The sequence below is a fragment of the Phenylobacterium sp. genome, assembly GCF_035539035.1.
In the GTDB taxonomy this organism is placed as follows: domain Bacteria; phylum Pseudomonadota; class Alphaproteobacteria; order Caulobacterales; family Caulobacteraceae; genus Phenylobacterium.
Genome location: NZ_DATLJI010000016.1, coordinates 112,914 through 170,069, shown reverse-complemented (window position 1 = coordinate 170,069; position 57,156 = coordinate 112,914). Strand labels below are relative to the sequence as shown.

49 protein-coding genes (2 of these 49 running past the window's edge) are annotated in these 57,156 nt (G+C 71.5%); 25 read left to right on the top strand and 24 right to left on the bottom strand.

Features of this window, described 5'->3' with window-relative positions; genetic code table 11:
* Positions 1–167 carry the 3' end of an NAD(P)-dependent alcohol dehydrogenase gene (locus VM685_RS14775; RefSeq protein WP_325460935.1) on the top strand. The gene continues 853 nt to the left of window position 1, outside the view, so 167 of the gene's 1,020 nt are visible here — the last part of the coding sequence; its start codon lies off the left edge, out of view; it ends in the stop codon at positions 165–167.
* On the opposite strand, the gene VM685_RS14770 is transcribed toward VM685_RS14775, so the two are convergent.
* From VM685_RS14770 to VM685_RS14755, 4 genes are all read right to left on the bottom strand, one after another.
* Positions 164–907 (bottom strand): hypothetical protein, encoded by a 744-nt coding sequence (locus VM685_RS14770; protein WP_325460934.1) that lies wholly within the window; start codon positions 905–907, stop codon positions 164–166. The two genes, VM685_RS14775 and VM685_RS14770, sit on opposite strands and share 4 nt — an antisense overlap.
* Positions 908–1,105: 198 nt before the next feature.
* Positions 1,106–3,013 carry a sulfate adenylyltransferase subunit CysN gene (cysN, locus tag VM685_RS14765; RefSeq protein WP_325460933.1) on the bottom strand — a complete coding sequence of 636 codons (1,908 nt, stop codon included), beginning with the start codon at positions 3,011–3,013 and terminating at the stop codon, positions 1,106–1,108.
* Positions 3,013–3,978, bottom strand: a complete 966-nt coding sequence (gene cysD, locus VM685_RS14760; RefSeq protein ID WP_325460932.1) for a sulfate adenylyltransferase subunit CysD — start codon at positions 3,976–3,978, stop codon at positions 3,013–3,015. Before cysD ends, cysN begins: the two co-directional genes overlap by 1 nt.
* Before the next feature lie 258 nt (positions 3,979–4,236).
* On the bottom strand, positions 4,237–6,282 hold the full coding sequence (locus VM685_RS14755) for a family 1 glycosylhydrolase (RefSeq protein WP_325460931.1): 2,046 nt from the start codon (positions 6,280–6,282) through the stop codon (positions 4,237–4,239).
* A 364-nt stretch (positions 6,283–6,646) separates the two neighbouring features.
* Here VM685_RS14755 and VM685_RS14750 point away from each other — a divergent pair, with 364 nt between their 5' ends.
* From VM685_RS14750 to VM685_RS14735, 4 genes are read left to right on the top strand one after another with little or no spacing between them, the layout of a single operon-like run.
* Entirely contained in the window at positions 6,647–7,240 is a 594-nt protein-coding gene (locus VM685_RS14750) for a biliverdin-producing heme oxygenase (RefSeq protein ID WP_325460930.1), read from the top strand.
* A complete protein-coding gene (locus VM685_RS14745; RefSeq protein ID WP_325460929.1) occupies positions 7,237–9,480 on the top strand; it encodes an ATP-binding protein in 2,244 nt (747 codons plus the stop codon). Before VM685_RS14750 ends, VM685_RS14745 begins: the two co-directional genes overlap by 4 nt.
* Positions 9,473–9,925 (top strand): response regulator, encoded by a 453-nt coding sequence (locus VM685_RS14740; RefSeq protein ID WP_325460928.1) that lies wholly within the window; start codon positions 9,473–9,475, stop codon positions 9,923–9,925. The genes VM685_RS14745 and VM685_RS14740 overlap by 8 nt, the downstream gene beginning before the upstream one ends.
* Entirely contained in the window at positions 9,918–12,362 is a 2,445-nt protein-coding gene (locus VM685_RS14735) for a response regulator (RefSeq protein WP_325460927.1), read from the top strand. Before VM685_RS14740 ends, VM685_RS14735 begins: the two co-directional genes overlap by 8 nt.
* Positions 12,363–12,365: 3 nt before the next feature.
* On the opposite strand, the gene VM685_RS14730 is transcribed toward VM685_RS14735, so the two are convergent.
* Together VM685_RS14730 and VM685_RS14725 are read right to left on the bottom strand one after the other, a co-directional pair.
* Positions 12,366–12,638 (bottom strand): hypothetical protein, encoded by a 273-nt coding sequence (locus VM685_RS14730; protein WP_325460926.1) that lies wholly within the window; start codon positions 12,636–12,638, stop codon positions 12,366–12,368.
* Position 12,639: 1 nt separating this feature from the next.
* The gene (locus tag VM685_RS14725; RefSeq protein ID WP_325460925.1) at positions 12,640–12,846 is read right to left on the bottom strand and encodes a hypothetical protein; all 207 of its coding nucleotides are present in this window, start codon (positions 12,844–12,846) and stop codon (positions 12,640–12,642) included.
* Positions 12,847–13,142: 296 nt separating this feature from the next.
* On the opposite strand from VM685_RS14725, the gene VM685_RS14720 reads away from it, so the two are divergent.
* The gene (locus VM685_RS14720; protein ID WP_325460924.1) at positions 13,143–13,352 is read left to right on the top strand and encodes a cold-shock protein; all 210 of its coding nucleotides are present in this window, start codon (positions 13,143–13,145) and stop codon (positions 13,350–13,352) included.
* 74 nt (positions 13,353–13,426) lie between these two features.
* Here the strand turns inward: VM685_RS14720 and VM685_RS14715 are convergent, their stop codons facing one another.
* From VM685_RS14715 to VM685_RS14705, 3 genes are read right to left on the bottom strand one after another with little or no spacing between them, the layout of a single operon-like run.
* On the bottom strand, positions 13,427–15,184 hold the full coding sequence (locus tag VM685_RS14715) for a response regulator (protein ID WP_325460923.1): 1,758 nt from the start codon (positions 15,182–15,184) through the stop codon (positions 13,427–13,429).
* Positions 15,181–15,696, bottom strand: a complete 516-nt coding sequence (locus VM685_RS14710) for a YfiR family protein (RefSeq protein WP_325460922.1) — start codon at positions 15,694–15,696, stop codon at positions 15,181–15,183. The genes VM685_RS14715 and VM685_RS14710 overlap by 4 nt, the downstream gene beginning before the upstream one ends.
* 4 nt (positions 15,697–15,700) lie before the next feature.
* A complete protein-coding gene (locus VM685_RS14705; RefSeq protein ID WP_325460921.1) occupies positions 15,701–17,608 on the bottom strand; it encodes a TonB-dependent receptor plug domain-containing protein in 1,908 nt (635 codons plus the stop codon).
* A 242-nt stretch (positions 17,609–17,850) separates the two neighbouring features.
* Between VM685_RS14705 and VM685_RS14700 the strand changes: the two genes are divergently transcribed.
* The 4 genes from VM685_RS14700 to kduD all read left to right on the top strand — a co-directional run bounded on the left by VM685_RS14700 (position 17,851) and on the right by kduD (position 22,746).
* A complete protein-coding gene (locus VM685_RS14700) occupies positions 17,851–19,350 on the top strand; it encodes a carboxylesterase/lipase family protein (protein WP_325460920.1) in 1,500 nt (499 codons plus the stop codon).
* A 126-nt stretch (positions 19,351–19,476) separates the two neighbouring features.
* Positions 19,477–20,775 carry an MFS transporter gene (locus VM685_RS14695; RefSeq protein ID WP_325460919.1) on the top strand — a complete coding sequence of 433 codons (1,299 nt, stop codon included), beginning with the start codon at positions 19,477–19,479 and terminating at the stop codon, positions 20,773–20,775.
* 364 nt (positions 20,776–21,139) lie between these two features.
* Entirely contained in the window at positions 21,140–21,985 is an 846-nt protein-coding gene (gene kduI, locus VM685_RS14690) for a 5-dehydro-4-deoxy-D-glucuronate isomerase (protein WP_325460918.1), read from the top strand.
* A gap of 2 nt (positions 21,986–21,987) precedes the next feature.
* Complete coding sequence (gene kduD, locus VM685_RS14685) at positions 21,988–22,746, top strand: 2-dehydro-3-deoxy-D-gluconate 5-dehydrogenase KduD (RefSeq protein WP_325460917.1); 759 nt, start codon at positions 21,988–21,990, stop codon at positions 22,744–22,746.
* Between the two features lie 4 nt (positions 22,747–22,750).
* On the opposite strand, the gene VM685_RS14680 is transcribed toward kduD, so the two are convergent.
* The 5 genes from VM685_RS14680 to VM685_RS14660 all read right to left on the bottom strand — a co-directional run bounded on the left by VM685_RS14680 (position 22,751) and on the right by VM685_RS14660 (position 28,700).
* Positions 22,751–23,371 carry a DUF6134 family protein gene (locus VM685_RS14680; protein ID WP_325460916.1) on the bottom strand — a complete coding sequence of 207 codons (621 nt, stop codon included), beginning with the start codon at positions 23,369–23,371 and terminating at the stop codon, positions 22,751–22,753.
* A gap of 93 nt (positions 23,372–23,464) precedes the next feature.
* Positions 23,465–24,748, bottom strand: coding sequence for an MFS transporter (locus VM685_RS14675; RefSeq protein WP_325460915.1), 1,284 nt, complete (start codon positions 24,746–24,748; stop codon positions 23,465–23,467).
* 23 nt (positions 24,749–24,771) lie between these two features.
* Complete coding sequence (locus VM685_RS14670) at positions 24,772–25,599, bottom strand: 2-keto-4-pentenoate hydratase (RefSeq protein WP_325460914.1); 828 nt, start codon at positions 25,597–25,599, stop codon at positions 24,772–24,774.
* A gap of 100 nt (positions 25,600–25,699) precedes the next feature.
* On the bottom strand, positions 25,700–27,160 hold the full coding sequence (locus tag VM685_RS14665) for a mannitol dehydrogenase family protein (RefSeq protein ID WP_325460913.1): 1,461 nt from the start codon (positions 27,158–27,160) through the stop codon (positions 25,700–25,702).
* A gap of 31 nt (positions 27,161–27,191) precedes the next feature.
* Positions 27,192–28,700: a UxaA family hydrolase gene (locus VM685_RS14660; protein WP_414693378.1), complete on the bottom strand. Its 1,509-nt coding sequence runs from the start codon at positions 28,698–28,700 to the stop codon at positions 27,192–27,194.
* Positions 28,701–28,753: 53 nt separating this feature from the next.
* On the opposite strand from VM685_RS14660, the gene uxaC reads away from it, so the two are divergent.
* The 7 genes from uxaC to VM685_RS14625 all read left to right on the top strand — a co-directional run bounded on the left by uxaC (position 28,754) and on the right by VM685_RS14625 (position 38,926).
* Complete coding sequence (gene uxaC / locus VM685_RS14655; RefSeq protein ID WP_325460911.1) at positions 28,754–30,202, top strand: glucuronate isomerase; 1,449 nt, start codon at positions 28,754–28,756, stop codon at positions 30,200–30,202.
* Positions 30,203–30,271: 69 nt separating this feature from the next.
* Complete coding sequence (locus tag VM685_RS14650; protein WP_325460910.1) at positions 30,272–31,327, top strand: LacI family DNA-binding transcriptional regulator; 1,056 nt, start codon at positions 30,272–30,274, stop codon at positions 31,325–31,327.
* A gap of 84 nt (positions 31,328–31,411) precedes the next feature.
* Positions 31,412–31,957, top strand: a complete 546-nt coding sequence (locus VM685_RS14645) for an RNA polymerase sigma factor (protein WP_325460909.1) — start codon at positions 31,412–31,414, stop codon at positions 31,955–31,957.
* 97 nt (positions 31,958–32,054) lie between these two features.
* Positions 32,055–33,020, top strand: coding sequence for a FecR family protein (locus VM685_RS14640; protein ID WP_325460908.1), 966 nt, complete (start codon positions 32,055–32,057; stop codon positions 33,018–33,020).
* 83 nt (positions 33,021–33,103) lie between these two features.
* A complete protein-coding gene (locus VM685_RS14635; RefSeq protein ID WP_325460907.1) occupies positions 33,104–35,422 on the top strand; it encodes a TonB-dependent receptor in 2,319 nt (772 codons plus the stop codon).
* Between the two features lie 471 nt (positions 35,423–35,893).
* Complete coding sequence (locus VM685_RS14630; protein ID WP_325460906.1) at positions 35,894–37,288, top strand: hypothetical protein; 1,395 nt, start codon at positions 35,894–35,896, stop codon at positions 37,286–37,288.
* Positions 37,289–37,327: 39 nt separating this feature from the next.
* A complete protein-coding gene (locus tag VM685_RS14625; protein ID WP_325460905.1) occupies positions 37,328–38,926 on the top strand; it encodes a pectate lyase in 1,599 nt (532 codons plus the stop codon).
* Here the strand turns inward: VM685_RS14625 and VM685_RS14620 are convergent.
* The 5 genes from VM685_RS14620 to VM685_RS14600 all read right to left on the bottom strand — a co-directional run bounded on the left by VM685_RS14620 (position 38,898) and on the right by VM685_RS14600 (position 46,345).
* Positions 38,898–40,271 (bottom strand): glycoside hydrolase family 28 protein, encoded by a 1,374-nt coding sequence (locus VM685_RS14620; protein WP_325460904.1) that lies wholly within the window; start codon positions 40,269–40,271, stop codon positions 38,898–38,900. The two genes, VM685_RS14625 and VM685_RS14620, sit on opposite strands and share 29 nt — an antisense overlap.
* Positions 40,272–40,276: 5 nt before the next feature.
* Positions 40,277–41,680, bottom strand: coding sequence for a glycoside hydrolase family 28 protein (locus VM685_RS14615; protein WP_325460903.1), 1,404 nt, complete (start codon positions 41,678–41,680; stop codon positions 40,277–40,279).
* Positions 41,681–41,747: 67 nt separating this feature from the next.
* Complete coding sequence (locus tag VM685_RS14610) at positions 41,748–44,729, bottom strand: TonB-dependent receptor (RefSeq protein WP_325460902.1); 2,982 nt, start codon at positions 44,727–44,729, stop codon at positions 41,748–41,750.
* Between the two features lie 214 nt (positions 44,730–44,943).
* The gene (locus VM685_RS14605) at positions 44,944–45,366 is read right to left on the bottom strand and encodes a YbaN family protein (RefSeq protein ID WP_325460901.1); all 423 of its coding nucleotides are present in this window, start codon (positions 45,364–45,366) and stop codon (positions 44,944–44,946) included.
* A gap of 49 nt (positions 45,367–45,415) precedes the next feature.
* Positions 45,416–46,345, bottom strand: coding sequence for an aldo/keto reductase (locus VM685_RS14600; RefSeq protein ID WP_325460900.1), 930 nt, complete (start codon positions 46,343–46,345; stop codon positions 45,416–45,418).
* An 81-nt stretch (positions 46,346–46,426) separates the two neighbouring features.
* On the opposite strand from VM685_RS14600, the gene VM685_RS14595 reads away from it, so the two are divergent.
* Both VM685_RS14595 and VM685_RS14590 read left to right on the top strand, forming a co-directional pair.
* Positions 46,427–46,903, top strand: coding sequence for a hypothetical protein (locus VM685_RS14595; protein ID WP_325460899.1), 477 nt, complete (start codon positions 46,427–46,429; stop codon positions 46,901–46,903).
* A gap of 29 nt (positions 46,904–46,932) precedes the next feature.
* The gene (locus VM685_RS14590; protein WP_325460898.1) at positions 46,933–47,739 is read left to right on the top strand and encodes an enoyl-CoA hydratase/isomerase family protein; all 807 of its coding nucleotides are present in this window, start codon (positions 46,933–46,935) and stop codon (positions 47,737–47,739) included.
* Between the two features lie 216 nt (positions 47,740–47,955).
* Here the strand turns inward: VM685_RS14590 and VM685_RS14585 are convergent, their stop codons facing one another.
* Positions 47,956–48,723: an SDR family NAD(P)-dependent oxidoreductase gene (locus VM685_RS14585; protein ID WP_325460897.1), complete on the bottom strand. Its 768-nt coding sequence runs from the start codon at positions 48,721–48,723 to the stop codon at positions 47,956–47,958.
* 2 nt (positions 48,724–48,725) lie between these two features.
* Positions 48,726–49,538, bottom strand: coding sequence for an enoyl-CoA hydratase/isomerase family protein (locus tag VM685_RS14580; protein ID WP_325460896.1), 813 nt, complete (start codon positions 49,536–49,538; stop codon positions 48,726–48,728).
* A 116-nt stretch (positions 49,539–49,654) separates the two neighbouring features.
* Here VM685_RS14580 and VM685_RS14575 point away from each other — a divergent pair, with 116 nt between their 5' ends.
* Genes VM685_RS14575 through VM685_RS14565 form a run of 3 tightly spaced genes read left to right on the top strand, consistent with a single transcriptional unit; the run spans position 49,655 to position 52,068 of the window.
* Positions 49,655–50,620, top strand: a complete 966-nt coding sequence (locus VM685_RS14575; protein ID WP_325460895.1) for an alpha/beta hydrolase — start codon at positions 49,655–49,657, stop codon at positions 50,618–50,620.
* Positions 50,621–50,632: 12 nt separating this feature from the next.
* Positions 50,633–51,430, top strand: a complete 798-nt coding sequence (locus VM685_RS14570) for an enoyl-CoA hydratase/isomerase family protein (protein WP_325460894.1) — start codon at positions 50,633–50,635, stop codon at positions 51,428–51,430.
* Between the two features lie 2 nt (positions 51,431–51,432).
* The gene (locus tag VM685_RS14565) at positions 51,433–52,068 is read left to right on the top strand and encodes a glutathione S-transferase family protein (RefSeq protein WP_325460893.1); all 636 of its coding nucleotides are present in this window, start codon (positions 51,433–51,435) and stop codon (positions 52,066–52,068) included.
* A 2-nt stretch (positions 52,069–52,070) separates the two neighbouring features.
* On the opposite strand, the gene VM685_RS14560 is transcribed toward VM685_RS14565, so the two are convergent.
* Positions 52,071–52,466, bottom strand: coding sequence for a cupin domain-containing protein (locus tag VM685_RS14560; protein ID WP_325460892.1), 396 nt, complete (start codon positions 52,464–52,466; stop codon positions 52,071–52,073).
* A gap of 166 nt (positions 52,467–52,632) precedes the next feature.
* Between VM685_RS14560 and VM685_RS14555 the strand changes: the two genes are divergently transcribed.
* The 3 genes from VM685_RS14555 to VM685_RS14545 are packed head-to-tail and all read left to right on the top strand — an operon-like array spanning position 52,633 to position 56,204.
* Complete coding sequence (locus VM685_RS14555; protein ID WP_325460891.1) at positions 52,633–54,483, top strand: AMP-binding protein; 1,851 nt, start codon at positions 52,633–52,635, stop codon at positions 54,481–54,483.
* Positions 54,484–55,377 (top strand): glutathione S-transferase family protein, encoded by an 894-nt coding sequence (locus VM685_RS14550; protein ID WP_325460890.1) that lies wholly within the window; start codon positions 54,484–54,486, stop codon positions 55,375–55,377.
* Between the two features lie 11 nt (positions 55,378–55,388).
* Positions 55,389–56,204, top strand: a complete 816-nt coding sequence (locus VM685_RS14545) for a crotonase/enoyl-CoA hydratase family protein (protein ID WP_325460889.1) — start codon at positions 55,389–55,391, stop codon at positions 56,202–56,204.
* Between the two features lie 6 nt (positions 56,205–56,210).
* Here VM685_RS14545 and VM685_RS14540 read toward each other — a convergent pair whose 3' ends face one another.
* Positions 56,211–56,480: a hypothetical protein gene (locus VM685_RS14540; RefSeq protein WP_325460888.1), complete on the bottom strand. Its 270-nt coding sequence runs from the start codon at positions 56,478–56,480 to the stop codon at positions 56,211–56,213.
* A gap of 203 nt (positions 56,481–56,683) precedes the next feature.
* Positions 56,684–57,156 carry the 3' portion of an SDR family oxidoreductase gene (locus VM685_RS14535; RefSeq protein ID WP_325460887.1) on the bottom strand. The gene runs 289 nt beyond the window's last position, so the window shows 473 of its 762 coding nt (coding positions 290–762); the start codon falls outside the window, past its right edge; it ends in the stop codon at positions 56,684–56,686.

The window sequence follows — 57,156 nt, the reverse complement described above, 5'->3', positions numbered from 1 at the left end:
GCGTGTTCGTGGGCTCGCGCGACATGTTCGAGGCCATGTGCAAGGCGATCGAGCTGCACCGCATCCGGCCGGTGGTGGACAAGGTCTACCCCTGGACCGAGGCGCGCGCGGCGTTCGCGGCCATGGCCGGCGGCGAGCACTTCGGCAAGATCGTCCTGGAGTTCTAGGCGCCGGAGGCTGCGGCCAGTTCCAGCAGCGCATGCGGCTGGACGCCGGCCGGCGTGGCCCGGAACGGCTGGTCGAAGGCCGCCACCATGGCGAGCGCCGTGACCGCGGCGACCGTGAAGACCGCCACCGTCAGGACCTGCGCCCGGCGGTCGTGGGCGTGGACCATGGCGATCGTCAGCTGCAGGCACATGGCGAGTATGGTGGCCGCCAGCCACCGGCCGGGCCCGAGCGCGCCGGTCTCGCTGAGCAGGATGCGGTGGCGGCGGGCGTCGAGCGCCGCATCAAGGGAGGCCAGGATGCGGTCGGTGGCCGCGGCGGCGTTCGGGGCCCGATAGGTCGCGACGCGGTGGAGCGCCTGCATCAGTCCGGCGGACGGCGCGCGCAGGGTCTCGGTCCGGCCTTCCATGGCGCGCCACTCGGCGGGGAGGGAGGCGGCGTAGGTCGCGAGGTCGGCGCGCAGCGCGCGGCCCAGGGCGGGATCCAGGGCGTCGGCCAGGACCACGCTCTCCTGCAGGGCGCTGGCCTCCTGGCCCACGAAGCCCACCGCGCGGTCCCACGATCCCCAGACCTGGGCCGCCAGGAAGGCGACCGTGAAGCCGAAGACCACGGACAGGGGCGTGAGGGTGACGGCGGAGACCTGGGCGAAGGTCGGCGGGCCCCAGCCCCGGACGGAGAGCCGCGTGGCCAGGACGGCGGCGACCGCGCCCGCCAGCAGCAGCCCGATGAACAGATAGCCCATGGATCGTTCCCCCAATCCCCGGGGGGCAGGATGACCGAACAAGCTGGGCCGTGGCCAGATACGAAAAGGCCCGGCGACCGGAATGCGGGGTCGCCGGGCCTCAACTCGAGGGCTTCATGGCCCGGCTTGGCCGGGACTGCGGGGGTAACCGCCGCCAAGCGCGACAGTTCCGACCGCTCGTTCAAGAAAGCGCGAGCGTCAGATCACCGGATCGAAGCCGCCGCCTTCCAGCCAGTCGAAGATCTTCTCGGCCGCCTCTTCCGGCGAGAGCTTCGTCGTGTCGATGCGGATCTCCGGGCGCTCCGGCGGCTCGTAGGGGCTGTCGACGCCGGTGAAGTTCTTGAGCTGGCCCGCGCGAGCCTTGGCGTAGAGGCCCTTCACGTCGCGCTTCTCGGCCTCTTCGAGGGGGGTGTCGACGAACACCTCGACGAACTCGCGGTCCTCCAGCAGGTCGCGGGCCATCCGCCGCTCGGCGCGGAACGGCGAGATGAAGGAGACCAGCACGATCAGTCCGGCGTCGACCATCAGCTTGGCGACCTCGGCGACGCGGCGGATGTTCTCGACCCGGTCCTCCTCGGTGAAGCCGAGGTCCTTGTTGAGCCCGTGGCGGACGTTGTCGCCGTCCAGCAGATAGGTGTGGCGGCCCTCGGCGTGGAGGCGCTTCTCCACCAGGTTGGCGATGGTCGACTTGCCGGCCCCGGAGAGGCCGGTGAGCCAGACGACACGCGCCTTCTGGCCCTTGGCGGCCGAGCGGGCGGCCTTGTCCACATCCAGCGCCTGCCAGTGGATGTTCTGGCTGCGGCGGAGCGCGAAGTGCAGCATGCCGGCGCCCACCGTCCGGTTGGAGATCCGGTCGATGAGGATGAAGCCGCCGAGGTCCTTGTTCTCCGCGTAGGGATCGAAGGCGATGGGGGCGTCGAGCGCCAGGTTGCAGACGCCGATCTCGTTGAGCTCCAGGCGGGTGGCCGCCAGGCGCTCCAGGGTGTTCACATTGACCTTGTGCTTGGGCTCGGTGACCTGGGCCGAGACCGTGCGGGCGCCGAGCTTCATCAGGTAGGGCCGGCCGGGCAGCATGGGCTCGTCGTCGAACCAGACGAGGGTGCACTCGAACTGGTCGGCGACGGCCGGGGGATCGGCGGCGGCGGCCAGGACGTCGCCGCGGCTGACGTCGATCTCGTCGGCGAGGGTGATGGTCACCGACTGGCCGGCGACGGCTTCGGGCAGGTCGCCGCGCATCGTGACGATCCGGGCGACCGTGCTCTCGCGGCCGGAGGGCAGGGCCTTCACCTTGTCGCCCGGCCGGACGACGCCGGAGGCCACCAGGCCGGAGAAGCCGCGGAAGTCGAGGTTGGGGCGGTTGACCCACTGCACCGGCATCCGGAAGGGCTTCTCGCGGAGGTCGTCCTCGATCGGCGCCTCCTCCAGCCAGCGCATCAGCGGCGGGCCGGAATACCAGGGCGCGTGCGGCGAGGGCTCGGTGATGTTGTCGCCCTTCAGCGCCGACATCGGAATGGCGGTGAAGTCGGTGAGGCCGATCTGGGCGGCGAACTCGCGGTAGTCGGCGACGATGGCGTCGAACCGCTCCTGGTCCCAGCCGACCAGGTCCATCTTGTTGATCGCCAGCACCACGTGGCGGATGCCGAGCAGGCTGACGAGATAGCTGTGCCGGCGGGTCTGGGTGAGCACGCCCTTGCGCGCGTCGATCAGGATGACGGCGGCGTCGGCGGTGGACGCGCCGGTCACCATGTTGCGCGTGTACTGCTCGTGGCCGGGAGTGTCGGCGACGATGAACTTGCGCTTGTCGGTGGAGAAGAAGCGGTAGGCGACGTCGATGGTGATGCCCTGCTCGCGCTCGGCGGCGAGGCCGTCGACGAGGAGGGCGAAGTCGATCTCCCCGCCCTGGGTGCCGACCTTCCGGGAGTCGGCTTCGAGGGCCGCCAGCTGGTCCTCGAAGATCATCTTGGAATCGTAGAGCAGCCGGCCGATCAGGGTCGACTTGCCGTCGTCCACCGAGCCGCAGGTGAGGAAGCGGAGCAGGGACTTCTTCTCGTGGGACTCGAGATAGGCCTCGATGTCCTCGGCGATGAGCGCGGACTGGTGGGCCATCAGAAATAGCCCTCCTGCTTCTTCTTCTCCATGGAGGCGGCCTGGTCGTGGTCGATGACCCGGCCCTGGCGCTCGCTGGTGGTGGTGAGCAGCATTTCCTGGATGATTTCGGGCAGGGTGGCGGCAGTGCTCTCCACCGCGCCGGTCAGCGGGTAGCAGCCGAGGGTTCGGAAGCGCACCGAGCGCATCTGCGGGGTCTCACCCTCGAGGAGCGGGAAGCGGTCGTCGTCGACCATGATCAGCGTCCCGTCGCGCTCCACCACCGGCCGCTCCTGCGAGAAGTAGAGCGGCACGATCGGGATGTTCTCCAGGTGGATGTATTGCCAGATGTCGAGCTCGGTCCAGTTGGAGATCGGGAAGACGCGGATGCTCTCGCCGGGGTTCTTGCGGGTGTTGTAGAGCCGCCAGAGCTCGGGGCGCTGGTTCTTCGGGTCCCAGCGGTGCTGCGCCGAGCGGAACGAGAAGATGCGCTCCTTGGCGCGGGACTTCTCCTCGTCGCGCCGGGCGCCGCCGAAGGCCGCGTCGAAGCCGTGCTTGTCGAGGGCCTGCTTCAAGCCCTCGGTCTTCCACATGTCGGTGTGCAGCGGGCCGTGGTCGAACGGATTGATGCCGCGCGCCTCGGCCTCGGGGTTCTTGTGGACGATCAGCTCGAAGCCGAGCTCCTTGGCCATCCGCTCGCGCATCTCGTACATCGCCCGGAACTTCCAGGTGGTGTCCACGTGCAGCAGCGGGAAGGGCGGCTTCGACGGATAGAAGGCCTTGGCCGCCAGGTGCAGCATGACCGCCGAGTCCTTGCCGATCGAATAGAGCATCACCGGGCGTGTCGCCTCGGCGACCACCTCGCGCATGATGTGGATGCTCTCGGCTTCGAGGCGCTGCAGGTGGGTGAGCGTGGCGGCGGAGGGCGTGGGCAAGCGGCTGTCGCGGGTCTCGGTGAAGGGGGCGGGCGCGAGGCGGGCGTCCATGCTGGGACCTTACATCAAAAGAAAATCTCCGCTCGCCGTGATGGCGGGCGGGTCGGCCCTGGGCGTCAATTAGAGGAGGGGTCGGAGGCCCGCAAGGCGAGCCGCCCGCAGGAAATCTGCAGGCCGTGACAGGGGAGTTGGCGGCGCGGCTCCATCCCCGACCCCGAGCCTGGCCCGTCGCGCAGCGGGCGGCTGTTGCGGGAGGACGCGGCGCTCCGGCTCCCGCCGCGTCCTATCCGGAGCCCTGACGCCCGGCGCTCACTCCGCCGCGTGCCGCATCGCCGGCGCGTCCTCGGCGGCCTCGGCCGGGCAGCTGTTGCGGCCGGCGGTGACCAGCTTCCAGGTGGCCACCACCCGCGAGGCGGCGCTCGACAGCCCCGGCAGCACGAGCTCCACCCCCTCGGCCGCCGCGGCGGGACGGCTGGCGGCGCGGCCGATGCGCGGCGTCTGCACCGGCTCCACCAGATAGGCGTCCAGCTCGGCCTCGCGGGCGATGTAGCAGGCGAGCTCCGCCCAGGAGAGGCTCGGCGGCGAGGTCAGGCGCACGGCGCCGCGGCAGCCGTCGATCAAGAGGTCGAGCACGGCGTTGGCGGCGTCGGGCAGGTAGACGCCCGGGGCGGTGCGGTCGGACGCCGCCCGGAAGCGCTCCCCGGCGCGCAGGCTCTCCAGCACGTGGCCGGCGAACGCCTGCAGGTCGTGGCGGGTGATCAGGTCGTCCGATCCGATGGCCAGGGCCGGGCCGCGGGCGGGCGGCGCGGGTGGGCCCATGCGCCAGGAGGCGAAGGGCAGGCTGCGCGCAGCGGCGACGGCGGCGAGGTCGCCCTCCGCGTGCGCGGCCAGGCTGACGACGGCCCAGGGATCGGCTTCGGCGACCCGTTCGGCGAGGCGGGCGGGCAGCGCCTCGTGCTCGCTGGCGGAGGCCTCGAGGATCTGGTGGGCCAGGTGGCGATGCTCGCAGGCGTGGACCAGGGCGTCGCGCCGGGCGCAGCGGGCGCCGACGATCAGCAGCGGCCGCGCGGCCTCGACGTCGGCGGCCGGCGGCTCCGGCCGGGCGCCGGGCTCGGGCAGCTCGACCACCTGGTCGAAGAACCGGTCGGCGCGGCGCCACCATCCGAGGCCCTTCAGGGCCGGGGCGTCCGGGCGGCGGCCGGCCGCCAGGGCCTTCAGCAGCGGGACCATGGCTGTCGGTCGGGGCCTGCCATGGCCGAGGTCGAAGACCCCGGCCTCGTAGAACCCGGCCTCCTCGGCGAGCAGGCGGTTCCAGTCGTAGGAGCCCAGCAGGCCCCAGGTCGTCACCGCCGTGAGGTCGACGCCGCGGGCGCGGGCGGCCTCGGCGGCGCGCCAGACCTCGTCGAACCAGCGCATCTGCTCCTCGCGGGTGCAGCCGTTGTGGCACTCGGTGATGGCGATCGTCCGGCCGTAGCGCGCCCAGGCCTGGTCGAGCAGGGCGCCGACGCCCAGGGGACCGCCGGCGACGGTGCGCACGGCCTCGATGTTGACGTACGGCCCGGGCCCGTCGCCGCCCCGCAGCGCCTCCGGGTAGAGCTCCACGCGATGGTCCAGCAGGCGCTCGCTGGACAGGTAGTGGTTGAGGCCCAGCACGTCGGGCGGGCAGGGGTCGTCGGCGATCGCCCGGAGCCGGTCCGCCAGCCCCCAGGCGGCGATCCGCGCCCACAGCGGATGGGCGGGCGTCACGGTCCCGCAGAGCAGGTCCCAGGTGATCCAGCGGCGCTCGTTCTCGAAGGCCGCCTGGTCGGCCATGGGCGCGGTGGCGTGGCTGAAGCCCAGGTCCTCGGTCTGCACCAGGCGGGCGTGCGGGTTGACCCGGCGGATCTCGCGCATCGACAGGCGCGTGGCGTCGATCTCGTTCAACAGCGCCCGCCAGAAGGCGCCCTCGTTGCGGGTGTGCGGGTACCAGATGCCGTAGAGGGCGGAGAACCTGGCCGTGGTCAGCGGCTCGTTGACGGGCGTCCAGTCGCGCACCCACGGGTAGCGCTCGGCGGTGGCCCGGGCGTGGACGGCGAGGCCGGCGGCGAACCCCTGGTCGTCGACCAGGCTGGTGTAGCGCGGCCCGCTGCCGTGGTGGCAGAGACCGACGATCGGGCGCATGCCCAGGCGCGCGATCTCGTTCAGCCGCTGGTCGGACCAGGTGAAGTCCCGCCGGTCCGGGCGCTCGGGCGAGACCTTCTCCCACAGGACCGGATAGCGCAGGGCCTTCAGGCCAAGCTCGGCGAACAGCCGCAGGTCGGACGGCCGGTCCTGGTGTCCGGACAGCACCGTCTGATCGAGGTAGCGGTTGCGCACGCGATTGACGGTGCACTCATGACCGCCCCAAAGCTCCAAAGACTCCACCAGCCCACCTTAAGCTCACGCGCCGCCGCAAGGGCGCGATGTTGAAACGACACAAGTTCAGGCGGGGGCATAAAGCCGGTGCGCGAAAGGCGCGTTCCGCGGATTGTCAGATGATGTTCCGCGCCTCGCGGCGCTCATCACCTGGCGGCGCAGAATTTTTCACGGCGTAGCTTGAACTCGTTTTGGGCCGGGGGGTTAGGACAGCATAGCCGCCGGCTGCGAGGCTTCGGGGGCGCATGAACGCTTGCGCCCCGTACACGTATGTTGTTTTTTCGCGGGCGTCGGGTGGGGCTGAACAGGAAGTGTTCCGCCCGCGATGCCTCGTACCCGGCGCACCAGCGCCCCTGAAAATCCGCCCGACCTGGCTTCGCACCTGCGCCGCGAGACCGCCGCCGCCCACAGCCGGCTCGAGCAGTCTCTTAGCCTCCTAAGTCAGCCACTCGACAGACAGCGCTTCGTGCGCGTGCTGGAGCGTTTCCACGGTTTCCATGCGGTCTGGGAGTGCGCCATCCGCCAGCGTTCGAAGTTCGCGGCCTTCCACGCCCCCCGGGCCCGGCTGCCGCACCTGCGGCGTGACCTGGCGGCCCTGGGCCGCACGACGGCGGAGATCCGCGCGCTGCCGGTCTGCCGGGCGGCGGAGGGCCTGGCGGACGACGAGGCCGCGACCCTCGGCTCGCTGTATGTGATGGAGGGCTCGACCCTGGGCGGACAGCTGATCGCCCGGGCCCTGGCCGGGGCCGGGTGGGCGCCGTCCGGCGGCATCACCTACTTCGATCCCTACGGCCGGCGCACCGGGGAGATGTGGCGCGGCTTCCAGGGCTTCCTGGCCGCCCAGGACCCCGACCGCGAGCGGGCGGCGGCGGGCGCCTGCGAGACCTTCGCCCTGCTCGAAGACTGGCTGGCGGCATGAGCGAGACCTTGCCGCCGCCCGCCGCCCTCGACCTCGACGCCTGCGCCGCGGAGCCGATCCGGATCCCCGGCGGGATCCAGCCGCACGGGGCGCTGCTGGTCGTCGATCCGCAGAGCTTCACGCGGCTGCAGGCGAGCGCCAATCTCGCGGCGATCTCCGGCCTGCCGCTCGGGCCGGGCGAGTCGCTGGCGGACCTCCCCGAGGCCCTGCAGCTCACCAGCGAACTTCGCCGGTGGCTGGCGAACGACGATCCGCAGTTCCTGCGCACGGTGACGCTGGGCGCCTTCGTGCTGCAGGTGGCCGGCCACGTGACGCCGCAGGGCCTCGTCCTGGAGTTCGAGGACCCGCCGCGCACCGAGGCCGAGACGCTGGAGGGCCTCTATCCGCGCCTGCGCCGGTTCCTGGACGCGATCGGCCAGGCCGGCGACGTGCCCGCCATCGCGGCCGCAGCGGTGACCGAGGTCCGGGCGATCACCGGGTTCAACCGGGTGATGCTCTATTCCTTCGACGAGAAGGGCGATGGCACGGTGCTCGCCGAGGACCGCGACGGCGTGCTGCCGTCCTATCTCGGCCAGCGCTTCCCGGCCTCGGACATCCCGGCCCAGGCGCGCGAGCTCTACCGGCAGAACCGCATCCGGCTGATCGCCAGCGCCGACTATGTCCCGTCGCCCCTGGAGCCGGCGCTGAGCCCGGTAGACGGAAAGCCTCTGGACCTGTCGCAGGCGGCGCTGCGCAGCGTCTCGCCGGTCCACCTGGAATACATGCGCAACATGGGCACCGGCTCGTCCATGTCGATCTCCCTGCTGGTGGAGGGACGGCTCTGGGGCCTGATCTCCGGCCATAGCCGGGCGCCGCGGCAGGTGAACGCCCAGGTGCGGACCGCCTGCGACATCCTGGGGCAGGTGCTGTCGCTGCAGATCGAGGCCCGGGAGCAGGCGCAGCGCACCGCCGAGCGGCTGGCGCTCAAGCAGGTGGAGACCGAACTGCTAGCGAAGCTCGCGCTCGCGCCGGGGTTCGAGTCGGGTCTGGTGAACAACGCGGAGCTCTGGTCGGCCCTCACCCGGGCGGCCGGCGCGGCGGTGGTGCGCGGCGACAAGGTCCTGGCCGTCGGGCTCACCCCGCCGCCGGACGAGATCCGCCGCATCGCCGGCGCCCTGGGCGAGGCCGGCGAGGAGGTGGCGGCGCTGGAGTCCATGGCCGAGGCCTGGCCCGAGGCGGTGGCCTACGCCGACCGCGCCAGCGGCCTGCTGGCGGTCTCGATCTCGCAGCTCCACTCGGACTACATCCTGTGGTTCCGCCCCGAGGTGGTGCGGACCATCGACTGGAGCGGCGACCCGTCGAAGCCGGTGGAGCCCGGGACCGACCGGCTGCATCCGCGCAAGTCCTTCGAGCTTTGGCGCGAGCAGGTGCGGCTGCGCAGCCTGCCGTGGTCGGCGGCGGAGATCGAGAGCGCCGAGGGGTTCCGCAGCGCGATCCAGAGCCTGGTCCTGCGCCGCGCCGAGGAGCGGGCGGAGCTGACCACCCAGCTGGAGGCGATCAACAAGGAGCTGGAGAGCTTCTCCTATTCCATCTCCCACGACCTGCGCGCGCCGTTCCGGCACATCGTGGGCTACGCCGAGCTGCTGGCCGACCGCGAGCCCGACCTGGATCCCAAGTCCCGGCACTACCTGCAGAGCATCCGCGAGTCCGGCCTCTCCGCCGGGCGGCTGGTGGACGACCTTCTGAACTTCTCCCAGCTCGGCCGTACGACCCTGGCCAAGGACCGGATCGACATGGGCAAGCTGATCGCCGAGGTGCGGCGGTCCATGGAGCCCGACCTGCAGGGCCGGGACATCGCCTGGCAGGTGGCGCCGCTGCCGCCCGCCTGGGGCGACACGGCGATGATCCGCCAGGTGCTGCAGAACCTGATCCAGAACGCCATCAAGTACTCGGCGCCGCGGGAACGCCCGGAGATCCGCGTCGAGGGCGAGGAGCGCCCGGAGGGCGTCAGCTTCACCATCAGCGACAACGGCGTGGGCTTCGACATGGCCTACGCCCACAAGCTGTTCGGCGTCTTCCAGCGCCTGCACCGCACCGAGGAATTCGAGGGCACCGGGATCGGCCTGGCGCTCTGCAAGCGGATCGTCGAGCGGCACGGCGGAACCATCTCGGCCACCAGCGAGCTTGGCCGGGGCGCCGCCTTCACCTTCACCCTGCCAAGGCGCGAGAGCGCGCGAAAAGGAGACATCACGCGTGGCTGACCTGAGACCGATCCTGCTGGTTGAGGACAACCCCCGGGACCTGGAGCTCACCCTGGCCGCGCTGGCCAAGTGCCAGCTCGCCAACGACATCGTGGTCGCCCGCGACGGCGCCGAAGCCCTGGACTACCTGTACCAGCGCGGCCAGCACGCCGAGCGCCTGCCGGGCGATCCGGCGGTGGTGCTGCTGGACCTCAAGCTGCCCAAGGTCGACGGCCTGGAGGTGCTGGAGAAGGTCAAGAGCGACAGCCTCCGCCGGCAGATCCCCGTGGTCATGCTGACCTCCTCGCGGGAGGAGCGCGACCTGGTGAAGAGCTACGAACTGGGCGTGAACGCCTTCGTCGTGAAGCCGGTGGACTTCAACGCCTTCTTCGAGGCGATCCAGGACCTCGGCATGTTCTGGGCGATCCTCAACGAGCCGCCGCCGAGGACCGCCGCCGATGCCTGATTCCGGAGCCAGGCCGCAGGGGCGCGAGATCTGCATCCTCCTCCTGGAGGACAGCGAGATCGACGCCGAGCTGCTCGCCGCCCACCTGACCAAGGCCGACCTGGTCTTCAGCCTGCGCCGGGTGGTGAACCGCCGCGAGTTCGTCACCGCCCTCGAGGAGGGCGACTGCGAGATCATCCTGGCCGACTATTCGCTGCCGGATTTCGACGGGCTGTCGGCGCTGAACATCGCCCGCGCCCTGCAGCCGGACACGCCGTTCATCTTCGTCTCCGGTGTGGTGGGGGAGGAGTTCGCCACCAACGCCCTGAAGCGCGGCGCCACCGACTATGTGATGAAGCGCAACCTGACCCGGCTGGCGACCGCCGTGGACCGGGCGCTGGACCAGGCGCGCGAGCGGCGCGACCGCCGCGAGGCCGAGCAGGCGCTCTCCCGCAGCGAGATGCGGGCGCGCCTGGCCATCGAGGGCGCCGAGCTCGGACTGTGGGACTTCGACCCCCGCACCGGCGCGCTCCTCTGGGACGAGCGCTGCAAGGCGATGTTCGGCCTGCCGGGCGACGCGGTCGTCGACTACGACGCCTTCCTGGAGGGCATGCATCCGGACGACCGCGACCGGGTGAACCGGGCCGTGGAGGCGGCGACCACCTGGACGCCGGAGGCCACCGGCGCCTTCGCCGAGGAGTTCCGCTCGGTGTCCCCCACGGGCGTCGAGCGCTGGATCGCGACGCGCGGCCAGGCGCAGTTCGAGGAGGGCGTGTGCACCCGCTTCGTGGGCGTGGTGCGCGACATCACCGAGGAGCGGCAGGCGCAGGAGGCGCTGCGCCGGCTCACCGGCGACCTGGAGCGCCAGGTGGCCGAGCGCACGGCGGAGCGCGACCGGATCTGGCGGCTCAGCCGCGACCTGTTCGCGGTGGCCGGCTTCGACGGGCGGCTGGTGCGGGTGAACCCCGCCTGGGCCTCCATGCTGGGCTACGCCCCGGACGCCCTGGTGGGCAGCAACCTCAGCCTTCTGATCCATCCGGAGGACCTGCCCGCCGCCGACGACATCATCGGGCGCCTCGCCCGGGGCGAGGTGGTGGAGCGTTTCGAGGACCGGCTGAAGCACGCCGACGGCAGCTGGCGCTGGATCTCCTGGACCGCCGTGCCGGAGGGCGAGGCGTTCTATGCGGTGGGGCGCGACATCACCGCCGAGAAGGCCGCCGCCGAGGTCCTCGCCCAGCGCAACCGCGAACTCGCCGAGCAGATCGAGGAGCGCGAGCGCGTCGAGGCGACGCTGCGCCAGATGCAGCGGCTGGAGGCGGTGGGCCAGCTCACCTCGGGCGTGGCGCACGACTTCAACAACCTGCTCACCGTCATCCTCGGCAACATCACCTTCGTGGAGCGGGCGCTGCACAAGCAGGGCGTCAACGGCGCGATCGCCGAGCGCATCAGCCACATGCGGACCGCCGCCGAGCGCGGCGCCAAGCTGACGGCGCAGATGCTGGCCTTCTCGCGGCGCCAGAAGCTGGAGCCGAAGCCGGTCGACCTCAACGAGACCGTCGCCGGCATGCGCGACCTGCTGCAGTCCACCATGGGCGGCAGCGTGCGGCTGGAGACGGTGCTGAAGGCGGACCTGTGGCCGGCCCTGGTGGACCCGACCCAGATCGAGCTGATCATCCTGAACCTGGCGATCAACGCCCGCGACGCCATGGAGGTGGGGGGCGGCCTCACGGTGGAGACGGCGAACGTCACCCTGCGCCAGCCGCCGACGCGGCCCGAGGAGCCGCCGCCGGGGGACTACGTCATGCTGTCGGTGAGCGACACCGGGCCCGGCATGACCCCGGAGGTGCTGGCGAAGGCGTTCGAGCCGTTCTTCACCACCAAGGCGGTCGGCAAGGGATCGGGCCTCGGCCTGGCGCAGGTCTACGGCTTCGCCAAGCAGTCCGGCGGCGGGGTGCGCATCGACACTCGCCTGGGCGAGGGGACGGCCGTGAAGGTCTACCTGCCGCGGGCCGCGGGCGCGGCCCGGCGCGAGCCGGAGGTGAAGCGCAAGGCGCCCGCGATCAGCAAGGGCGAGCGCACGGTGCTGGTCATGGACGACGACAGCGCGGTGCGCGAGATCACCGCGGCCATGCTGCAGGAACTCGGCTACCGCGTCCTGGAGGCCGGCAGCGGCGGGGCGGCGCTCGACATCCTGCGCGAGCAGCCCGTGGACATCCTGCTGGCCGACTACGCCATGCCCGGGATGAACGGCGTCGAGGCCGCCCGGGCGGCCTCGGAGCTGCGGCCCGGGACGCCGGTGCTGTTCATCACCGGCTACGCCGACCTGAAGGCGCTGCGCGACGTGGGCGAGGAGCGGATCATCCAGAAGCCGTTCCGCGACGACGAGCTCGCCCGCAAGGTGGAGGCCGCCATCGGCGCGGCCCCCGACACCGGCAAGGTTGTGCCGCTCAGGCGCTAGCCGTCAGGCGCCGGCTTCGGCCGATCCGCCCAGGTCGAGCTTGCTGACGGTCACGCCGCCGGTGGCGACCTTCACGCCCAGGAAGCGCATGACGCCGGCGTCGAAGCTGATGTCCTGGACGGCGATGGTGCGGTCGCGCTTGAGGTCGGCGTCGTCGCGGAGCGTCAGGTGCAGGGTCATGTCGTCAGGGGCGACGCCCTCCTGCACGGCGCGCTCGATGGCGTTGCGGAAGGTGACGGCGGCGGGGGCGGGGGGCTTGGGACGCGGGGGAGCCATCTCAGGCGACCACGAAGAAGCCGTGTTCGCCGCTCACCCGCACCTGGCAGGGCTGGCCCTTGTCCTGCACCTCGCGGGCCCGCTTGTTGGCGGCGGCCTTGGCCACTTCCTTGTCCTGCGCACGGTCGGTGATCACCCCGTCCTGCTCGACGGCCCAACCGTCCTGGTGGCGTGCGACGGTGAAGACGACGCGGTCGGGGTGGCGCATGCGGATATCCTCTTCGATCCCCGCCAGGCGCGCCCGGCGGAAGAAGTCGTGAAATCGGTACGTATGTAGGATTTTATATAGGTAATTTCTGCCGCTGTCGCCAGAATTCCAAATTATTCCTTGCGAAGAACCGAGTTCTGTGTGAAGTTCCCGTATCGAATATCGTTTTGGCTCGCCTGCTTCCGTCCTGGCTTTTCTGAAGCTCAGTTCCGGACCTGTCCTCGACCCTCTCCGAAAATTTGATCTCGCTGCCCAGGTTGGGCGCGTGAATGTTGAATCCGGAAGGGATCAAGACAATGACGACCGGCACCGTGAAGTGGTTCAACCCCACCAAGGGCTTCGGCTTCATCCAACCTGACGACGGCGGCGCGGACGTGTTCGTCCACATCTCCGCCGTCGAGCGCGCGGGGCTCGCCTCGCTGCACGAAGGCCAGAAGCTCGGCTACGAGATGCAGCGCGACCAGCGCAGCGGCAAGATGTCCGCGGCGAACCTGCAGGCGGCCTAAGCCGCCTTCAGCATCCAGCGCTTCAAGACGGAACGGGCCGGCTCACGCCGGCCCGTTTTTCTTTGGGCGGCGGCCTACGGACGCGCCGGGGCCGGCGCCACGGCCTCGGCCACCACGCGGGCGAGCTCGTCCATCTCGAACGGCTTGCGCAGGATCGCCGCGCGACCGCCGAGCGCGTTCTCCACGGCCGCGGTGTCGGCGTAGCCGCTGGCGAAGACGATCGGCAGTTCCGACCACTTCTGGCGGGCGAGGCCCGCGGCCTCGGCGCCGTTCATGCCCGGCATGGCGAAGTCCATCAGCACGAGGTCGGGGCGGACCTTGTCGAGCGCCTCCAGGGCCGCGGCGCCGCTGTCGCAGCTGACCACCCGGTAGCCGAGCAGCTCCAAGGTGTCGCGGACCAGCCGGCGGACGTCGTCGTCGTCGTCGACCACCATCACCGTCGCGCCGCCCACGGGGGCGAGCACCGGCGCCCGCGCGGCCTGGGCGGCGACGGCGCCCGGCGCCGCCTGGGTGGACCGGCGCAGCAGCATGATCACGGTGGCCCCGCGGCCGGGCTCGCTCTCGATCCGCGCTTCCCCGCCCGCCTGCCGCGCCACGCCGTAGACCTGGCTGAGGCCGAGGCCTGTCCCCTTGCCGACCCCCTTGGTGGTGAAGAACGGGTCGAAGGCGCGCTCGGCGACCTCCCGCTCCATGCCCGCGCCGGTGTCGGAGACGCGCAGCTCCACATAGGCGTCGGGCGGCAGCACCGGATGGCCCGGCGCGATCTCCACCACCCGGCTGGCGATGGTCAGGCGCCCGCCGTCGGGCATGGCGTCGCGGGCGTTGATGGCCAGGTTCAGCACCGCCAGTTCGAGCTGGGTGCGGTCGGACAGCACCGGCACGGCCTGGTCGTCGAGGCGGAACTCCAGCTCGATCTCCGAGCCCAGGGTGCGGGTCAGGAGGTCGCGCATGTCGCCGATCAGCTCGCTGACCACGAACGGCTGCAGCTCCAGCTTCTGGGCGCGGGAGAAGGCGAGCAGCTGGCGCGTCAGGCTGGCCCCGCGCTCGGCCGCCTGCAGACCGTTGGCGGCCCAGTTCGAGACCTTGCCGGTGTCCTCGGGCTTGCGGCGGATCAGCTCGAAGGCGCCCTGGACGACCTGCAGCAGGTTGTTGAAGTCGTGGGCGATGCCGCCGGTGAGCTGGCCCAGCGCCTCCATCTTCTGGCTCTGCCGCAGGGCCTCCTCGGCGCGGGCGCGCTCGCGCATCTCGACCGTCAGGCGCTGGTTCGCCTCGGCGAGTTCTCGGGCCCGCCGCTGGAGCTGGGCCGCCGCCCGGGTGATCACGCCCAGCAGCAGGAAGGCCATGACGCTGAGCAGGGCCAGGCCGCTGTGGCGGCCGAGCAGGGCCGCGAACGGCTCCGGCTCGGTCTCCAGATAGACGGCGCCCATCATCACGCCCTGCTCGGACACCGGCACGGTGACCTTCACGGCCCCACGGTCGTAGACCGCGCCGGGCGGGCCGAGCTGTTCCGGCGGCCGCGGCTGCGCGCGCCGCGCATAGACCACCAACGGCCGGCCGGCGGCGTTGTAGACCCCCGCGGCCGCCACCCGGCGGTCGGCGCGCAGGGCGTCCACGTACTCGCGCATGGTGGGACGATCGTCGAAGGCGAGGGCGGCGGTGACGCTGGCGGCCAGGATGTCCGCCTGCACCGTCGCCGCGCGCGCCGCCTCGCCGCGGTAGACCGCCTCGGCCCGGGCGCCGAGCAGCACGCCCACGGCCAGCAGGGCGACGGCGCCCAGCCAGGCCAGGTTGAGCTGGCGGCGGTCGGAAAGGTCCGGCCAGCGCAGCTTCATCGCTTCACCGACAGGCCGAGCGCCAGCAGCTTGGAACTGATCGAGAGGCCGCCCTGCGCCGCCTGCGCGGCGTCGACGTGGAAGCGGACGCGGTCCTGGAAGACCACGAAGTGGATCATGCCGCGCGGGCCCCCGCGGGCGGCGTCGGTCACGGTCAGCACCGGCGCGCCGCGCACCGCCTGCAGCGCCTGGGCGACGCTCTGGCGCGAGGAGCCGGCGGCGTAGAGCACCTGGCAGCCGGAGCCGCGGTCCACCGCCGCCAGCCGGCGGACCACCACCTGGCCCGCGGCGGCGTTCTCGACGGCCGGGCCGAAGGGATCGTCGCCCACGATGCACACGCGCACGGGGCCGGCCCCGGTCCCGGGCGGCCAGCTCACGAAGGCGGCGAACTTCGTCAGGAAGGCGGCCTTGACGGCGTACTCGAGCCCCTGCGCGTGCGCGGGCCAGGCGAACGCGCCGGCGGCCGCGGCCACCACCGCGACGCAAGCCTGCAGGGATCGTCGCAGCCGCATCAGCTCACGGCGTCCAGCGCAGGGTGACGTAGGCGCTGCGCGGGATCTCGTTGCGTCGCGTCTCGCTGGCCTCGGCATGGCGGGCGTTCAGCAGGTCGAGGCCGGTGGCCGACAGCTCCAGCCGGTCGCTGATCCGCCAGGCGACCCGGACGCTGGCCTCGGTGTAGCCGGAGGCGCCCACGTAGCCTGACGCGGCGAGGGTTGGGATGTTGTCGTAGACGCGCAGGCCGAGGTCCAGCTCGACGTTGTCGGCCAGCCGCATGTGCGAGCGCAGCTTCGCCCAGTAGCCGGGGTCGGCGCCGCCTGCCTCGAAGCGGGCGACGTCGCGGCTGCCGGGCTTCAGGCGGAAGTCCTTGCGCAGGACGGCGCCCCCGGCGCTGAGGCGCCACCAGTCGTTGACCTGCAGGTCGCCCCAGGCTTCCAGGCCCCAGGTCTCGCCCTCCATGGTGTTGCCCACGAAGACCGGGGCCGGCAGCCGCCCCGGGATCAGCTCGTTGGTCCTGAGCTCGTCGTAGTCGTGGTAGAACAGCGAGGCCGAGACGGTGGCGGCGGAGGTGACCCGCCCGCGGTAGCCGGCCTCGTAGGCGATCAGCTTCTCGGACCCCATCTGGCCGGGCTGGACGAGGCCCGCGATGGTGAAGTCGCGTTCGATCCGCGACGGATTGCGGATGGCGCGCGAGACGGCCGCCCAGAGGAACTGCCGCTCCGAGACGCTCCACCCCAGCCGGACGTTCGGGGTCCATTCGCTCTTCGTGTAGTCGTTGGTCTCCAGCTTCACGCCGAGGGTGAGCAGCAGGTCCGGGCGGAGCGCGATCGCGTCCTGGACGAAGACGTTGCCGATGTCGACGCGCCGCCGGGGCGGGGAGAGGAGCTGGGGATCGGCGAGGGTGCGGAACTCGTCGCGGGTGATGCGGTAGCCGCCGCCCCAGACCAGCGCGTGGCGGCCGAGGGTGAAGGCGTGCTGCGCCTCGACGTCCCAGACGCGCAGCTTGTCCCGCAGGCCGCGGGCCTCGCGCTCGGTGTGGTCGTAGTAGGCCTGGACCTCCACCGTGGACGTGGGGCCGAGGCGCCGCGTCCAGCGGCCCAGGGCGTTGCCGCCGCGCACATAGCCATTGGCGAAGCCCTGGCTCTCGTCAATCGTGGCGTCCTGGACGTCGCCCTGGATCGTGAATGTGTCGGAGCCGTACGCCCAGTCGGTGCGCAGGCCCGCCTGCCAGCCGTCCCAGCCGTCCTCGGCGCTGGAGCCGTCGGCCTCCTCCAGGTCACCGCGGCGGAAGGCGGTGGCGTAGACGCGCCCGGCGCCGGAGTCGCCGAGCTGCACCCCGTAGCGCAGCCGCACGTCGCTATCGAGCGTGCCGAGATTGGCCACGGCGAGCGGCCCCTGGGTGTCGAAGGCGCTGCGGGAGGTGACGTTGATCACGCCGTTGACGGCGTTGGCGCCCCAAAGGGTGCCGCCCGGCCCGGTGATCACCTCGATCTGCTCGATGTCGTCCAGCAGCATGTGGTGCTGGTCCCAGTCCACGCCGGAGAACAGGGGCGTGTAGACGCTCCGGCCGTCGACCAGCACCAGCAGCTTGTTGGCGGACTCGAAGCCCGCGAACCCGCGGCCGGTGATGGAATAGTCGAGCGCGTCGATGCGCATGACTTCGAGGTTCGGCGCCAGCCGGAGGGCCTCGGGGACGGTGAGGGCGCCGGACTGCCGGATCGCGTCGTTGGTGATCACATAGACCGAAGAGGCGGCGTGGCTGATCGCCTCCGGTCGCTTCGACACCGAGGTGATGCTGATCTCCGAGAGCTCGTCGATGGTGAGCTCGCCCAGCGCACGGGCCGTGGGCGCGGCGGCGACCTCGAAGCTCTGCGCCCGCGCCTCGGCCTGGCCGGCGGCCGCGCCGGCGATGACCAGGGCCGCCACGCAGGGCGCACTTCGCCGGGACCGGGTGGGGAATCGCACCCGCAACTGAGACTGTTCCATGGCCCCCCTAGGCGCCGTGCGTCGCAAGCCCCCCGGCTCTGCCGTGGATTAGCATATCAACTCCGGAAGTTAAGCGCCGTTGCCCGCCGCAGGGCCGGGCGGCGCTTTACAGGGTCCTCTCCAGAGTCGACAAATGGGTATGTTCCGGCGCCCAAGACCGGAGCCGCTCCGGGGGGAAGCCGATGATCTTCAAGCGCATGATGGCCGTCGCGATGGCCGCGAGCCTGCTCGCCGCGGGCGGCCAGGCCTGGGCCCAGGCGGCGCCCGCCCAGGCCGTGGCGGCCGGGCCGGTGGTGAAGGTCGCGCAGGGGCCGGTCAGGGGCGCCGTCGCCGACGGCGTGGCGACCTTCCAGGGCATCCCCTTCGCCGCCCCGCCGGTGGGCGAGCTGCGCTGGCGGCCGCCGGCCGCGCCGGCCGCCTGGAGCGCTGTGCGCGACGCCACCCAGCCGGGCCAGAACTGCACCCAGTCGGAGGACTGCCTGTTCCTCAACGTGACCACCCCGGCCAAGGCGAAACCGGGCGCGAAGCTGCCGGTGATGGTCTGGATCCACGGCGGCGCCTTCGTCACCGGCAACAGCATCGGGGCCTTCGGAGCCGAGCACGACGGGTCTGAATTCGCCAGGCAGGGCGTGGTCACCGTCACCCTGAACTACCGGCTGGGCCGCGCCGGCTGGTTCGCCCACCCGGCGCTGACGCGGGAGGGCCCCAGCGGCAACTACGGCCTGATGGACCAGGTGGCGGCGCTGAAGTGGGTGCAGGCGAACATCGCGGCCTTCGGGGGCGACCCGAAGAACGTCACCATCTTCGGCGAGTCGGCCGGGGCGATCTCGGTGCTCTACCTGATGCTGGCGCCCGACTCGCGCGGCCTGTTCCACAAGGCGATCGGCGAATCGAGCTTCGCCCGGCACCAGCCGGTGGCGCTGAAGGCCGCCGAGGAGAGCGGGCTGAAGGCGGCGCAGGCCGCGGGCGTCCAGGGCGACGACGCCGCGGCCGCGGCGGCGCTGCGCAAGCTGCCGCTCAGCGCGCTGCCGTATTCCGGGCCGTTCACCAGCCGCGCCCAGCCGATCGCCGACGGGCGCTACATCACCTCAGGGATCGCCGAGGGCTTCGCGGCCGGGTGGCAGGCCAAGGTCCCGCTGATCCTTGGAGGCAACTCCAACGAGGCCAGCCTGTTCCGGCCGCAGCCGGCGCAGCTCGACCTCGTTCCGGAGGCGGCGCGGCCCTCGATGCTGGCGGCCTTCGATCCGGACAACACCGGCGACCGCACGCGCATCGTCCACCGGCTCTCCACGGCCCAGCTGATCACCGAGCCCGACCGCAACCTGGCCCGGATCCATTCGAAGGCCGGCGCACCGGTCTGGCTCTACCACTTCTCCTATGTGACCCCGGCCGAGCGGGCCACGTCACTGGGGGCGGCCCACACCGCGGAGATCAAGTATGTGTTCGGCGGACCGAAGCAGAAGTTCGCGCCGGAGGACGTCCCGCTCTCCAAGGCGATGAACGCCTACTGGGCGGCGTTCGCGAAGCGGGGCGATCCGGACAGCGCCGGCGGCCCTGCCTGGCCGCGGTTCGCCCCGCCGACGGAGGCGTCCGTGGAGTTCGGCGCCGACGGGGTGAAGGTGCGCGAGCGCCACCTGGCCGCCCAGCTCGACTGGGTCGAGCGGAGCCTCGCCAAGCGCTAGGGCAGGGCGGTCGGGCCCGCCCTTGGCGGGCGCAACGGCCCGTGCCACAAGGACTTTCAAAGGAAACGCATACCGGCGCTTCGAAGCCAGAAAACTGGCGGGCCGGACACGGGGGAGAGTTCCAGGATGACCGCCGCCACAGCCGCCGGCCGCCCGAGAAGCATGGCCTACAGCTACCTGGTCGTGGTGGTGCTGGCGGTGGTCTACACCCTGAACTTCCTCGACCGGCAGATCGTGGCCATCCTGGCCGAGCCGATCCGCAAGGACCTCAATCTCACCGACACCCAGCTCGGCATGCTGGGCGGCATCGCTTTCGCCGCCTTCTACACGACGTTCGGCCTGCCGGTGGCCTGGCTGGCGGACCGGGCGAAGCGGGTATGGATCATCTCCGCCGCCTGCGCGCTCTGGAGCCTGTTCACCGCGCTGTGCGGCACGGCCACCAACTTCCTGCAGCTCGCCGTCTACCGGATGGGCGTCGGCATCGGCGAGGCGGGCGGGTCGCCGCCGTCCTATTCGCTGATCAGCGACTACTTCCCGCCGGAGAAGCGCGGCACGGCGCTGGCCCTCTATTCCCTGGGCGTGCCGGCCGGCTCGATGATCGGCGCCTTCGCCGCGGGCCGGATCGCCGAGGCCTACAGCTGGCGCGTCGCCTTCTACGCCATGGGCATCCCCGGGATCATCATGGCCCTGCTGCTGCTGGTCATCGTGCGCGAGCCCAAGCGCGGCGCGCTGGACCCCCTGGCCGACGGAGAGGCGCACGAGGCGGCCCCGCCGCTGTTCCAGGCGATCGGCGGCTTCTTCCAGCAGCGGACGCTGATCCTGACCGCCGTCTCCAGCGCCATGAGCGCCTTCGTGGGCTATGCGGCCCTGAGCTGGAACGCGCCCTTCCTGATCCGGGTGAAGGGCATGACGCTGGTGGAGGTCGCCAACTACTACAGCCTGGTGCTCGGCATCACCGGCATGATCGGCACCTTCGCCGCCGGCTGGCTGGTGGACCGGCTGGCGCGCCGGGACCGGCGCTGGTTCGCGTGGGTGCCGGCCATCGCCTTTGCGGTGACCATCCCGTTCTGGTTCGGCATCGTCTGGGCGCCGACCTGGCCGATCGCGCTGATGTTCATCGCCATCCCGGCGCTGCTCAACAACATGTACCTGGCTCCGGCCCTGACCGTGGTCCAGAACGCGGTGACGCCCGCCCGGCGCACCATCTCGGGGGCGGTGCTGCTGTTCATCCTCAACCTGATCGGCCTGGGGGTCGGGCCGGTCTACGTCGGCCGGATCTCGGACTGGGCCAAGCCGCAGTACGGGGACCAGTCGCTGGCCGTCGGCTTCCTCGCCCTCGTTCCCATCATCGTGATCACCATCGGCTGCCACCTCGCGGCCTCGGCCTCGATCGCCCGCGACAAGCGTCTTGCCGCGGCCCTGTGACTTCGGCGCAGCAGCCAGCGCCCCGGGCTTCCGCTAGGGTGCCGGCATGGGACGCGTTTCGAGTCGGGCTACGACCTTGAGTGAACTGAGTGATCTGAGTGATGCCCCGTGGATCCGGAGCTATGCCCTGGCGCCGCGGAAACTGAGCGACGGCGGCTGGGTGTGGCTGCGTCCCTACGAATGGCGCTGGCAGCGCCCCTCGGCGCATCTTCCGGCGGCCGTGAACCCGCCGCGCGTCTTCACGCGCAAGGCGCCCGTCAAGCGTTGACCCAATCTGCCCGCCGCGCGGGGTGGAAACGCCCCGCCCGGCGGTTGCGGAGGTGAATGACACCGGTTACCAAAGCTTCCGACAGGGAGTGAGCCGATGTTCGACAAGGTCTATCACGCGACGCATCCGGACATGATGGCCGGGGTCGACAACCAGACGCTGCGCGACCGCTATCAGGTGGGCGGCCTGTTCCAGCCCGGCCGGATCAGCCTCAACTACTCGCACAACGAGCGCTTCGTGATCGGCGGCGCGGCCCCGGCGGGGGCGCCGCTGACCCTGCCCGTGCAGAGCGAGCCGGAGAGCGCCAAGGGCCATCCGTTCCTGGAGCGGCGCGAGCTGGGCGTGGTCAATGTGGGCGGGGCGGGGCGGATCACCGTCGACGGGACCGCCTACGACCTGAAGCCGCGCGACGGCCTCTACGTCCCCATGGGCTCGGAGACGGTGACCTTCGAGAGCGCGGACGCCGCCAGCCCGGCCAAGTTCTACCTGGTCTCGCTGCCCTGCCACGTGCGGCTGGAGGCCCAGCACATCTCCATCGACCAGGCCAATCCGCTGGAGCGCGGCACGCCGGAACAGTCGAACGAGCGGACCATCTACCAGTACATCATCCCCGGCGTGTGCAAGTCGGCCCAGCTGCTGCTCGGGGTGACCATCCTGAAGCCCGGCAGCGTGTGGAACACCATGCCGCCGCACCTCCACGACCGGCGCTCGGAGGTCTACTTCTACTTCGGCCTGGAGGGGGACAACCGGGTCTTCCACTTCATGGGCGAGCCGGATTCCATGCGCCACATCGTGATGAGCAACGACGAGGCGGTGATCTCGCCGCCGTGGTCGATCCACATGGGGGCGGGGACGAGCGCCTACGGCTTCATCTGGGCCATGGGCGGGGAGAACCTCGACTACACCGACATGAACGTCCTCGACATCTGCCAGCTGAAGTAGCCATGGCGGCCAATCCCTTCAGCCTCGCGGGCAAGGTGGCGGTGGTCACCGGCGCCAACACCGGCCTCGGCCAGGCGATCGCCGTGGCGCTGGCGCAAGCCGGCGCGGACGTGGCCGCCGTGGGCCGCTCTGGCATGGACGAGACCGCGGCGGCGGTGGCGGCCACCGGCCGCCGATTCCACGCCGTCTCCGCCGACCTCGGCTCCACCGAGCCTGTCCCGCGCATCGTCGCCGAGACGATGGAGGCGCTGGGCGGGCTCGACATCCTGGTCAACAACGCCGGCATCATCCGCCGCGCCGACGCGCTCGACTTCACCGAGGCCGACTGGGACGCGGTGATGGACGTGAACCTGAAGTCGGCCTTCTTCCTGAGCCAGGGCTGCGCGAAGGTGATGATCGAGCGAGGCGGCGGGAAGATCATCAACATCGCCTCGATGCTGAGCTTCCAGGGCGGCATCCGGGTGGCGTCCTACACGGCGTCGAAGAGCGGCATCGCCGGCCTGACCAAGCTGATGGCCAACGAGTGGGCGGCCCGGGGGATCAACGTCAACGCCATCGCGCCGGGCTACTTCGCCACCAACAACACCGCGGCCCTGCAGGCCGACGAGACCCGCAACCGCGACATCCTGGCCCGCATCCCGGCCGGCCGCTGGGGCCGTCCCGAGGACCTCGGCGGCGCGGCGGTGTTCCTGGCTTCGCCGGCGGCGGACTACATGCACGGCGCCGTGGTGCCGGTGGACGGCGGCTGGCTGGCGCGCTGAGCGCTCAGAGCCTGCGGTATTCCATCCACGAGCCGTCGGGCAGCTTGCCGCGCAGCGCCTGCCAGACGCCGGCCTGGTCGTACCAGTTGTCGATCTCGGCCTCGCCGCGGATCAGCCAGCGCGCGCCCGGCGGGACGGCCTCGCGCCGGGTCGTCAGCTTCAGCGGCGCGCCGGTCTGCGGGTTGAACAGCGGGCCCTCCAGGATCGCCGGATTCCAGTGGGTGAGGGGGGCCGTGCGGGCGGAGACGCGCCGCTCCCCGCGGGGGGTGACGATCAGCACGGCCTCGCCCTCGCGGCGCGCGTCGACGCGGTCGCGCTTGCCGTTGGTGCTGGAGCTGGTCTCCAGGCTCTCGAAGCGGCCGTCCCGCCAGCGCTCCCGGGCCCGGTGGCTGTAGCGGACGAACGGGATCGGGCCGACGGAGAGGCGCATGTCGGCCTCGGTGACCACCTCCAGGAGCCCGCCCGTGCGGGTGAAGACCATGCGGTGCTCGCCCACCCGGGCCTGCTTGCGGAACACCGCGAAGGCGAGGCGGCCGCCGGCCGGCGGGGCGGCCCAGGCTGGGCTGGCGGCGAGCCCGGCGGCGACGGCGAGCAGGCTGCGGCGGCTGAGGTCGGCGGTGTCCATCGTCCCGAACTACGGCCGCGCGGCGCGTACGGATGCGCAAGAAAACGGCGGCGTCGCAGGTGCGACGCCGCCAGGTCTCGCGGGCGCGAGAGGTCAGTGGACCTTGGCCAGCTCCATGCGGGGCGACAGGATGTGCACGACGAGGAGCGCCAGCAGGTAGGCGGAGGCCGCCACCACGAAGATCGGCGTGTAGCTGCCGATCTGCTCCAGCACCCAGCCGGCGTACTTCGACATGGCCATGCCGCCGATGGCCCCGACCATGCCGCCGATGCCGATCACCGAGCCCACCGCCGCCCGCGGGAAGACGTCCGAGGGCAGGGTGTAGAGGTTGGCCGAGAAGCCCTGGTGGGCGGCGGTCGCCAGGCCGATGATCCCCACCGCCAGCCACACGCTGTCGGCGTACATGGCGAAGGCGATCGGCACGACGCACAGGGCGCAGATCAGCATGGTGGTCTTGCGCGCGGCGTTGATGCTCATGCCGTTCTTCATGAACCGCGAGGAGAGCCAGCCGCCGCCGACGCTGCCCACGTCGGACAGCAGGTAGATGGCCACCAGCGGCGGGCCGAAGGTCTTCAGGTCCAGGTCGTAGCGCTTGGCCAGGAAGTCCGGCAGCCAGAACAGGTACATCCACCAGATCGGGTCGATCAGGAACTTGCCGAGCGCATAGGCCCAGGTCTCCTTGGTGCGGATCAGGCGCGTCCAGGGCACGTGGGCCACCGGGTCCGGCGGATCCTGCTCGATGTAGGCCAGTTCGGCGGCCGACAGCTTCGGCTGCTCGCGCGGACGCTTGTAGACCCACAGCCAGACGGGCAGCCAGACGAGGCTGACCACGCCGGTGATGATGAAGGCCGCCTGCCAGCCCATGGTCAGCGTGATCACCGGCACCACGATCGGGGTGACGATGGCGCCGATGTTGGTGCCGGCGTTGAACAGGCCCGTGGCGAAGGCCCGCTCCTTCTTCGGGAACCACTCGGTGACCGCCTTGATGCCGGCCGGGAAGCCGCCGCCCTCGCCGATCCCCAGGATCATCCGGGCGAAGATGAAGCCGGTGGCGGACCGGGCCGCCGCGCAGCTCAGGTGGCCGATGGTCCAGATGACGAAGGCCGCCGCGAAGCCGATCCGCGCGCCCACCCGGTCGACGATCCGGCCGAACGCCAGGTAGCTGACCGCATAGGCCGCCTGGAACCAGAAGACGATGTCGGCATAGGTCGTCTCGCTCCAGCCCATCTCCTTCTCGAGGGTGGGCTTGAGCAGTCCCAGCATCTGCCGGTCGACGTAGTTGATCACCATGGCGGTGAACAGCAGGCCGACGATGATCCATCGGTAGTTGCCGACCTTGACTGCGATCGGTGTCGCCCCTTGCGCCTCGGCGGTCACAGGGTCCTCCCTTGTCGTTGTTCTTACTTAGCCTGCGCGATGGTAGCGGTACAACGGACGCTCCCGAGGGGGCCGAAGTCGACCACCGCCTCGTCCCCCGGAGCGACTTCGTGGATGCCGGTGAGCTGGCCGGTGGTGATCAGGCAACCGGCGCGAAGCGGCCGGCCGCGGCGGGCGGCGTGCTCCAGCATCCAGGCGAAGCAGCCCAGCGGCCCGCCCTCCAGGCTGGCGGCCGAGCCCGTGCCGACGACCACGCCGTTGACCAGGGTGGCGCAGGTGAGGCTCTCCGGCGCGCGCTCGCGCCAGCCGGGGATCGCGGGGCCCAGGACCAGGCCGGCGTTGTTGCCGAAGTCCGAGACCACGACCTTGGGGCCGAGCTCGTTGATGATGGAAAGCGGGCTGCCGGCCGGCTCCATGCCGATCAGCATCTCGCCCACGTATTCGAAGGCCTCCTCGGGGGTCCAGTCGAGGCGGTTGGCCGGGGCGTCGCGGGCGACGCGGACGATGACCTCGGCCTCCACTGCGGCGAAGCCGCCGGGGATCATCGGGAAGGTCCCGGCCTGGCCGGCGGCGGGGGTCTGCACCGAGGCGCGGAAGATCGGGCCGGCCAGGCGCGTGGCGCCGACCTCGGCCTGCACGGCCGGCGGCACCTTGCCGATCTTCCAGCCGGCGATCTCGTCGGGCCACAGGCCGATGGCGATCTCCTGGGTCGCGTAGCCTTCGTCCAGCGTCTGGGGCAGGCGGCCGGGGAACTCGGACAGCGCCTGGGCCGTGCGACGGGCGTCGGTGAACCGGCGCGCGATGGCGAGCGCGTTCCCGTCGCGCGCAGGGGTGGCCGCCGGCTCCGTCAAACCCTCGTTCCTCCCGCCGTCCGGCCTGCCTTCAGGTCCCTCAGCGGAGGTATAGGAAACCGGTGTCATTTTCAAATCAAGGCCATGTTGCTGAGCGGAGTCAGGCGCTGAGCGCCGTGGGCGGGTCGGTGTCGAGGCGGCTGTAGGCGTCGGCCACGGCCGTGCGGTAGCGCGGGTCGGCGGCGAGCGCTGGCGGGAAGACGGACGACAGCGCCAGGACGGCGTCGACGTCCGCCCCCGGCTCGCCGGTGAGGCGGCGGCCCAGGGCGAGCAGGGTGTCGGCCATGGGATCGGTGATCGGCTCGCCGGCCCGGGCGCGGGCGCGGACGAACAGCATCCAGGCGGCGACCGGGACCGCCAGCCGCTCGAGCGGACGTCCGGCGGCGAGCGCCTCGGCCGTGGTCTCCAGGATGCGGAAGGGCAGCTTCTGGGAGCCGTCCCAGGCGATCTGGGCCAGGCGATGGGCGATGGCCGGGTTGCGGAAGCGGGCCAGCACGGCGTCGACGTAGGCGGCGAGGTCGAGACCCTCGGCGGCCGCCAGGCTGGCGGCGATGTCCTGGCGCATCGTCCGCTCCACGAAGCCGGCCAGGCGGGCGTCGCCCATGGCCTGGGCGACCGTCTCGTGGCCCAGCCGCAGGCCCACATAGGCGAGCGTCGAGTGCGCGCCGTTCAGGAGGCGCAGCTTGGCCTTCTCGAAGGCGGCGACGTCGCGGGTCAGGGTGACGCCGGCGGCGGCGAAGGCCTCGGCGTCGGCGCCCAGCTCGTCCTCCACCACCCACTGCACGAACCGCTCGCGCTGGACCGGCCAGGCGTCCTCCAGGCCCAGCTCGCGCCGCACCTTGTCGCGCAGCTCGTCGTCGGTGGCCGGCGTGATGCTGTCGACCATGGTGGAGGGGAAGCGCGCGTCGCCGGCGACGAAGCCGCGGAGGTCCAGGTCGCCCATCGCCTCGGCGAACTGGACGACGGCGCCGTGCAGGCGCCGGCCGTTCTCCGAGAGGTTGTCGCAGCTGACCGTCACGAATGGCGGCAGCCTGGCCGCCAGCCGCGCCTTCAGGCCCTCGGCGATCCAGCCGGGGAAGCTGCGCGGCGGCCCGTCGCCCCTGAGGTCGGCCTGCACGTCGGGGTGGGCGAGGTCGAGGTCGCCGGCGGGGGTCAGGCAGTAGCCCTTCTCGGTGACGGTGGCGGTGACGATACGGACGGCCGGATCGGCGAGCCTGGCCAGCACGCGGTCGGGCGCGCGGGGCGCGGTCAGCACCTCCTTCAGCGCGCCGATCACCCGCAGGCGCGGCTCCGCCTCGCGCTCGGCCAGGGTGTAGAGGCCGTCCTGCGGACCGAGCGCCTCCTCCACGTCGGCGGAGCGGACGGCGACCGCGCAGACGGCGAAGTCGCCGCCGGCCTTCAGCATCTCGTCGAAGTACCAGGCCTGGTGGGCGCGGTGGAACGCGCCCGGCCCGAAGTGGACGACGCCGACCTTCGCGGCGCGGCGGTCGTAGGCCGGGGTCTCGACCGACGTGGGAACGAGGGCCAGGGTGTCGTTCGAGAGGCGCGGAACCAAGCTCAAGCCGTCCCCCCAACCCGCGGAACAGAGAAGATCAAAGCGTGACGCCCCGCTTCCAGAGGGCGATCTCGCGCTCGCCGTTCTCCTCGGCGCGAGTGGGGCGGCCCGAGGCGGTGGCCACGACGAGGTCCATGAGCGCGTCGGCCGCGCGCTCGATTGGCTCGCCCGCGGCGATGCGGCCGGCGTCGAAGTCGATCCAGTGCGGCTTGCGCTGGGCGAGGCCGGAGTTGGTGGCGAGCTTCAGGGTCGGGGCGGGGAAGCCGAGCGGCGTGCCGCGGCCGGTGGTGAACAGGATCACCGTGGCGCCGGCCGCGGTCAGGGCGGTGGAGGAGACCGCGTCGTTGCCGGGCGCCTCCAGGAGCGCCACGCCGGGCTTGCCGTGGATGCGGCCGCCGTAGCGCACCACCTCGGTGACCGGCGCGCGTCCGGCCTTCTGCACCGCACCCAGGGACTTCTCCTCGAGCGTGGTGATGCCGCCCTCGATATTGCCGGGAGAGGGGTTCTCGGAGACCGGCTCGCCGTGGCCCAGGAAGTAGCCCTTGAAGTCGTTCACCACCCTGGCGACGTCCTCGTAGACGGCCTCGCTCTCGGCGCGGGCCATCAGCAGGCGCTCGGCGCCGAAGATCTCCGGGATCTCGGTGAGGATGGCCGCGCCGCCCTCGGCGCAGACCTTGTCGGCGATGCGGCCGACGAGGGGGTTGGCGGTGAGGCCGGAGAGGCCGTCGGAGCCGCCGCACTTCAGGCCGACCACGAGGTCGGAGACCGGGCAGGGCTCGCGGACGTCGCGCTCGGCGACGCGGACCAGCTCCTCGACGGCGCCGAGGCCGGCCTCCAGCTCGTCCTCGGCGGACTGGGCGGCGAAGGCCCGCAGGCGCTCGGGGTCGAGGGCGGCCTCCTCCAGCAGGGGGGCGAGCTGGTTCGATTCGCAGCCCAGGCCGATGATCAGCACGCCGCCGGCGTTGGGGTGGGCCGCGAGCGCGGCGGTCATGGTCCGGGTGGCGGCGAGGTCGCCGCCGAGTTGCGAGCAGCCGAACGGGTGGGTCAGCGCCACCACCCCGTCCACGCGGCCGGCGAAGCGGCGGTTGGCGGCCTCGGCGATCTTCTGGGCGGTGCGGGCCACGCAGCCCACCGTGCAGAGCACCCAGATCTCGTTGCGGGTGCCGACCCGGCCGTCCCTGCGGCGGTAGCCCAGGAAGGTGCGCCCCTCGGGGGCGGGAAGGGGCTCCGGCGCGGCGGGCTCCCAGCTGTAGGCCTCGAGGCCGGCGAGCGCGGTCGACAGGTTGTGGGTGTGGACGTGGTCGCCCGCGGCGATGTCGGCGGTGGCGCGCCCAATCGGCCAGCCGTACTTGCGCACCGGCTCGCCCCTGGCCACCGCGCGCAGCGCCACCTTGTGGCCGGCCGGGATGTCGGTCCGCGCCGCCACGCCAGCCACGACCGGACCGCCGGCGGCCAGGCCGCGGACCGCGACGGCCACGTCGTCCCGGGGATCGATCCGCAGAAGGGAGGCTGCTAAGCTCATCGGACCTATGGTAACCGGTGTCATTGGCGCGGCAAGCCCGCGCGGCGCCGCAGTGAAACGCGCTGAGAGGAACGTCCATGGCCAGGCCGCTCACCCTGCACGAAGACCGGCTGTTCCCCGCCGAGGAGGGCGCACGCGCGATCGCCCGGCGCCTGTACGCCGAGGTCAGGGACCTGCCGATCATCAGCCCGCACGGGCATACCGATCCCTCCTGGTTCGCGCTGAACCAGCCGTTCCCCAACGCCACCGAGCTGCTGCTCGCGCCCGACCACTATCTCTACCGGATGCTCTATTCCCAGGGGATTCCGCTGGAGAGCCTGGGCATCCCGAGCCGGGCGGGGATGTCGGCGGCGGACCCGCGCGAGGCGTGGCGGATCTTCGCCGAGAACCAGCACCTGTTCCGCGGCACGCCGTCGTCCATGTGGCTGGCCCATGTGTTCAGCGTGGTGTTCGGCTTCGACGTGGCGCTCTGCGCCGAGACCGCCGACCTCTACTACGACACCATCAACGAGAAGCTGGCGAGCGACGCCTTCCGCCCGCGCGCCCTGTTCGACCGCTTCCGCATCGAGGCCCTGGCCACCACCGAGGGCCCGCAGGAGAGCCTCGACCACCACGCGACGATCCGCAACAGCGGCTGGGGCGGCAAGGTGATCACCGCCTACCGTCCCGACCCGGTGATCGACTGCGAGCACGAGCAGTTCCGCGACGCGCTCGCCCGGTTCGGCGAGCTGACCGGCCAGGACGTGGAGAGCTGGGACGGCTACCTGCAGGCCCACCGCCTGCGGCGGCAGGCCTTCATGGAGGCCGGCGCGACCTCCACCGACCACGGCCATCCGACCGCGCGCACGGCCGACCTGTCCGTCGCCGAGGCCGAGCGGCTTTTCGCTGCCGTGCTCTCCGGCCAGGCGACCCCGGCCGAGGCCGAGCTGTTCCGCGCCCAGATGCTGACCGAGATGGCGCGGATGAGCCTCGACGACGGCCTGGTGATGCAGATCCACCCGGGCTCGTTCCGCAACCACAACCGGCAGATCTTCGACCGCTACGGACGCGACAAGGGGGCCGACATCCCGATGGCCACCGAATACGTCCAGGCGCTGAAGCCGCTGCTGGACCGGTTCGGCAACGAGCGGGACCTGACGGTGATCCTCTTCACCCTCGACGAGACCAGCTACGCCCGCGAGCTCGCCCCGCTGGCCGGCCACTATCCGATCCTGCGGCTGGGCCCCGCCTGGTGGTTCCACGACAGCCCGGAAGGCATGCGCCGGTTCCGCGAGCAGACGACGGAGACGGCGGGTTTCTACAACACCGTGGGCTTCAACGACGACACCCGCGCCTTCCTGTCGATTCCCGCCCGCCACGACGTCGCCCGGCGGGTGGACTGCGGCTTCCTGGCCAGGCTCGTCACCGAGCACCGGCTGGACGAGACCGAGGCGCGCGACGTGGCGGTGGACCTCGCCTACAATCTGCCGAAGCGCGCCTACAAGCTGGACCGGCCGGCCGCGGCGCCCTTGGCGCAGGCGGTCTGATGGCGCAGCTTCTGGCGCGGGCCGGTCCTCCGGCGCTATGAAGTCGCGTTACAGGAGGCCGTACCCCGCGTGACCGAAGCGAAAGCATCGCGACCGACGCTCGTCTGGGACGCCAGCCGACGGCCGACGATCAACGACATCGCCCGCCTGGCCGAGGTGTCCAAGAAGACCGTCTCGCGGGTGATCAACCAGTCGCCGTTCGTGAAGGCGGACACCCGCGAGCGGGTGAACGCGATCATCGCCGAGCTGGGCTATGCGCCGGACCCGCAGGCCCGGGGGCTGGCCTTCCGCCGCTCGTTCCTGATCGGCCTCGTCTACGACAATCCGAGCCCGCAGTACGTGATCGACATGCTGCAGGGCATCCTGGACGCGGTGCGGGGCTCCGGCTTCGAGCTCCTGGTCCACCCCTGCGACCGGTCGAGCCCGAACTTCCTGGCCGACGTGCGCGGCTTCGTGGAGCGCCAGAAGCTGTTCGGCGTGGTCATCCCGCCCTCGGTCTCCGAGGACGAGCGGGTGGCGCGCCTGCTGACCGAGCTCGACTGCCCCTATGTGCGGATCGCCGGGATCCGGCTGGACGAGCCGGATTCGAGCGTGGTGACCCACGACCGCCACGGCGGCTACCAGGCCGCCCGCCACCTCGTGGAGCTGGGCCACAAGGTGGTGGCCCACATTTCCGGTCCCGACACCTTCCGCTCGGCCCACGAACGGCGGGGCGGGTTCCGCGAGGGCCTGGCCGAGAGCGGCATCGCGCTCGAGGACCGCTATTCCCTGGTCGGCGCCTACACCTTCGATTCGGGCGTCGCCTGCGCCGAGAAGCTGTTCCGGCTGAAGCCCCGCCCCACCGCGATCTTCACCGGCAACGACGAGATGGCGGCGGGGGTCTACAAGGCCGCCCGCGACGCGGGGCTCTCGATTCCCGGCGACCTGTCGGTGGTGAGCTATGACGACAGCCCGACCGCGCCGCGGCTGTTCCCGCCGCTGACCAGCGTGCGCCTGCCGATCCGCGAGATCGGCCGGGTGGCGGCCCAGATGCTGCTCCGTGATCCCGAGGCGAAGGCCGCCACGGAGCCGTCCGAGTTCGAGCCCACCCTGATCGTGCGCGAGTCCACCGCCCGGCCTGCGTGACGCCGTTGCCATGTCCGCCCGTTCGGCCGTATCGCACTCTCAACGACCGTGATCGCCGCGGCATGACCATCTGGGGGGAGAGCGTTGGGGCCTTCTGAGCCGTCCGAAGGGCGCGCCGCGGAGAGCCCGCTGCTGCGCGCCTTCCTGGAGCGGCGCGAGAGTCTCCTGCTGTTCCTGGCGGCCCGCACCCGCTCGATGGCCCAGGCGGAGGACCTCGTGCAGGACCTCTATCTCAAGCTGGACGGGGCGGAGGCCCGGGGCGAGGTGCGCGCGCCGGTGGCGCTGCTCTACCGGATGGCCGCCAACCTGCTGACCGACCAGATCCGCAGCACCCAGCGGGCGGCGCGGCGCGACGGCCAGTGGCGGATGGACAGCCATGCGACGGTGGGAGGGGAGGACGTCGTCCAGGAGCCGGCCGCCGACGAGTCGCTGATCGCCCGCGAGCGCATCCGTCTGCTGGCCGAGGCGGTGGAGACCCTGCCGCCGCAGATGCAGCGGGCCTTCCGCCTGCACAAGCTGGAGGGCCGCAGCCAGGCCGAGACGGCCGACGCCATGGGCATCTCGCGCAAGATGGTGGAGCAGCACATCCAGGCGGCGATCCGCAACCTCTCCCAGAGGCTGCGGTCATGATCGGCACGGAATTTGCCGCCGGACCTAGGGTTGGGGTGCTGCGGCGCCGTCTGAATGATCGTCCAGCGCCCTTGGCGCGGTCCGGGCAGGCGAACCGATGAGCACGATGGCGGCGCATGACGAGCGAGCGACGGCGGAAGCCGGCGCTTGGCTTGCGCGCCTGCAGCGCCAGGACGTCTCGTCCGACGACGGGGAGGCGTTCGAAGCCTGGCTTGCCGAAGCCCCCGGCAACGCCCCCGCCTACCGGCAGGCGCTCGCCATCTGGCACGAATACGAATCCCGCGCCGCCGAGGTGTTGGCCGAGCTCGCGGGGCCGCGCCGGCGTCCGGCGCCCAGCCGCCGTTGGCTGATGGGGGCGGGCGGCTTCGCGATCGCCGCCGGTCTGGCGGTCGCCGTCCTGCCGCCGATGCTGACGAAGCCGAGCTGGGACACCTACCAGACGGGCAAGGCGCAGCATCAGCGGGTGGCGCTGGCCGACGGGTCGACCGTCGACCTGAACGCCGAGACCCGGCTGCGGGTCAGCCTCGGCCGCGGCGAGCGGCAGGTGGTCCTGGAGGACGGCGAGGCGATCTTCCACGTGGCCCCCGACCAGGATCGGCCCTTCACGGTCGCGGCCGCCGAGCATGTGGTCCGCGTGGTCGGCACCCAGTTCGACGTGCGAAACCGGGACGGCGAGCTCGCCGTCACCGTGGCCGAGGGCAAGGTGCAGGTGCGCCCCGGGGCGGGTTCGGTCTCCGCTGCGCCCGTGATGCTCGTGCGCGGCCAGAAGCTGGCCATCGACCCGGCCGGCGTCACCAAGGTCAGCAGCGTCGATCCGCAGGAGGCCTTCAGCTGGCGCTCCGGCCGGCTGGTCTACCGCGACCAGCCGCTGTCGGCGGTGGTGGCCGACCTGAACCGGCAGTTCCCGCAGCAGATCGAGATCGGCGACCCCGCCCTGGCGGACATCCGGATCACCGGCGTCATCGTCCTGGACGACCCGGGCGCCGTGACGCAGCGTCTGTCCTTGATGCTCCCCATAAGATCAGTACCTTCCGAGCGGGGGCTGCAGCTTCTTCCGAAGTAGCGCCGAACGTCAGGGCGGAAAGAACCATCTCAAGGCGTCGGGAATTTGCGGCCGCGTTGACGGGTGTCGGCGTGGTCCTAGGCTTGCCCGGCGCGGCGCAGGCGCAGGCGCTCGTGCGCTTTCACATCGAGCCCAAGCGCTATTCCGAGGCCCTGCTCGACCTCGCCCAGCAGGCCAACATCACCCTCGTCGGCGCGCGCGCCTGCGACGGCGCGCTCTCGTCCGGCCTGGTGGGGGCCTACACGGTGGAGCAGGCGCTCAACCGGCTGCTGGACGGGGCGCCGTGCAGCTGGCGCCTCGTGGCCCCGGGAACGGTGGAGATCACGCCGCCCGCCAAGGCTGCGCCCAGGGCGCCCCCGCCGCCCGCCACGGTCTCCGAGCTGCTCGTCACCGCGACGAAGAGGCCGCGCAACCCGCGGGAACTGGCGGTGGCGATCTCGGCGGCGCCGCGTCGCGACCTGGAGGCCACCGGCGCGACCGATGTGGGCGACGCGGCGACCCAGCTCGCGGGGGTTCTGGCCACAAACCTCGGCCCCGGCCGCAACAAGCTCCTGCTCCGCGGCCTGTCGGACGGCGCCTACACGGGCCGTACGCGCTCGACCGTCGCCACCTACCTCGACGAGATTCCGCTGAACTACAACGCCCCGGACCCGGACCTGCGGCTGGTGGACGTCGAGCGGGTGGAGGTGGCGCGCGGGCCCCAGGGCGCGCTCTACGGCGCGGGCTCCCTGAGCGGCGTCTACCGGATCGTCACCCGCAAGCCCGACCTGAACGCGCTGGAGGCCGAGATCCGCGCCTCGGCGGCGACCACCAGCGGCGGCTCGCCCAGCGGCGCGGTGCAGGGCTTCGTGAACCTGCCCCTGTGGGGCGTGGCCGGCATCCGGGCGTCCGGCTACCAGGAGGTGCAGGGCGGCCACCTGGACGACACCAACCTCGGCCGCAAGGACGTGGACCGCACCGAGCGACGCGGCGGTCGGCTCACCCTGCTGGTTCGGCCGAACGACACCTGGTCGCTGACGGTGACCGGCGCGGGCCAGCACCTGCGCTCGGACGACACCCACTACACGACGCCGGGCCAGGGCCTGAAACGGGCCAACCGGATCGCCGAGCCGCACGTCAACGACATCACCCTGGCCACCGCGACGCTTCGCGGCCACTGGACGTGGGGGGACTGCACCTCCTCCACGGGCTTCGTGCGGCACGCCTACGGCAGCTTCTACGACGCCACCAAGGTGCAGAGCCGCTACACCAACGTCGCCCAGACCTCGGCCTATTCGGAGCGCAGCCGCACCAGGATGCTGGTGCACGACATGTTCGTCTCGGGCGAGGACGGGCCGGTGGAGTGGCTGGTCGGCCTCTACGGCTCGCGGACCTCGGCGCATTCGCCCAACGAGCTGCTGGCGCAGAACACCATCGGGACCGTGCGCCTCGACGTGCCGGTCTACAGCGACGACCGGCGCGATCGCTTCCAGGAGCTGGCGGCGTACGGCGAGGCTTCCTACGAGTTCGCGCCCGGCTGGACGGCGGCCCTCGGCGGGCGGGTGTTCAAGCACCGGACGCGCACCAGCTCGCGCGTGATCTCCGAACTCTTCAAGCCCCGCAGCTTCGAGCGGGAGGTGGAGTTCCAGGGCTTCTCGCCGAAGCTTTCGGTCCAGCGCGAACTGTCCTCCGGCGACCTGCTCTACGCGGTGGTGTCCGAGGGGCACCGGGCCGGCGGCGTCAACTCCGGCGGCGCGCAGCCCCTGCCCGTGGAGCGGGAGCTGTTCGTGCCGGACCGGCTGCGACACTTCGAGCTGGGCGCGAAGGTGGAGACGATGGACGGTCGCCTGGCGGTGAACTCGGCCGTCTTCTACGATCTGTGGCGCAACATCCAGACCGACCAGTTCCGGCCCTCGGGCATCCCCTATACGACCAATGCCGGGGACGCGCGGATTCTGGGGCTCGAGACGGAGCTGGCGTTCCGCTGGACCGACAACCTGCTGGCGCAGGTCAACGGCCGCGTCTCCCACGTGAAGACCAGCGACCCCAACCTGAACTTCGCCCCCCGGCTGGTGGACGAGCTGCCCGGCGCGCCTCCGTTCTCCGGCGGGGCGGTGGTGAGCTATGAGCGCCCGATCGCCGGGGACTGGCTGCTTCGGCTGACGGGCGAGGCGGCGTACGTCGGCCGCTCGCGGCTGACCTGGGAGCCGTCGAACGGGCCGAAAATGGGCGGCTATGTCCGCACGCGGCTCCTGGCGGAGGTCAGCGCCCGCAACGTCGGCCTGCAGGTCTTCGTCGCCAATCCCACGGATGCGTTCGGCGACACCTTCGCGTTCGGCAATCCGTTCAACCCGGACCAGACCCAGCAGATCACGCCGCAGCGGCCGCGGACCTTCGGCGTGACGGTGTTCGCCACCTACTGAAGAATTTTTCGGGACCCGACCTAGGGAGGGGCGGGGGCGGCGTCGTCTAAGCCGCGACCTGGCTTTCTGGAGAAGTTCGGTCGAGCGGACGCCGCAGACCACGGCGTCCTATCGAGGCGGCGCGCGATCCGAGCCCAAACATCGCGTCGCTCCGAGACGAGCGCGGCCCTGACGTAGGAGAGCGTCAGGGGCCGCGCCTTGTTGTTTGCTGCGGCGCTACAGCCGAGTTGGCCATTCCTTGCGAGAGTGTTACGGTGGCTGCGTTGATCGCGGCTGGCTCGGGCCGCACGAGGCGCTCGCGCCCTGGAAAGTCAATGCGCGCCGGCTCTCCAGTCGCCGGCGTGGGATCTTGCCCCGGCCCGAGACGTCACACCTCGGCCGGGGCCTCTCCCTTCCCCCGAACCCCCTCCATGCAGCCAGGCTTGAGCCGTGTCATGGTGGCGCGGGCCAGACCGGGGGACCGTGCCAGCCATGCGGGCGCTCGAAATCCTGCTCCTTCTGACCGACCTCGCCGCGCTGCTGGCGCTGGCGTGGCCGCGCCTGCGCAGGTTCGCCCGGCCCGCGGCCCTGACGGCGGCGCTGGCGGCCGGAGCCCATCTCGTCGTCGAGGCGCCGCGCTGGCAGATGGCCCCCGCCTATGTGCTCACCGCAGGGCTGCTGCTGGCGGTCCTGTGGCGGGGCAGGGCGGGCGCCGCCGCGCGCCGGGCCGGCCTGGCGCTCGGGTTCACGGCGCTCGGACTGGCGCTGGCCGTCTCCCTGGCCTTCCCCGTGTTCCGCTTCCCGGAGCCGGACGGGCCCTACGCCATCGGCACGACGACCTACCACTGGACCGACGCCGCGCGGCCGGACCCGTTCACCGCCGATCCCGCCGACCGCCGCGAGGTGATGGTCCAGGTCTGGTACCCGGCGCGCCCGACGGACGGGCCGCGCGCCCGCTACGTGCAGGACGGGGCGGCGCTCGCCCCCATCGCCCGCGTGCTGGGCCTGCCGCCGTTCGTGATGTCTCACCTCCAGCTGGTGCGGACCCATGCCATCGAGGACGCGCCGCCCGCGGCGCTGGGCCCCCGGCCGGTGCTGATCTTCTCCCACGGCCGCGGCGGTTACCGGCAGCACAACACCTACATGACCGAGGCCCTGGTCTCGCGCGGCTATGTGGTGGCCGCCATCGAGCATCCCTCCGCCGCCGCGGGCGTGGTCTTCCCGGACGGCCGCGTCACGAGCATGGATCCGCGGATGATGGAGGGCGCGTTCGTGGACGGGAGCGTGCCGGTGCTCGCGCAGGACGCCCAGTTCGTGGCCGACCGGCTGGAGGCCCTGAACGCCGACGACCCCGAGGGCCGTCTCGCCGGCCGGCTGGACCTGCAGCGGCTCGGGCTCTTCGGGGTCTCCCTGGGCGGGATGACCACCGCCACGGCCTGCCAACGCGATCGGCGCTTCCGCGCCTGCCTGATCATGGACGCGGTGGTCCCGGCCGAGGTGGTGCGGGCGGGGCTCGGCCAGCCGGTGATGTGGATCAGCCGCGACGTGGCCACCATGCGCGCCGAAGGATGGCGGGAGGCGGACGTCATGGAGACCGACGCCAGCATGCGCGCGGCCTTCGCCGGCCTGCGGGGCGACGGCTATCTGGTGCTCATCCCGGGCGTCTTCCACCCCGGGTTCGCCGACGCGCCGTTCCTCGCGGCGACGCCGGTGGCGCGGGCCCTGCGGCTGGTCGGGCCGGCCGAGCCCCGGCGCGCGAGCGCGATCATGAACGCCTATGCGCTGGCCTTCTTCGACAGGCACCTCGGCGGCGCGCCGGCGCCGCTGCTCGACGCCGCGCCTGCGGCCTGGCCGGAGGTCATCTTCGAAACCCGCCGGGGCCGCTGACCTCTTGCCTGCTCTGACACCGGTGTCATGATGCCGACCATGAGTGGTCCCCTAACTCGCCGCGCCGCGCTCCTCGCCGGCGCGGCTGCTTTGGCCGGCGGCCCGGCGGCGGCCCAGACGGCGCCGGCCCGCGAGGCGGTGCTGCAGGCCATGCGCCGCGCCACCCGCTTCATGACCGACAAGGTCGCCTACAACGGCGGCTATGTGTGGAGCTACCTGCCGGACTTCTCGCGCCGCTGGGGGGAGCTGGAGGCCAAGCCGACCATGGTCTGGGTCCAGCCGCCGGGCACCGCGACCATGGGCCACCTCTACCTCGACGCCTTCCACGCCACCGGCGAGGACCCGTACTACGCCGCCGCCGAGCAGGTGGCGGGCGCCCTGATCTACGGCCAGCACGCCTCGGGCGGCTGGAACTACCTGATCGACTTCGGCGGCGAGGGCTCGATCCGCGACTGGTACGAGACCTATGGCCAGAACGCCTGGCGGATGGAGGAATTCCACCACTACCTCGGCAACGCCACCTTCGACGACGCCGGCACGTCGGAGGCCATGCAGTTCCTGCTGCGCCTCTACCTCGAGAAGCGCGACCCGAAGTACCGGCCGGCGCTGGAGCGGGCGATCGATTTCGTCCTGGAGAGCCAGTACCCCGTGGGCGGCTGGCCGCAGCGCCATCCGCACGCCGACGACGGGCCGGCGTACGCCCGCTACATCACCTTCAACGACGACGTGGCCGGCGAGAACATCAAGTTCCTGGTCATGGTCTACCAGACCTTGGGCGACGCCCGGGTGCTGGACGCGATCCGGCGCGCGATGACCAGCTTCCTGGTCACCCAGCAGGGCCAGCCGCAGCCGGGATGGGCGCTGCAGCACGACCTCGACCTGAAGCCCGCCGCGGCCCGCAGCTACGAGCCGCTGGCGCTCGCCACCCACACCACGGCGACCAACCTCGCCCAGCTGATGAGCTTCTACGAGCTGACCGGCGAGACCAAGTTCCTGGCGCGGGTCGGGGAGGGGCTGGACTGGCTGGACAAGGTGAAGCTGGCGAAGGCCCGGCCCGACGGGCGCACGCACCCCACCTTCATCGAGATCGGCACGGACCGGCCGCTCTACGTCCACCGGACGGGCTCGAACGTCGTCAACGGCCGCTACTTCGCCGACCACAGCGACGAGAAGACGCTCGGCCACTATTCCGCCTACCGGAAGATCGACGTCGCCGCGATGCGCCGCCGGCTGGAGCGGCTGAAGGCGACGCCGCCGGCCGAGGCGTCGCGCAACTCGCCGCTGCTCTCGAAGACGCCCATCGTCCTGCCGCGGTTCTTCGCCAACCAGGACATCTCCACCTCCGACCTCAACGCCGTGCGCGCCCCGCCGGCGGAGAACAAGGGCGAGGCGGTGGGGAAGATCCTGTCCGAACTGAACGCCGAGGGCTGGTGGCCCTCGCGGCTGGCGGCGATGAGCAACCCCTACCGCGGTCCCGGTCCGAAGACCCCGACGCCGGGCGACTACGCCTCCACCCACGTCGGCGACGCCTGGGACACCTCGCCGTACCCGGTCAGGGACGGGCCGGTGGGCGTCTCCATCGCCCACTACATCGAGAACATGAGCACCCTCATCGGGTGGCTGGAGCAGGGGCGCTGACGGCCGACAGCCGGCCGTCGTAGCGCTGGCCGCCGATCGTCAGGTTGTCGAGCCGGAGATCCTGGACGTTCTCCAGCACGAAGTTGGTCTTGGCCGAGGCGATGGCGACGTCCTTGATCAGCACGCCCTTCAGCGGGGCCGCGGCCGGCGCGTGGCCGTCGAACACCACGCCCACGTTCTGCACCTTGAAATCCTCGAAGACGATGTCGCGGTAGGTGGACGGGAAGTTCCCGCCCAGTTCGCTCGGATAGTCGAGCTGGAACCAGAACAGGGTGCCGAAGTCCTCGACGGTGAAGTTGCGCACCCGGACGTGCTCCACCGTGCCGCCCCGGTCGAGGTTGGCCTTGAAACGGATCGCCGACAGGCCCTTGCGCAGCACGTTGTCGGTGAAGAAGACGTGGCGGATCCCGCCCGACATCTCCGAGCCCAGGGCGATGCCGTCCTCGCCGCCCATGTCGTTGTTGCGGACGACCACGTGGGTGGAGGGCCTGCCGACGGTGCGGCCGTCGAGGTCGCGCCCGGACTTCACCACCACCGAGTCGTCGCCGGTGCGGAACACCGACGTCTCGATCAGCACGTGGGAGGAGGAATCCACGTCCACCCCGTCGTTGTTGGGGAACATGGATTCGACGCGGATGCCGCGCACCACGGCGTGGTCGACGTAGACCAGGTGGTTCACCCAGAAGGGCGAGTTGCGGACGGTGTAGCCCTCCAGCTTCACGCGCCTGGCGCCCATGAACTGGATGATCGGCGGGCGCAGGTGCGTGCCCGGGCCGAACACCCGCCGGCGCAGGGGGACGCCGTCGAAGCCCATCTTCCGCAGGCGCCGGAAGTCGGGCTCGGCGAGCCTGTGCCAGGCGTGGAAGCCGCTTTTCGCATTGCCGTCGATCACGCCCTCGCCGGTGATCGCCACGTCCTCGACGCCGGCGGCGTAGAGGAGGGGCGAGTAGCTCATCACCTCGGTGCCTTCCCAGCGGGTCTTCACCACCGGCAGGTAGTGGGCGGGCTCGGGCGAGAAGAGCAGGGTGGCGCCCTTCTCGAGATGCAGGTCGATCCGGCTCTTCAGGTGGATGGGGCCCTTGGAGAACCAGACCCCGGGGCCCAGCACCACCCTGCCGCCGCCGGCGCGGCTGGCGCGGTCGATGGCGGCCATGATCGCCGGCCGCGCGTCCGTCCTGCCGTCGGCCGCGCCCTGCACCCGGATGTCGCGCGCGGGGATGCGCGGCGCCTGGATCGCGGCGACGATCTCGTCGGCCATCTTCCAGTCGGCGGCTGTGGACTGGGCGGTGGCGGCCTGCGGGAGGGCGAAGGCGGCCACGACGGCGAGCGCGAGGAGGGGACGCATGGGAGCTAGACCAGGCTCCGCACCGGGCGGCCGTTCACCGTGACGTCCTGCAGCCTGAGCCCGCGCACGTTCTTCACGATCGACGGCTCGGCCACGCCGTCGAAGCGGCAGTCCTTCAGGGTGAGGTCGTAGATCGGCGCGTTCTCGAAGCCCTGCAGGTCGGCCACGCGGGTCGACTTGCCGCTGGTCACCCGCTCGACCACGACGTTGCGCAGCACCGGCGTGAAGCGGCCCCTGGCGCCTTCCTCGTAGTTGAAGTCGACCGTGACCACGGCCTTGCGCACCTGGCCCACGGTGAGGTCGCGGAAGTAGCAGTTCTCCACCACGCCGCCGCGCAGGGCGTTGTTCTTGAAGCGGATGGCGTGGTCGAGGTCCGGGCTGTCCAGCCGGCACCTCTCGGCGAAGATGTTGCGCGCGTGGCCGCTGATCTGGCTGCCGACCGTCAGGCCGCCGTGGCCGTCCGCCATGCGGCAGTTGCGGATGACGATGTTCTCGGAGGGCGTGGCGAGCCGGCGGCCGTCCTCGTTGCGGCCGGAGTTGACCGCGATGCAGTCGTCGCCGGTGGAGAGAAAGCAGTCCTCGATGAGGAGGTCGCGGCAGCTCTCCGGGTCGATGCCGTCGTTGTTCGGGCCGTGGCTGTTGATGTTGAGGCCGCGGATGGTGACGTGCCGGCAGAGCACCGGGTGCACCTGCCAGAAGGGCGAGCGGCGCAGCGAGACGCCCTCGATCAGCACGTTGGCGCAGCGGTAGGGCTGGATGAACGGCGGGCGCAGATAGCTGCCGTCGCCGAACACCCGCTCGGCGACCGGGACGCGGTCCTCGGCCATCTGGAACAGCTTCGCGCGGGCCGGGCGCTGGTTGGGCATGCCCTCGACCCAGCCGTGCTGGTTCTGCTTCCAGGGCCCCTTCCACGTCCACCAGTGCTCGCGGCTGCACTGGCCGTCGAGCACGCCCTTGCCGGTGATGGCGATGTTCTCGCACTCGAAGGCGTAGATGAACGGGGAGTAGTTCATCAGCTCGATGCCTTCCCAGCGGGTGAACACCACCGGCAGGTAGGCCTTGGGATCGGTCTTGAACCGCAGGGTCGCGCCTTCGGCGACGTGCAGGTTGACGTTGCTCTTCAGGTGGATCGGGCCGGTGACCCAGTCGCCCGGCGGCACGACCACCCGCCCGCCGCCCGCGGCGTGGCACTCGGCGATCGCCTTGGCGATGGCGGCGCTGGAGTCGGCCACGGCCTCGCGGTCGGCGTCGTAGCGGTCGATGGGGAAGTCGCGGTCGGGGAAGGTCGGCGGCCGGATGCGCGCGACGATGGCCGCGGCCTGCGCCCACGGATCGGGCTCGGCGGCGCCGGCGCGCGAGGCGAGGAGCGCGGCCGCGGAGGTGACGAGGAGGTCGCGGCGGTCGAGCATCTGGAACTCCCGGAAAATGAAAAGGCGGGCGCCCAGGGGAGGGGGCGCCCGCCTTCGCGTCGGCTCGTCAGAAGCTGTAGCGCAGCCCGATGTAGTACTGGCGGCCGTAGTGGTGGTTGGTCCAGATCCGCTGGGCCACCGTGTCGTTGTACTGCTTGAACGGCTCGTCGGTGAGGTTCAGGCCCTCCAGGCTGACCCGCAGCTGCTCGGTCAGCTGGTAGGAGACCGAGGCGTCGACGGTGGTCGTGCCCGGCGTCAGGTCGGCGTCCTGGTACTCGGTCCGGTCGGAGCTCAGCAGGTTGCCGGCGTTCCCCGACGGCGCGGCGAAGATGTAGCTGCTCCGGTGGGCGACCGAGGCGCGGGCGCTGAGCTTTTCGTCCTCGTAGTAGACGGTGACGTTGTAGGCGTTCTTCGAGACGTTCGTCCGGTCGGTCTCGATCGGGATCGAGCACACGCCGTTGACGATGGTCGTGCCGCAGGAGAGCTGGGTCCCCTTCACCCGGGTGTAGTTGAACAGCGCCCCGAAGTTGCCCGTCCACTCCGGCATCCCGAACCGTTCCGGCAGGAAGGTGAAGGGCTGCTGGATGTTGATCTCGAAGCCCTGCAGCGGCTTGCCGCCCGGCACGTTGATCGTGGTGGTGAAGGTCGCCTCGTCGGTCGGCTGGCGGCCGGTGCCGACCAGCAGCGAGTCCGGCAGGCCGAAGGTGTTGAACGGCGCCGTCAGCCGCTGGGTCGCGAAGTCCCTTTTGAACTCCTTGCGGAAGTAGCCGATAGCCACCAGGGAGTTGCCACCGGGATACCACTCGATGGAGGCGTCGAAGGTGTTGGCCTTCTGCGGCTTCAGGCCCGGATTTCCGGCGGTGACGGTGAGGTTGCCGGTGGTGTTCAGCGTACCGCCGGGGTTCAGGGCGCCGAGGCCGGGCCGCACCATCACCTTGGCGGCGGCGACGCGGAGCAGCAGGTCGGGCGTGACCTCGGCCACGACGTTCGCGGACGGCAGCCAGTTGTCGTAGGAGCTCTCGACCGTCAGCTGGACCGGCGCGCCGCCGGCGAAGGTGTAGCCCTCGGCGGTGATGTCGGTGGACACGTAGCGGACGCCGGCGTCGCCGCGGATCCGCCAGGGCAGGACGTCGGTGTCGAAGTCCACCTGCAGGTAGCCGGCCTGGCTCTCCTCGGTGATCGTGCGGAAGCTGCCGCGGGCGTTGGTGTTCTCGATGCCCTGCAGGGCGAACGCCCCGGTCCCGGAGTAGATGCCGTAGGCGTCGGCCACCGCCTGGAAGTTGGGGACCACCCAGGCCGTCGGGCCGCCGTAGCCGTCCAGCCCCTTGCCGAAGCCGGTGAGCTGTTCGGACAGCGAGGTCATGGTCACGCCGGACGGCATGGCGGGCAGGGCGAACTCCGAGGCCCGGCGGTATTCCTGGCCGTCGTTGACGTACTTCTTCCACGTGCCGCCGGCGCGGACCTTGAAGGTCTCGTTGAGGTCCCACTCGACGTCGCCGGCGGCGATATCGAAGGCGTTCTGCACGAACTGCGGGCGCAGGCGCACCTCGCTGGGCCGCACCGTCCCGTTTGCGTTGGCGTTCGTGAAGGTGAAGGCGTTCGGATCGGTGATGTCGAAGCCCCAGGTGATGTCCGGGGTCTCCGGGTTCGTCCGGGCGTCGTAGATCCAGCCGTCCTGGTTGGCGCGGTCGAAGGTGACGGTGGTCTGGATCGGGTTCTTGAAGCTCGACTTCGAGGTTCCGATGAAGCCCGAGACCTTCAGGTAGTCGGTGAACTCGTGGCTGCCGCTCAGGGTGTACTGGCTGAAGATGGTCTCCAGCTCGTCGTCGCGGCTCTCGATCCGGATATCGACGTTGTCGAACACGCCGTAGGTCAGGGTGCCGTTCTCGTCGGTCTCGAAGACGCGCGGGATCATGAACGCCTTGCCGAACTCGGGCGAGCCGGCGCCGCGGCTGAAGGAGATGCCCTCCAGGTAGTTCTCCCGGCGGTGGGATTTGTAGTCCGAGTAGAGGTAGTCGAAGCTGACGGTCGTGCGGTCGGTGGGCTTCCACTGCAGGGCGCCGGTGATGCCCAGGCGCTTCTGGTCGTAGTCGAGGCGGGCGTAGCGCGGGATGCGCGGGTGCCAGCTACCGGGATCGGAGGCGCGCTGGTAGGCGGCGATGTTCTCCGGCGTGCCGGGGATGCGCGGGTCGCCCGTGAAGCAGTTGGTCGCCGAGGCGCCGGTGGCGGCGTTGGCGCCCGGGTTGAACTGCTGGCCGGCGGTGGCGGCGTTGGTGTCGTAGCCGAGCGGGCTGCACCAGCCGCCGTTCGATGTCCCTTCGCCCCAGCGGACGGTGTTGAAGCCCTCTTCGCGGACCTCGCGCTCGGAGTAGGCGACCGACAGCAGGACGCCGAAGGTGTCGTCCATGAACTTCCTGGAGACCAGGCCTGCGAAGCGCGGGTCCCAGCTCTTGGAGAGGTCGTTGTAGCCATACTGCGCGGACAGGGAGAGGACCTGGTCGTCGCCGAAGTCGAACGGGCGGGAGGTGCGCAGGTCGACGGTGGCGCCGAGCGAGCCCTCCTCGACGCTGGCCGACGGCGTCTTGCGGACCTCCAGGCTGTTGAAGAGTTCGGAGGCGAAGACGTTGAAGTCGAACTGGCGGTTGCGGTTGGCGCCGCCGTCGGCGTCGGAGCCGCCGGTGGTGGTCAGCGCCTCCATGCCGTTGATCCGGACGCGGGTGGAGCCGGGGCCGAGGCCGCGGACCGTGATGTTGCGGCCTTCGCCCGCCGAACGGGTGATGGCGACGCCCGGGATCCGCTGCAGCGACTCGGCCAGGTTGTTGTCCGGGAACTTGGCGATGTCCTCGGCCTTGATGGCGTCGACGACGGCCGTCTCGTTGCGCTTGGTGGCGATCGCGCTCTCGATGGCGGCGCGGAAGCCGGTGACCACCACCTCCTCGACCTCACCCGGCGCCTGGGCATGGGCGACGCCCCCGAGCGTCATGGCGAGCGCCGCGAGCGAGGCGCCGCAGGCGAGCGTGCGCAGGCGAGATCCGGCAGTGAGCTTCATGTCTGTTCCCTCCGTGGCCGGGGCTGGACCCCGATCCCGCGCGTCCCCGCGCTTGTGACACCGGTATCATTTCCGCCCCCATGAGCTGTGACACCGGTGTCAGAGGAGCTTAGAGGCGTCTTTCGGAAAATCAAGCGGACGGTTAAGGCCTGTCGCGGGGCGGCGGTGCGAACGCCGTTCGGCTGCGGCGCGGCGGCCACACCTGCGGCGGACGTCAGGCGTTGGGGCGGGTGACCACGTAGCCGGCGACCGCGACCAGCAGCACGCCCACGCCCGTCACCACGAGCACGCTGTGGGCGGTGAAGACGACCACCGTCCAACTGCCGGCCATCATGCCCACGGCCAGCACCTTGGCGCGGCGCGGGATGGCCCGGCGCTCCTCCCAGTCGCGGATGAGGGGACCGAAGCGCGGGTGCGCGCGCAGCCGGTCGGCCAGTTCCGGCGAGCCGCGGGCGAAGGCCCAGACGGCGACGATCAGGAAGATGGTGGTGGGCAGCAGCGGCAGGAACACGCCGAGCGTCGCCAGGCCCACGGCCAGGACGCCCAGCACGCGGTAGGCCAGCACCGTCGCCCGGCCGGGACGGCGGCGCCCGTCGGGGCCGGCGGGGTCGGAGGCGGGTTCCATCACGCGGGCCATCTGCTCAGATCGCCCGGCGACGGGCAAGGCGCGCCGGAGGCCGGCGGGGTCACGCCCCGCGGACGGCCTCCAGGATGCGCGCCCGCTGGGCCGCGTCGGGCAGGGGCCCCGTGGCCGCGCCCAGGTTGTCGGCGATGTGGCGCGGGTTGCGCGTGCCGGGGATGGCGCAGGTCACCGCCGGGTGGGCGAGCACGTACTTGAGCAGGATCTGCGCCCAGCTCGTGCAGCCGATCTCGCCGGCCCAGGGCGGCAGAGGCAGGCGGCGGACGCGGGCGAACAGGTCGCCGCCGGCGAAGGGCCGGTTGACGATGACGCCCATGCCCAGCTCCTGCGCCAGCGGCAGGATGCGGGCCTCGGCTTCGCGCTCGGCCACCGAGGCGTTGATCTGGATGACGTCGAAGGGGTGGCGGCGCATGGCCGCCTCCAGGGCCGGATAGGCGCTCTCGGTGTAGTGGGTGGCGCCGATGTAGCGCAGGCGGCCGGCCGCCTTCCAGTCGCGCAGGGTGGCCATGTGGGTGTCGAGGTCGAGCAGGTTGTGGACCTGCATCAGGTCGATGACCTCGGTGCGCAGCTTGGCGAACGAGGCCTCCATCTGGGCGATGCCGGCGTCACGCCCGCGGGTCCAGACCTTGGTGGCGAGGAACAGCTTGGACCGCACGCCCAGTTCCGCGGCGATCGCCCCCACCGCGTCCTCCGCCCGGCCGTACATGGGCGAGGAATCCACCACCTTGCCGCCGCCCTGGACGAAGGCGGAGACGCCCTCGCGCGCCTGGTCCCAGTCGCCGCCGCGGCCGATGTCGAAGGCCTGCCAGGTGCCCAGCCCCACCGCCGGCAACGCCTCGCCGGTTGCCGGGATCTTGCGCGTGAGGAGGGGACCGGTGGGCATGGCGCTCCTTGCGGCCTGGGCCAGCGCGGGATCTGGCGAGCAGGCCGCCAGCGCGAGGCTTGCGGCGAGCACGTCGCGGCGGTTCAACGGCATGGCCTTCGTCCCGTTTGCCCCGCCCTCAGGGCGCCACGTTTCCATCGGCATCTCAACGCCCATTTCCGCAGGAGGCCGCACTTGAGACTTCTTCTGGCGGGCGCGCTCGCCCTCGCCGCCGCATCGGGAACGCCCGCCGCCGCCGAGCCGGCGCAGGAGGCGGCGTCCGCCATGCGCGCCTGCCTGGACGCGGTGATCGACGGCGCGCCGGTGGCCAGCATGAAGGGCCAGGACGTGGAGGTGGTCCGCGAGACCGAGCCCAACGCCTGCACCGTGCAGGTCAACGCCGGCGAGCCGCCGATGGTGCGGGAGGCGGTGCTGAAGGCGGTTTCCGAACGCAAGGAGCGGTTCACCCCGGCGCGCACCAAGTGGGACGCCGGGGCCTTCGCCACGCGCGAGACCTTCTGCAACCTGCCGTCCCGCCGGCACCTGAACGTGGTGATCTCCACCGGCATGCCCGGACGGCCGCTCGCGCTGATCGCCACGGCCCTCGAAGCCAAGGAGCGTGACACCCGCTGCGATCGCGACGAAGGCGTCCAGCGCCCCGTGCTGCGCTAGGCTATCCTCCCGGCAAACGGGAGGGACGCATGGATCGGCTGTTCGAAGGCGCGTGGCGGCGCATCCGTGTCACGCGGCGGGGCGAGGTCGTCGAGGTGACGCTGGCCCGCACCGAGGCGCGCAATGCGCTGAACGGCGAGCTGATGGAGGAGCTGACCGAGGCGGCCCGGCTCCTGCGGCTGCGGACGGACGTGCGGGCGGTGGTCCTCACCGGCGCCGAGACCTACTTCTCGGCCGGGGCGGACCTGTCGGCCAGCGAGGCGCGGGTCGCCCAGACGCTGATGGAATCCCGCCGCGCGGTGATGGCCGGGCCCGACATGTGCCGGGCCTGGGAGGAGGTCGAGGCGGTCACCATCGTCGCCATCGAGGGCTACTGCATCGGCGGGGCCGCGGCCCTGGCGGTGGCCTGCGACTTCCGGGTGATGGGGCAGGGCGCCTACCTGCGCCTGCCCGAGGTCCCGCTCGGCATGAACATGAGCTGGCGGACGCTGCCCAGGCTGGTGGCCCTGGCGGGGCCGGCGAAGGCCAAGCGGTTCGTGATGTTCGGCGAGCCGGCCGACGCGGCGACCTGCCTCGACTGGGGCCTCGCCGACGAGGTGGCTGAGGCGGGCGGGGCGCTCGCCGCCGCGCGGACCTGGGCCGCCAGGGTCGCGGCGCTGCCGCCGCTGCCGGTGCGGATGACCAAGGAGGCGGTGAACGCCATCGCCCAGGCCACCGCCCAGGCCTCGATCTACATGGACCGCGACCAGTACCTGCTGGCCACCAAGAGCGCCGACTTCCGCGAGGGCGTCGCCGCCTTCCGCGAGAAGCGGCCGGGCCGGTTCACCGGGGAGTAGGGCGCCTCCTGGCTCGGTAAAGCCCTCCTCCTCGATGGAGGAGGGTTGGGTGGTGGTGTGGCCGCCGAGCTGAAGACCCTGGCGCATGTGGGCGCCGCGCCCATCAGCGCCAGGCGGTCGCCGCCCTGCACCCACCACCATCCCTTCCCTTCCTCCATCGAGGAGGAAGGGGCGCCATCCCCGGCGATCGTCGGCTGCGGACCTCGCGCGTCAGGCTCAGGCGTTGCGGGCCATCAGACCGCCGTCGACGGGGATCACCGCGCCGGTGATGTAGGAGGCGGCCGGCAGGCAGAGGCTCAGCGTCATGTGCGCCACCTCCTCGGGATCGCCGTAGCGGCGCAGCGCCGTGCGGCGGTTGGCGAAGGTCTGGCGGTCCTCCTCCGAGAGCCCCTGGGTCATGCCGGTGAGGATCGGGCCCGGGCAGATGCAGTTGACCGTGATCCCCTCCTTGCCGAGCTCGACCGCGAGCGCGCGGGTGAGGCCGGTGACGCCCGCCTTGGCCGCCGCGTAGGGGCTGTCGCGGGCCGTGGCGCCGAGCGCCTCGGTGGAGGCGATGTTGACGATCCGCGGATGCTTCGAGGCGCGCAGGTGGGGGAGTGCGGCGCGGACCAGCCGCTGGTGGGCGGTGAGCAGGACCGTGAAGGCCCGCTCCCAGACCACGTCGTAGGCCGGGGCGTCGATCGCCGCGAAGGCGGAGATGCCGGCGTTGTTGACCAGGATGTCCAGGCCGCCGAAGCGCGCCACCGTCGCCTGGGTCACCTCGACGATGGCGTCGCCGTCGGAGACGTCCAGCGGCCAGGCCTCGGCGGAGAGGCCCTGGGATTTCAGGGCGTCGGCGACCTCGAACGCCGCGTCGGCGGAGACGTCGGTGACGGCGACCTTGGCGCCTTCGCGGGCGAACACCTCCGCGGTGGCGCGGCCCATGCCGGAGCCGGCGCCGGTGATCAGGGCCGTGAGGCCCTGGACGGAACGGGAAAGGGCCATGGTCAACGTCCCTGGAAATGGGGCTCGCGCTTCTCGAGGAAGCTCGCGACGCCCTCGCGGTGGTCTTCGGTCTGCATGAGCAGGCGGATCTTCTCGATGGCCCAGGCGCCGATCTCGCGCGGATCGCCGTAGGAAAAGCGCGAGAGGCCGGCCTTCAGGTGGCGCACGGCGAGCGGCGGGTTGGCGGCGATCTTTCCGGCGAGCGCCTGGGCGCGGGCCATCAGCTCGGCGTGCGGCAGGACCTCGGTGACCAGGCCGATGCGCAGGGCCTCGGCGGCGTCGATGACTTCGCCGGTGAACAGCAGCTCGGCGGCCTTGGCCGGGCCCACCACCGCCGGCAGGCGGTAGAAGCCGCCCACGTCGCAGACCAGGCCGCGCTTGACGAACAGCTCGCCGAACTTCGCCTTCTCCGAGGCCAGGCGGATGTCGGCGAACAGCGCCAGCTCCATGCCCCAGCCGACGGCGGCGCCATTGACGGCGGCGATCACCGGCCGGTCGCACTCCAGCGCGGCCATGGCGGCCGGGGTCGGGGTGTAGGTGACCGGCAGGGGCGCCTTCGAGACCGGCTTGGGTCCCGCCATGATCTCGGCCACGTCGTCGCCGGAGCAGAAGGCCGGGTCGGCGCCGGTGACCACCACGCAGCGCACCTCGGGATCGGCGGAGCAGGCCCGGAAGGCCGCCTCCAGCTCCTCGTAGGCGCGCCAGCTCAGGGCGTTGCGCCGCTCCGGCCGGTTGAGGGTGATCGTCGCCACGTGGTCCCGCAGGTCCACCAGCACCGCCTCGAAGCCCGCCGTCCGTTCGATGATGGCGACCATCCGCCTCCTCCCTTTTCCGCAAACGATGCGCCGCGGGGCCGCGCGGTCAACGGTGACGCCGGGTCAGTCTTGCCACCGCCGGGCGGGCGGAGAAGCATGGGCCGGGGAGGCCGCCCATGCCCGAGTTCCGCACCATCGACGCCGGCGAGGTCCGCATCCGCTGCGCCATCGAGGGCCAGGGGCCGCTGGTGGTCCTTGTCCACGGGTTCCCGGAGAGCTGGTTCTCCTGGCGCCACCAGATGGGGCCGATCGCCGAGGCGGGATTCACCGCCTGCGCCATCGACGTGCGCGGCTACGGCGGCTCGGACAAGCCGCACGCCGTCGAGGCCTATGCGATGGAGCATCTGACGGCCGATGTCGCGGGGGTGGCCAAGGCCCTGCAGCCGGACGCGCCGGCCATCCTGGTGGGTCATGACTGGGGCGCGCCGATCGTCTGGAACACGGCGCTCACCCGGCCCGAGGCGATCTCGGCGGCAGCCGGGCTGTCGGTGCCCTATACCGGCGTGCCGGCCCGGCCGTTCACCGAGGTCTTCGACGCCCTGTTCACGCAGAAGAACCGCTTCTTCTACCAGGCCTGGTTCCAGAAGGTGGGCCCGCCCGAGGCGGAGGCCGAGGCCGACGTGCGCGGCTTCCTGCGCAAGTTCTACTACGGGATCTGCGGCGACGCGCCGGACGGCGCCTGGCCGCAGAAGGCCGCCGACGCCACCCTGCTGGAGGGGATGATCGACCCCGATCCGTTCCCGGCCTGGCTGACGGAGAACGAGCTCGACTACTACGTCTCGGAATTCCGCGAGTCCGGCTTCCGCGGGCCGATCAACCGCTACCGGAACCACGAGCGCGACTTCGAGTGGCTGCAGGCCTTCAAGGACCGCAGGCTGGAGATGCCGACCCTGCTGATCGGCGGCGATCGGGATCCGGCGTTCAACGGCTTCGGCCGCATCGCCGACCCCGCGGCCCTGATGCGCGAGCACGCCACCGACCTGCGCGGGGCCCACGTGCTGGCCGGCTGCGGCCACTGGACCCAGCAGGAACGGCCGGAGGAAGTGAACGCGATCCTCATCCCCTGGCTGAAGAGCCTCTGAAGGAGACCCGAGATGGCGGACCTGGAGCTTCGGCAGGAGGGCGAGGTCGTCTGGGCGACCCTGAACCGCCCGGAGCGGCTCAATGCGCTCAGCCGAAACCTGGTGGAGGAGCTGCGCGACTTCTTCACCGGCCTCTACTGGCGGCGCGACGTGCGCGTGGTGGTGCTGCAGGGCGCCGGGGCCAACTTCTGCGCCGGGCTGGACCTGAAGGAGCGCGCGGAGCCGCAGGGCTCGCGCTCGATCGGAGCGGGGCTCACCGCCCAGCGCAAGATCAGCGAGATCGTCATCGCCATGCGCCGCTGCCCGCAGCCGATCGTGGCCTGCGTGGACGGGGCGGCGGCCGGCGGCGGCTTCGCCCTGGCGCTGGCGTCGGACATCCGGATCGCCACGCCGACCACGCGGATGAACGCCGCCTTCATCCGCATCGGGCTGTCGGCCTGCGACATCGGGGTGAGCTATTTCTTGCCGCGCATGGTGGGGAGCTCGGTGGCCGCGGAGTACATGCTGACGGGCCGGTTCATCACCGCCGAGCGGGCGCGCGAGCTCGGCCTCGTCAGCCAGATCGTGCCGGCCGAGGAGCTGGCGGCGACGGCGCAGGGCTTCGTCGACGACATGCTGCACGCCACGCCGCTCGGCCTGCGCCTGACCAAGGAGGCGCTGAACCACGCCATCGACGCGGGCGGCCTGGAGGCGGTGATCGCCCTCGAGGACCGCAACCAGATCCTGGCCTCCTCCGACGGCGACTTCGGCGAGGGCGTGAAGGCCTTCCTGGAAAAGCGCCGGCCGGACTACGTCCAGAGGGAGGGGTGACCGTGATCGAGCTCTGGCACTGTCCCGACGCGCGGTCTTTCCGCGTCCTGTGGGCCCTGGAGGAGATGGGCCTACCCTACGAGCTGCACGTCCTGCCGTTCCCGCCCCGGGCGCGGGCGCCGGAGTACCTGGAGGTCAATCCGCTGGGCAACATCCCGGCGATGAAGGACGGCGCGACCTTCATGACCGAGAGCGCGGCCATCGTGCAGTACCTCGTCACGCGGCATGGCCCGAGCGACCTGGCCGTGCCGGCGGAGGACGAGGCCTATGGCGCCTGGCTCAACTGGCTGCACTTCGGCGAGGCGACGCTGACCTTCCCGCAGACCCTCGTCCTGCGCTACCGCACCTTCGAGCCCGGCAAGGCGGAGGTGGTGGCGGACGACTACGCCAAGTGGTTCCTGAGCCGGCTGCGCGGCGTCGATCGGGCGCTGGCGGACCGCGACTGGCTCTGCGCCGGCCGGTTCACGGCGGCAGACATTTCCGTGGGTTATGCCCTGCTGCTCGCGTCGCACCTGAAGCTCTCGGACCAGTTCACGCCAGCGGTCCAGGGCTACTGGGCCCGGCTGAAGGCGCGGCCCGGCTTCCAGGCGGCCAAGGCCGCCCAGAAGATCGAGCTCTCCGAGGCGCTGCAGGGCTGAGGCTACTCCGTCGTCTGGCCGTCGAAGTGCTCCTCGGCGGCTTCGGCGTCGGCCTTGGTGTTGTGCACCACGCCGTCGCGGTGATCGGGCGGACCGTAGATGGTGTAGAGCTTCAGCGGCTTGTCGCCGGTGTTGATCACGTTGTGACGGGCGCCGGCCGGCACGATGATCGCGTCGTCGGCCTCGACCTTGTGGGCCTTGCCGTCGATCTCGACCCGGGCGTGGCCCTTCTCGATGCGGAAGAACTGGTCGTGGTCCTCGTGGACCTCCTCGCCGATCTCCTCACCGGGCTTCAGCGACATCAGCACGAGCTGCAGGTGCTTGCCCGTGTAGGCCACCCGCCGGAAGGCGTGGTTCTGCTCGGTCAGGTCCTCGATGTCTTCGACGAAACCCTTCATGCCGTCCTCCCGCGTTGCATCGTGAAGCTAGGCGAACGCCTGCGCGGCCATGATGATCCACGTCAAACGCCCCCTGACGCAGCGTCAGCTTACGTGGGGACGCGCTTGCCAGCGTCCGCCATCGGCCTAGGCTTTCGCGAAAGACCACAAACGGGGAGGACGGGCCATGAGCCCAGCCGACGACGCCGCGGCCGTGACCGCGGCCGCCAAGCCGCCCTTCAAGCCGCTGCCGCAGAAGGCGCCGGACGTCAGCGTCGAGCGCCGGGCGGACGGGTCGATCCTGATCCGCTCCAACCACCCGCCAGGCGAGGGGCCGCGCTCCATCGCCCACCTGCTGGCCGAGCGCGCGGCCGAGCATCCGGACCGCCCCTACATCCTGCAGCGGGCGCCCGGCCACGGCCCCTGGCAGGGCGTCACCTACGGCGAGGCCAAGCGCGCCGCCGACGGCATCGCCCAGTGGCTGCTGGACCGCGGGCTGACCGGCGCGGACAGCGTCATGGTGCTCTCGGCCAATTCGGTCGGGCACGCCCTCATCATGCTGGGCTGCTACACGGCCGGCGTGCCGATCGCGCCGATCAGCCCGGCCTACAGCCTGATCTCCTCGGACCATGCCAAGCTGAAGCACTGCTTCGCGACCGTGCGGCCGAAGGCGGTGTTCGTGCAGAACTCCGACATGTTCGCGCGCGCCATCGAGACCCTGCGGGCGCTCGACCCGGAGCTGTTCTTCATCAGCGTCGACGGGGGCGAGGGCACCACCCCGCTTTCCGAGCTCACCGCCACCGAGCCGACGGCGGCCGTCGAGGCGGCGCGCGAGCGGCTGGGCCACGACACGGTCGCCAAGTACCTGTTCACCTCGGGCTCGACCGGCATGCCGAAGGGGGTGCCGCAGACCCACGGCATGTTCGCCGGCGTCATCGCCGGCCAGGAGGGGCTGCGCGCCGAGGAAGCCGATCCGGACGTCACGCCCCAGGCGCTCGACTGGATGCCCTGGAGCCACATCTCGGCGGGCAACATCGCCTTCAACGGCAACCTCTGGGGCGGCGGCACCCTGCACCTCGACGAGGGCAAGCCGATCCCCGGCATGTTCGAGACCACGATCAGGAACCTCTACGAGGTCTCGCCGATGGTCTTCGGCTCGGCGCCGGTGGCCTTCGGCATGCTGGCCGAGGCCATGGAGCGCGACCCCGAGCTGCGCCGCAGCTTCTTCCGGAACCTGCGCTACATGGGCTACGGCGGCGCGACGCTCTCCAACGACATCTACGAGCGCATGCAGGCGCTCGCCATCGCCGAAACCGGCCAGCGCATCCCGCTGACCACCATGTACGGGGCGACGGAGACGCAGGGGATCACGGTTGTCCACTGGATCACCGAGCGGGTCGGCCTGATCGGCCTGCCGCTGCCCGGGATCACGCTCAAGCTCGTGCCCAACGGCTCCAAGCTGGAGGTGCGGGTGAAGGGCCCCACCGTCACCAGCGGCTACCACAACGACCCGGAGAAGACGGCGGCCGCCTTCGACGAGGAGGGCTTCTACAAGCTGGGCGACGCCTGCCGCTTCCTCGATCCGGACGATCCCACCCAGGGCCTGGTGTTCGACGGCCGGGTGACCGAGGACTTCAAGCTGGACAGCGGCACCTGGGTGTCGGTGGGGACCCTGCGGCCGGACCTGGTGGCGGCCTGCAGCCCTTACGTCTTCGACATGGTGATCACCGGCCAGGACAAGCCCTTCGCCGGCGCCCTGATCTGGCCGTCGCCGGCCGGGCTGGCGACGCTGGGCGAAGACCCGCTCCCCAAGCTGGTGGCGGCGCTGAAGACCAGGATCGCGGCGTTCAACGCCACTTCCGGCGGCTCCTCGCGGCGCATCGGCCGGTTCGTGGTCATGGCCGAGCCGCCGTCGATCGACGCGGGCGAGATCACCGACAAGGGCTATGTGAACCAGCGCGCCACCCTGGAGAACCGCGCCGCCCTGGTGGAGAGCCTTTACGCGGAGCCGCCGGGGCCGGGCGTCATCGTCGTCTAGATGGCCGAACTGATCCTGCACCACTACGACACCTCACCCTTCTCGGAGAAGGTGCGGGCGATGCTGGGCGTGAAGGGGCTGGCCTGGCGCTCGGTGATCCAGCCGGTGATCATGCCCAAGCCGGAGCTCGTCCCGCTGACCGGCGGCTACCGGCGCATCCCGGTGCTGCAGGTGGGCGCCGACGTCTACTGCGACAGCCAGGCGATCCTTGAGGAGATCGAGCGCCGCCATCCCGAGCCGGCGCTGGCCCGCGGCGCCGACTGGGCGGCGAACCTGTTCGCCGACCGGCTGTGGTTCCAGGCCTCCGTGGCGGTGATCTTCGCCAAGCTGGGCGACGCCGTGCCGAAGGCGTTCATCGACGACCGCGAGAAGCTGTCGGGCCGGCCGTTCGACATCGCCGCCATGAAGGCCGCCGAGCCGTTCGCCCGCGCCCAGTGGCGGGCCTACGCCGCCTGGGCCGACGCCGCCCTGGCGCAGACCCCCTACCTGGGCGGCGAGCGGCCCTCGCTCGCCGACGTGGCGCTCTGGATGCCGGTCTGGTGGGCCGGCGGCGCCGTGCCCGACCTGCTGGGCGGGTTCGACCGGCTGCAGGCCTGGGCCGGCCGCATGCGCGCCTTCGGCCACGGACAGCGGACCGAGATGACGCCTGCCGAGGCGCTGGACGTCGCGCGCAGCGCCGCGCCCGCGCCGGCCACGGTCGACGCCAACGACCCCGCCGGCCTCGCCGCAGGCGATCCCGTCACCGTCCAGGCCGACGACTACGGCCGCGATCCGGTCGCTGGCCGTCTGGCCGGCCTGACCCCCACCCGCATCACCCTGGCGCGCGAGGCCGACGGCCTCGGCCCGATCCATGTGCATTTCCCGCGGGCAGGCTACGTCCTGGCGCGGGCCTGACGGAGGCTCCCATGAACGACCGCGTGACCGTGGACATCCAGGACGGCGTCGCCGACGTGCGCCTGGTCCGCACGGACAAGATGAACGCCCTCGACAACGCCATGTTCGAGGCCCTGGTGGAGACCGGGGAGGCGCTGAAGACCAACAAGGACATCCGCGCCGTCGTGCTGTCCGGGGAGGGGCGGGCGTTCTGCGCCGGCCTCGACATGGGCAACTTCGCCCAGATGGCCTCGGGCGAGCGCAAGGGCGGCGAGCGCACCGTGGACGAGCTGACCAAGGGCCGCACGCCGGCCGGCGCCAACCGGGCGCAGCAGGCCTGCTACGTCTGGCGCGAGGTGCCCGTGCCGGTGATCGCCGCGGTGCACGGGGTGGCGTTCGGCGGCGGCTTCCAGCTGGCGCTGGGCGCGGACCTGCGGTTCGTGACCGCCGACGCCAAGCTGGCGGTGCTGGAGATCAAGTGGGGCCTGGTGCCCGACATGGCCGGCATCGTGCTGATGCGCGGCCTGATCCGCGACGACGTGGCCCGCGAGCTCACCTGGAGCGGCCGGATCTTCTCGGGCGAGGAGGCGGCCGCCATGGGGCTCGCCACCCGGGTCTGCGCCGACCCCAGGGCCGACGCGCTCGCCCTGGCGCGCGAGATCGCGTCGAAGAACCCGCACGCGATCCGGGCGGGCAAGCGGCTGCTGAACCTCGCCCAGTCGGACGCCGACATCGCCACCGTGTTCCTGGAGGAGACCCGCGAGCAGGTCGCCCTGATCGGCGCGCCCAACCAGGTGGAGGCCGTGATGGCCAACCTCCAGAAGCGCGCGCCGGTCTTCGCCGACTAGGGCCGGCTAGCGCGCGGCGAGCTGGGTGGCGGCGCGGTTGGCGGCGAACTGCTTCATGGTCGCTTCCACCGTGTTGCGCACGCAGGCGCGGTGGATGTCCACGGGAAAGCTCGCGCCGAAGGTCTCGCGCAGGCAGAGCGAACGGGCGGCCTTGGTGACCTCGGCCTGCACCTGCTCGGCCGTCTTGCCGGCGGTGGAGATGCGGACGGTCTTGGCGGCGGCCGGCGCGGCGGCGACGAGCAGAGCGGCGGCGGCCAGGGTCAGGGTGCGGATCATGAGTTCGGTTCCGGATTGAGGTTGCTGCCAACCCCTTTCGCGGCGTTCCCCTTCAGGCGGTGGCCGTGACTCACGATGGCCTTGCGCCTGGACGTCCGAATGCCTCCGACGGCTCAGGTCATCAATGATCTTGTTGCGTTGCAGCGTGAGAATTTCGCAGTGCGGTGAAATCGGGCGCCGGCCGCCCGCCGGGCGGGCGCCGCTCAGCCGCGGCCGACGAACGGCATCTTGGTCGCCATCACCGTCATGAACTGGACGTTGGCCTCCAGCGGCAGCCCGGCCATGTAGAGCACCGCGTCGGCGACGGCCTTCACGTCCATGACGGGCTCGGGCGCGACGGAGCCGTCGGCCTGCGGCACGCCCTTGGCCATGGCGCGGGTCATGTCGGTGCCAGCGTTGCCGATGTCGATCTGGCCGCAGGCGATGTCGTAGGCCCGCCCGTCGAGCGAGGTCGAGCGGGTCAGGCCGGTGATCGCGTGCTTGGTGGCGGTGTAGGCGACCGAGCGCGGCCTAGGCGCATGCGCCGAGATCGAGCCGTTGTTGATGATCCGGCCGCCGCGCGGGTCCTGGTCCTTCATCAGCCGGAACGCCGCCTGGGTGCAGAGGAAGGCGCCCGTGAGGTTGACGTCGACCACCCGTTTCCAGGCGTCGAGCGGAAGATCTTCCAGCGGCATGG

Coding starts and splice junctions, on each gene's coding strand:
- VM685_RS14590 (WP_325460898.1), top strand. CDS start 46,933: ATGGATCGGCTGTTCGAAGGCGCGTGGCGGCGCATCCGTGTCACGCGG.
- uxaC (WP_325460911.1), top strand. CDS start 28,754: ATGGCCAGGCCGCTCACCCTGCACGAAGACCGGCTGTTCCCCGCCGAG.
- kduI (WP_325460918.1), top strand. CDS start 21,140: ATGTTCGACAAGGTCTATCACGCGACGCATCCGGACATGATGGCCGGG.
- VM685_RS14745 (WP_325460929.1), top strand. CDS start 7,237: ATGAGCGAGACCTTGCCGCCGCCCGCCGCCCTCGACCTCGACGCCTGC.
- VM685_RS14660 (WP_414693378.1), bottom strand. CDS start 28,700: ATGACACCGGTTACCATAGGTCCGATGAGCTTAGCAGCCTCCCTTCTG.
- VM685_RS14695 (WP_325460919.1), top strand. CDS start 19,477: ATGACCGCCGCCACAGCCGCCGGCCGCCCGAGAAGCATGGCCTACAGC.
- VM685_RS14605 (WP_325460901.1), bottom strand. CDS start 45,366: ATGGCCCGCGTGATGGAACCCGCCTCCGACCCCGCCGGCCCCGACGGG.
- VM685_RS14770 (WP_325460934.1), bottom strand. CDS start 907: ATGGGCTATCTGTTCATCGGGCTGCTGCTGGCGGGCGCGGTCGCCGCC.
- VM685_RS14555 (WP_325460891.1), top strand. CDS start 52,633: ATGAGCCCAGCCGACGACGCCGCGGCCGTGACCGCGGCCGCCAAGCCG.
- VM685_RS14585 (WP_325460897.1), bottom strand. CDS start 48,723: ATGGCCCTTTCCCGTTCCGTCCAGGGCCTCACGGCCCTGATCACCGGC.
- VM685_RS14715 (WP_325460923.1), bottom strand. CDS start 15,184: ATGAAGCTGCGCTGGCCGGACCTTTCCGACCGCCGCCAGCTCAACCTG.
- VM685_RS14545 (WP_325460889.1), top strand. CDS start 55,389: ATGAACGACCGCGTGACCGTGGACATCCAGGACGGCGTCGCCGACGTG.
- VM685_RS14575 (WP_325460895.1), top strand. CDS start 49,655: ATGCCCGAGTTCCGCACCATCGACGCCGGCGAGGTCCGCATCCGCTGC.
- VM685_RS14680 (WP_325460916.1), bottom strand. CDS start 23,371: ATGGACACCGCCGACCTCAGCCGCCGCAGCCTGCTCGCCGTCGCCGCC.
- VM685_RS14625 (WP_325460905.1), top strand. CDS start 37,328: ATGAGTGGTCCCCTAACTCGCCGCGCCGCGCTCCTCGCCGGCGCGGCT.
- VM685_RS14620 (WP_325460904.1), bottom strand. CDS start 40,271: ATGCGTCCCCTCCTCGCGCTCGCCGTCGTGGCCGCCTTCGCCCTCCCG.
- VM685_RS14540 (WP_325460888.1), bottom strand. CDS start 56,480: ATGATCCGCACCCTGACCCTGGCCGCCGCCGCTCTGCTCGTCGCCGCC.
- VM685_RS14615 (WP_325460903.1), bottom strand. CDS start 41,680: ATGCTCGACCGCCGCGACCTCCTCGTCACCTCCGCGGCCGCGCTCCTC.
- cysD (WP_325460932.1), bottom strand. CDS start 3,978: ATGGACGCCCGCCTCGCGCCCGCCCCCTTCACCGAGACCCGCGACAGC.
- VM685_RS14600 (WP_325460900.1), bottom strand. CDS start 46,345: ATGCCGTTGAACCGCCGCGACGTGCTCGCCGCAAGCCTCGCGCTGGCG.
- VM685_RS14735 (WP_325460927.1), top strand. CDS start 9,918: ATGCCTGATTCCGGAGCCAGGCCGCAGGGGCGCGAGATCTGCATCCTC.
- VM685_RS14560 (WP_325460892.1), bottom strand. CDS start 52,466: ATGAAGGGTTTCGTCGAAGACATCGAGGACCTGACCGAGCAGAACCAC.
- VM685_RS14640 (WP_325460908.1), top strand. CDS start 32,055: ATGAGCACGATGGCGGCGCATGACGAGCGAGCGACGGCGGAAGCCGGC.
- VM685_RS14550 (WP_325460890.1), top strand. CDS start 54,484: ATGGCCGAACTGATCCTGCACCACTACGACACCTCACCCTTCTCGGAG.
- VM685_RS14700 (WP_325460920.1), top strand. CDS start 17,851: ATGATCTTCAAGCGCATGATGGCCGTCGCGATGGCCGCGAGCCTGCTC.
- VM685_RS14720 (WP_325460924.1), top strand. CDS start 13,143: ATGACGACCGGCACCGTGAAGTGGTTCAACCCCACCAAGGGCTTCGGC.
- VM685_RS14580 (WP_325460896.1), bottom strand. CDS start 49,538: ATGGTCGCCATCATCGAACGGACGGCGGGCTTCGAGGCGGTGCTGGTG.
- VM685_RS14730 (WP_325460926.1), bottom strand. CDS start 12,638: ATGGCTCCCCCGCGTCCCAAGCCCCCCGCCCCCGCCGCCGTCACCTTC.
- VM685_RS14710 (WP_325460922.1), bottom strand. CDS start 15,696: ATGCGGCTGCGACGATCCCTGCAGGCTTGCGTCGCGGTGGTGGCCGCG.
- VM685_RS14570 (WP_325460894.1), top strand. CDS start 50,633: ATGGCGGACCTGGAGCTTCGGCAGGAGGGCGAGGTCGTCTGGGCGACC.
- kduD (WP_325460917.1), top strand. CDS start 21,988: ATGGCGGCCAATCCCTTCAGCCTCGCGGGCAAGGTGGCGGTGGTCACC.
- cysN (WP_325460933.1), bottom strand. CDS start 3,013: ATGGCCCACCAGTCCGCGCTCATCGCCGAGGACATCGAGGCCTATCTC.
- VM685_RS14630 (WP_325460906.1), top strand. CDS start 35,894: ATGCGGGCGCTCGAAATCCTGCTCCTTCTGACCGACCTCGCCGCGCTG.
- VM685_RS14750 (WP_325460930.1), top strand. CDS start 6,647: ATGCCTCGTACCCGGCGCACCAGCGCCCCTGAAAATCCGCCCGACCTG.
- VM685_RS14725 (WP_325460925.1), bottom strand. CDS start 12,846: ATGCGCCACCCCGACCGCGTCGTCTTCACCGTCGCACGCCACCAGGAC.
- VM685_RS14610 (WP_325460902.1), bottom strand. CDS start 44,729: ATGAAGCTCACTGCCGGATCTCGCCTGCGCACGCTCGCCTGCGGCGCC.